The 52,488-nt window shown below is 61.3% G+C and carries 60 protein-coding genes and 2 pseudogenes (1 of these 62 only partly in view); 47 read left to right on the top strand and 15 right to left on the bottom strand.

Annotated features, from left to right (window positions below):
* A pseudogene (locus tag HMPREF3120_RS02825) lies at positions 1-313 on the bottom strand (HNH endonuclease); the annotation flags it as partial.
* Positions 314-671: 358 nt separating this feature from the next.
* Here HMPREF3120_RS02825 and rplJ point away from each other — a divergent pair.
* From rplJ to HMPREF3120_RS02800, 5 genes are all read left to right on the top strand, one after another.
* Entirely contained in the window at positions 672-1,193 is a 522-nt protein-coding gene (gene rplJ, locus HMPREF3120_RS02820) for a 50S ribosomal protein L10 (RefSeq protein ID WP_070422696.1), read from the top strand.
* A gap of 52 nt (positions 1,194-1,245) precedes the next feature.
* Positions 1,246-1,632, top strand: coding sequence for a 50S ribosomal protein L7/L12 (rplL, locus tag HMPREF3120_RS02815; protein ID WP_070422697.1), 387 nt, complete (start codon positions 1,246-1,248; stop codon positions 1,630-1,632).
* Positions 1,633-1,722: 90 nt separating this feature from the next.
* On the top strand, positions 1,723-2,637 hold the full coding sequence (locus tag HMPREF3120_RS02810; RefSeq protein ID WP_070450633.1) for a cell envelope lipid trafficking protein PgfA: 915 nt from the start codon (positions 1,723-1,725) through the stop codon (positions 2,635-2,637).
* A gap of 334 nt (positions 2,638-2,971) precedes the next feature.
* Positions 2,972-6,469 (top strand): DNA-directed RNA polymerase subunit beta, encoded by a 3,498-nt coding sequence (locus HMPREF3120_RS02805; protein ID WP_070450631.1) that lies wholly within the window; start codon positions 2,972-2,974, stop codon positions 6,467-6,469.
* 86 nt (positions 6,470-6,555) lie between these two features.
* Positions 6,556-10,554, top strand: a complete 3,999-nt coding sequence (locus tag HMPREF3120_RS02800; protein WP_070450630.1) for a DNA-directed RNA polymerase subunit beta' — start codon at positions 6,556-6,558, stop codon at positions 10,552-10,554.
* Between the two features lie 89 nt (positions 10,555-10,643).
* On the opposite strand, the gene HMPREF3120_RS02795 is transcribed toward HMPREF3120_RS02800, so the two are convergent.
* Entirely contained in the window at positions 10,644-11,273 is a 630-nt protein-coding gene (locus HMPREF3120_RS02795) for a DUF1707 SHOCT-like domain-containing protein (protein WP_070450627.1), read from the bottom strand.
* 211 nt (positions 11,274-11,484) lie between these two features.
* Here HMPREF3120_RS02795 and rpsL point away from each other — a divergent pair, with 211 nt between their 5' ends.
* The 5 genes from rpsL (at position 11,485) to HMPREF3120_RS02770 (ending at position 16,942) form a co-directional block, all read left to right on the top strand.
* The gene (gene rpsL, locus HMPREF3120_RS02790; protein WP_070422702.1) at positions 11,485-11,856 is read left to right on the top strand and encodes a 30S ribosomal protein S12; all 372 of its coding nucleotides are present in this window, start codon (positions 11,485-11,487) and stop codon (positions 11,854-11,856) included.
* A 3-nt stretch (positions 11,857-11,859) separates the two neighbouring features.
* Positions 11,860-12,327 carry a 30S ribosomal protein S7 gene (gene rpsG / locus HMPREF3120_RS02785; RefSeq protein WP_070422703.1) on the top strand — a complete coding sequence of 156 codons (468 nt, stop codon included), beginning with the start codon at positions 11,860-11,862 and terminating at the stop codon, positions 12,325-12,327.
* Positions 12,328-12,525: 198 nt separating this feature from the next.
* On the top strand, positions 12,526-14,646 hold the full coding sequence (gene fusA / locus HMPREF3120_RS02780) for an elongation factor G (RefSeq protein WP_070422704.1): 2,121 nt from the start codon (positions 12,526-12,528) through the stop codon (positions 14,644-14,646).
* 305 nt (positions 14,647-14,951) lie between these two features.
* Entirely contained in the window at positions 14,952-16,142 is a 1,191-nt protein-coding gene (gene tuf, locus HMPREF3120_RS02775) for an elongation factor Tu (RefSeq protein ID WP_070422705.1), read from the top strand.
* 104 nt (positions 16,143-16,246) lie between these two features.
* A complete protein-coding gene (locus HMPREF3120_RS02770) occupies positions 16,247-16,942 on the top strand; it encodes a hypothetical protein (protein ID WP_070450625.1) in 696 nt (231 codons plus the stop codon).
* Positions 16,943-16,960: 18 nt separating this feature from the next.
* Here the strand turns inward: HMPREF3120_RS02770 and HMPREF3120_RS02765 are convergent, their stop codons facing one another.
* Genes HMPREF3120_RS02765 through HMPREF3120_RS02740 form a run of 6 tightly spaced genes read right to left on the bottom strand, consistent with a single transcriptional unit; the run spans position 16,961 to position 20,156 of the window.
* Positions 16,961-17,521: a hypothetical protein gene (locus HMPREF3120_RS02765; protein ID WP_070450623.1), complete on the bottom strand. Its 561-nt coding sequence runs from the start codon at positions 17,519-17,521 to the stop codon at positions 16,961-16,963.
* Entirely contained in the window at positions 17,518-18,159 is a 642-nt protein-coding gene (locus HMPREF3120_RS02760) for an Asp23/Gls24 family envelope stress response protein (protein WP_070450621.1), read from the bottom strand. The genes HMPREF3120_RS02765 and HMPREF3120_RS02760 overlap by 4 nt, the downstream gene beginning before the upstream one ends.
* The gene (locus HMPREF3120_RS02755) at positions 18,143-19,030 is read right to left on the bottom strand and encodes an Asp23/Gls24 family envelope stress response protein (RefSeq protein WP_070450619.1); all 888 of its coding nucleotides are present in this window, start codon (positions 19,028-19,030) and stop codon (positions 18,143-18,145) included. Before HMPREF3120_RS02755 ends, HMPREF3120_RS02760 begins: the two co-directional genes overlap by 17 nt.
* Positions 19,030-19,230, bottom strand: a complete 201-nt coding sequence (locus tag HMPREF3120_RS02750) for a hypothetical protein (protein ID WP_070422710.1) — start codon at positions 19,228-19,230, stop codon at positions 19,030-19,032. Before HMPREF3120_RS02750 ends, HMPREF3120_RS02755 begins: the two co-directional genes overlap by 1 nt.
* A gap of 57 nt (positions 19,231-19,287) precedes the next feature.
* On the bottom strand, positions 19,288-19,590 hold the full coding sequence (locus tag HMPREF3120_RS02745) for a hypothetical protein (RefSeq protein ID WP_070422711.1): 303 nt from the start codon (positions 19,588-19,590) through the stop codon (positions 19,288-19,290).
* 2 nt (positions 19,591-19,592) lie between these two features.
* A complete protein-coding gene (locus HMPREF3120_RS02740) occupies positions 19,593-20,156 on the bottom strand; it encodes an Asp23/Gls24 family envelope stress response protein (RefSeq protein ID WP_224213080.1) in 564 nt (187 codons plus the stop codon).
* A gap of 520 nt (positions 20,157-20,676) precedes the next feature.
* Between HMPREF3120_RS02740 and rpsJ the strand changes: the two genes are divergently transcribed.
* The 12 genes from rpsJ (at position 20,677) to glmS (ending at position 27,832) form a co-directional block, all read left to right on the top strand.
* Complete coding sequence (gene rpsJ / locus HMPREF3120_RS02735; RefSeq protein WP_034997227.1) at positions 20,677-20,982, top strand: 30S ribosomal protein S10; 306 nt, start codon at positions 20,677-20,679, stop codon at positions 20,980-20,982.
* 35 nt (positions 20,983-21,017) lie between these two features.
* On the top strand, positions 21,018-21,674 hold the full coding sequence (rplC, locus tag HMPREF3120_RS02730; RefSeq protein WP_070422712.1) for a 50S ribosomal protein L3: 657 nt from the start codon (positions 21,018-21,020) through the stop codon (positions 21,672-21,674).
* On the top strand, positions 21,671-22,333 hold the full coding sequence (rplD, locus tag HMPREF3120_RS02725) for a 50S ribosomal protein L4 (protein WP_070450615.1): 663 nt from the start codon (positions 21,671-21,673) through the stop codon (positions 22,331-22,333). Before rplC ends, rplD begins: the two co-directional genes overlap by 4 nt.
* Positions 22,334-22,639, top strand: a complete 306-nt coding sequence (gene rplW / locus HMPREF3120_RS02720; RefSeq protein ID WP_070422714.1) for a 50S ribosomal protein L23 — start codon at positions 22,334-22,336, stop codon at positions 22,637-22,639.
* Positions 22,640-22,678: 39 nt separating this feature from the next.
* Positions 22,679-23,512 carry a 50S ribosomal protein L2 gene (rplB, locus tag HMPREF3120_RS02715; RefSeq protein ID WP_070422715.1) on the top strand — a complete coding sequence of 278 codons (834 nt, stop codon included), beginning with the start codon at positions 22,679-22,681 and terminating at the stop codon, positions 23,510-23,512.
* A 16-nt stretch (positions 23,513-23,528) separates the two neighbouring features.
* On the top strand, positions 23,529-23,804 hold the full coding sequence (gene rpsS, locus HMPREF3120_RS02710) for a 30S ribosomal protein S19 (protein WP_018017481.1): 276 nt from the start codon (positions 23,529-23,531) through the stop codon (positions 23,802-23,804).
* Between the two features lie 3 nt (positions 23,805-23,807).
* Positions 23,808-24,167, top strand: coding sequence for a 50S ribosomal protein L22 (gene rplV, locus HMPREF3120_RS02705; RefSeq protein WP_070422716.1), 360 nt, complete (start codon positions 23,808-23,810; stop codon positions 24,165-24,167).
* A complete protein-coding gene (rpsC, locus tag HMPREF3120_RS02700) occupies positions 24,167-24,910 on the top strand; it encodes a 30S ribosomal protein S3 (protein WP_070422717.1) in 744 nt (247 codons plus the stop codon). The genes rplV and rpsC overlap by 1 nt, the downstream gene beginning before the upstream one ends.
* 3 nt (positions 24,911-24,913) lie before the next feature.
* Positions 24,914-25,330: a 50S ribosomal protein L16 gene (gene rplP / locus HMPREF3120_RS02695; RefSeq protein ID WP_070422718.1), complete on the top strand. Its 417-nt coding sequence runs from the start codon at positions 24,914-24,916 to the stop codon at positions 25,328-25,330.
* Complete coding sequence (rpmC, locus tag HMPREF3120_RS02690) at positions 25,330-25,569, top strand: 50S ribosomal protein L29 (protein ID WP_070422719.1); 240 nt, start codon at positions 25,330-25,332, stop codon at positions 25,567-25,569. Before rplP ends, rpmC begins: the two co-directional genes overlap by 1 nt.
* Before the next feature lie 2 nt (positions 25,570-25,571).
* Complete coding sequence (rpsQ, locus tag HMPREF3120_RS02685) at positions 25,572-25,856, top strand: 30S ribosomal protein S17 (RefSeq protein WP_070422720.1); 285 nt, start codon at positions 25,572-25,574, stop codon at positions 25,854-25,856.
* Positions 25,857-25,966: 110 nt separating this feature from the next.
* The gene (gene glmS, locus HMPREF3120_RS02680) at positions 25,967-27,832 is read left to right on the top strand and encodes a glutamine--fructose-6-phosphate transaminase (isomerizing) (protein ID WP_070450613.1); all 1,866 of its coding nucleotides are present in this window, start codon (positions 25,967-25,969) and stop codon (positions 27,830-27,832) included.
* Between the two features lie 164 nt (positions 27,833-27,996).
* On the opposite strand, the gene HMPREF3120_RS02675 is transcribed toward glmS, so the two are convergent.
* The 6 genes and pseudogenes from HMPREF3120_RS02675 to HMPREF3120_RS02650 all read right to left on the bottom strand — a co-directional run bounded on the left by HMPREF3120_RS02675 (position 27,997) and on the right by HMPREF3120_RS02650 (position 33,870).
* Entirely contained in the window at positions 27,997-28,524 is a 528-nt protein-coding gene (locus HMPREF3120_RS02675) for a Fic/DOC family protein (RefSeq protein ID WP_070450611.1), read from the bottom strand.
* 5 nt (positions 28,525-28,529) lie between these two features.
* Complete coding sequence (locus HMPREF3120_RS02670; RefSeq protein WP_070422723.1) at positions 28,530-28,751, bottom strand: antitoxin VbhA family protein; 222 nt, start codon at positions 28,749-28,751, stop codon at positions 28,530-28,532.
* A 5-nt stretch (positions 28,752-28,756) separates the two neighbouring features.
* Positions 28,757-29,581 (bottom strand): annotated as a pseudogene (gene thiD, locus HMPREF3120_RS02665) (bifunctional hydroxymethylpyrimidine kinase/phosphomethylpyrimidine kinase); the annotation flags it as partial.
* A 21-nt stretch (positions 29,582-29,602) separates the two neighbouring features.
* On the bottom strand, positions 29,603-31,201 hold the full coding sequence (locus tag HMPREF3120_RS02660) for a GTPase (protein ID WP_210384488.1): 1,599 nt from the start codon (positions 31,199-31,201) through the stop codon (positions 29,603-29,605).
* A complete protein-coding gene (locus HMPREF3120_RS02655) occupies positions 31,188-33,026 on the bottom strand; it encodes a GTPase (protein ID WP_246815402.1) in 1,839 nt (612 codons plus the stop codon). The genes HMPREF3120_RS02660 and HMPREF3120_RS02655 overlap by 14 nt, the downstream gene beginning before the upstream one ends.
* Before the next feature lie 52 nt (positions 33,027-33,078).
* On the bottom strand, positions 33,079-33,870 hold the full coding sequence (locus tag HMPREF3120_RS02650) for a formate/nitrite transporter family protein (protein WP_070422867.1): 792 nt from the start codon (positions 33,868-33,870) through the stop codon (positions 33,079-33,081).
* A 197-nt stretch (positions 33,871-34,067) separates the two neighbouring features.
* On the opposite strand from HMPREF3120_RS02650, the gene HMPREF3120_RS02645 reads away from it, so the two are divergent.
* From HMPREF3120_RS02645 to HMPREF3120_RS02620, 6 genes are all read left to right on the top strand, one after another.
* Entirely contained in the window at positions 34,068-34,295 is a 228-nt protein-coding gene (locus HMPREF3120_RS02645) for a hypothetical protein (protein WP_070422725.1), read from the top strand.
* Positions 34,296-34,334: 39 nt separating this feature from the next.
* On the top strand, positions 34,335-34,589 hold the full coding sequence (locus tag HMPREF3120_RS02640) for a hypothetical protein (protein ID WP_070450607.1): 255 nt from the start codon (positions 34,335-34,337) through the stop codon (positions 34,587-34,589).
* Between the two features lie 327 nt (positions 34,590-34,916).
* On the top strand, positions 34,917-35,285 hold the full coding sequence (rplN, locus tag HMPREF3120_RS02635; RefSeq protein WP_070422727.1) for a 50S ribosomal protein L14: 369 nt from the start codon (positions 34,917-34,919) through the stop codon (positions 35,283-35,285).
* A gap of 2 nt (positions 35,286-35,287) precedes the next feature.
* The gene (gene rplX / locus HMPREF3120_RS02630; protein WP_070450605.1) at positions 35,288-35,602 is read left to right on the top strand and encodes a 50S ribosomal protein L24; all 315 of its coding nucleotides are present in this window, start codon (positions 35,288-35,290) and stop codon (positions 35,600-35,602) included.
* Positions 35,602-36,189, top strand: coding sequence for a 50S ribosomal protein L5 (gene rplE, locus HMPREF3120_RS02625; RefSeq protein WP_070450603.1), 588 nt, complete (start codon positions 35,602-35,604; stop codon positions 36,187-36,189). The genes rplX and rplE overlap by 1 nt, the downstream gene beginning before the upstream one ends.
* 168 nt (positions 36,190-36,357) lie before the next feature.
* Positions 36,358-37,881 carry an L-lactate MFS transporter gene (locus tag HMPREF3120_RS02620; RefSeq protein ID WP_070450601.1) on the top strand — a complete coding sequence of 508 codons (1,524 nt, stop codon included), beginning with the start codon at positions 36,358-36,360 and terminating at the stop codon, positions 37,879-37,881.
* Here HMPREF3120_RS02620 and HMPREF3120_RS02615 read toward each other — a convergent pair.
* The gene (locus HMPREF3120_RS02615; protein WP_070450599.1) at positions 37,878-38,636 is read right to left on the bottom strand and encodes a formate dehydrogenase accessory sulfurtransferase FdhD; all 759 of its coding nucleotides are present in this window, start codon (positions 38,634-38,636) and stop codon (positions 37,878-37,880) included. The genes HMPREF3120_RS02620 and HMPREF3120_RS02615 overlap by 4 nt on opposite strands.
* Before the next feature lie 192 nt (positions 38,637-38,828).
* Between HMPREF3120_RS02615 and HMPREF3120_RS02610 the strand changes: the two genes are divergently transcribed.
* The 19 genes from HMPREF3120_RS02610 to HMPREF3120_RS02520 all read left to right on the top strand — a co-directional run.
* Positions 38,829-39,545: a DUF2786 domain-containing protein gene (locus HMPREF3120_RS02610; RefSeq protein WP_141739348.1), complete on the top strand. Its 717-nt coding sequence runs from the start codon at positions 38,829-38,831 to the stop codon at positions 39,543-39,545.
* 324 nt (positions 39,546-39,869) lie between these two features.
* Positions 39,870-40,268: a 30S ribosomal protein S8 gene (rpsH, locus tag HMPREF3120_RS02605; protein ID WP_070422733.1), complete on the top strand. Its 399-nt coding sequence runs from the start codon at positions 39,870-39,872 to the stop codon at positions 40,266-40,268.
* A gap of 18 nt (positions 40,269-40,286) precedes the next feature.
* The gene (gene rplF, locus HMPREF3120_RS02600) at positions 40,287-40,823 is read left to right on the top strand and encodes a 50S ribosomal protein L6 (RefSeq protein ID WP_070422734.1); all 537 of its coding nucleotides are present in this window, start codon (positions 40,287-40,289) and stop codon (positions 40,821-40,823) included.
* 2 nt (positions 40,824-40,825) lie between these two features.
* Positions 40,826-41,230 carry a 50S ribosomal protein L18 gene (gene rplR, locus HMPREF3120_RS02595; protein ID WP_070422735.1) on the top strand — a complete coding sequence of 135 codons (405 nt, stop codon included), beginning with the start codon at positions 40,826-40,828 and terminating at the stop codon, positions 41,228-41,230.
* A 40-nt stretch (positions 41,231-41,270) separates the two neighbouring features.
* Entirely contained in the window at positions 41,271-41,903 is a 633-nt protein-coding gene (gene rpsE / locus HMPREF3120_RS02590) for a 30S ribosomal protein S5 (RefSeq protein ID WP_070422736.1), read from the top strand.
* Positions 41,904-41,908: 5 nt separating this feature from the next.
* Positions 41,909-42,094: a 50S ribosomal protein L30 gene (gene rpmD / locus HMPREF3120_RS02585; protein ID WP_034997282.1), complete on the top strand. Its 186-nt coding sequence runs from the start codon at positions 41,909-41,911 to the stop codon at positions 42,092-42,094.
* A 7-nt stretch (positions 42,095-42,101) separates the two neighbouring features.
* The gene (rplO, locus tag HMPREF3120_RS02580; RefSeq protein WP_070422737.1) at positions 42,102-42,578 is read left to right on the top strand and encodes a 50S ribosomal protein L15; all 477 of its coding nucleotides are present in this window, start codon (positions 42,102-42,104) and stop codon (positions 42,576-42,578) included.
* Positions 42,579-42,824: 246 nt separating this feature from the next.
* Positions 42,825-44,153 (top strand): preprotein translocase subunit SecY, encoded by a 1,329-nt coding sequence (gene secY / locus HMPREF3120_RS02575; RefSeq protein ID WP_070422738.1) that lies wholly within the window; start codon positions 42,825-42,827, stop codon positions 44,151-44,153.
* A complete protein-coding gene (locus HMPREF3120_RS02570) occupies positions 44,153-44,698 on the top strand; it encodes an adenylate kinase (RefSeq protein ID WP_070422739.1) in 546 nt (181 codons plus the stop codon). The genes secY and HMPREF3120_RS02570 overlap by 1 nt, the downstream gene beginning before the upstream one ends.
* Before the next feature lie 81 nt (positions 44,699-44,779).
* Complete coding sequence (gene map / locus HMPREF3120_RS02565; protein WP_070450595.1) at positions 44,780-45,571, top strand: type I methionyl aminopeptidase; 792 nt, start codon at positions 44,780-44,782, stop codon at positions 45,569-45,571.
* 51 nt (positions 45,572-45,622) lie between these two features.
* Positions 45,623-46,420 carry a L,D-transpeptidase gene (locus tag HMPREF3120_RS02560; protein ID WP_070422741.1) on the top strand — a complete coding sequence of 266 codons (798 nt, stop codon included), beginning with the start codon at positions 45,623-45,625 and terminating at the stop codon, positions 46,418-46,420.
* A 172-nt stretch (positions 46,421-46,592) separates the two neighbouring features.
* Entirely contained in the window at positions 46,593-46,811 is a 219-nt protein-coding gene (gene infA, locus HMPREF3120_RS02555) for a translation initiation factor IF-1 (protein ID WP_070422742.1), read from the top strand.
* A gap of 173 nt (positions 46,812-46,984) precedes the next feature.
* On the top strand, positions 46,985-47,353 hold the full coding sequence (gene rpsM / locus HMPREF3120_RS02550; protein WP_070422743.1) for a 30S ribosomal protein S13: 369 nt from the start codon (positions 46,985-46,987) through the stop codon (positions 47,351-47,353).
* Between the two features lie 3 nt (positions 47,354-47,356).
* Positions 47,357-47,758, top strand: coding sequence for a 30S ribosomal protein S11 (rpsK, locus tag HMPREF3120_RS02545; protein ID WP_070422744.1), 402 nt, complete (start codon positions 47,357-47,359; stop codon positions 47,756-47,758).
* A gap of 27 nt (positions 47,759-47,785) precedes the next feature.
* Positions 47,786-48,391: a 30S ribosomal protein S4 gene (gene rpsD / locus HMPREF3120_RS02540; protein WP_070422745.1), complete on the top strand. Its 606-nt coding sequence runs from the start codon at positions 47,786-47,788 to the stop codon at positions 48,389-48,391.
* A 102-nt stretch (positions 48,392-48,493) separates the two neighbouring features.
* Positions 48,494-49,507 (top strand): DNA-directed RNA polymerase subunit alpha, encoded by a 1,014-nt coding sequence (locus HMPREF3120_RS02535; protein WP_070422746.1) that lies wholly within the window; start codon positions 48,494-48,496, stop codon positions 49,505-49,507.
* A gap of 46 nt (positions 49,508-49,553) precedes the next feature.
* Positions 49,554-50,048 (top strand): 50S ribosomal protein L17, encoded by a 495-nt coding sequence (gene rplQ, locus HMPREF3120_RS02530; RefSeq protein WP_070422747.1) that lies wholly within the window; start codon positions 49,554-49,556, stop codon positions 50,046-50,048.
* 79 nt (positions 50,049-50,127) lie between these two features.
* Entirely contained in the window at positions 50,128-50,958 is an 831-nt protein-coding gene (gene truA, locus HMPREF3120_RS02525; protein WP_070450593.1) for a tRNA pseudouridine(38-40) synthase TruA, read from the top strand.
* 33 nt (positions 50,959-50,991) lie between these two features.
* Positions 50,992-52,488, top strand: the 5' portion of a protein-coding gene (locus tag HMPREF3120_RS02520) for a DUF6541 family protein (RefSeq protein ID WP_070450591.1). Its footprint extends 609 nt past the window's final position; 1,497 of the gene's 2,106 nt are visible here — the first part of the coding sequence; it begins with the start codon at positions 50,992-50,994; its stop codon lies beyond the right edge, outside the window.

The raw sequence follows: 52,488 nt of genomic DNA, 5'->3' as shown, positions 1-52,488 counted from the left end.
TCGCCCGGTAGCCACCTTCGACCTCAAGTAAGGCCAGGCGCAGCGCCCACCGCTGGGAGGCATCCTTGACCGGTGCGATGCGTCGCTCGATCAACACCAGCTCGTCCAGGGAGAAACCTCGCGCTAAAGAACTTGCTGTCTTCTGTTTGCGCGTGAACTTGGTGCGCCCGAAGTACACATCCCGCAGCCGCGACCAGGCACGCGCCCGGTCCGGAGCGAAGCCCGAGGCGAGTGCAACATCAAGGTCGAAGTCGGCCAGCGTCTCTAACGCTGCGGCCGACATCGCCTGCACTAACACCTCGAACGAATTCATACATAAAACGCTAAACCGTCAACAGAGAAAGTGCACCTGGCCTGTGGATAACTGGGCGTGGGGTCGTCGAAAAGCAGTCGAAAAGCAATGGCTTATCCACAGGCAATTTGACCTCGCGGCGAAACCCGCTAAGATACCCAACCGAAGTTTGAGCGATCCGTAAGGGTCGCGCTCAAGTTTCACCGAAGACCGTCGGTCACTTCCGTAAGGGAGTCGAAGGTATCCCATTCCAGGGATCGACCCACGCAGGAGAAACGAGGCTGGACTTGCGTCTGCCCCGTGCCTTCTGCACGGGGCATTTTTCATTGGTGCTCTGGGCGGATTGAAGGACATGAAGTATCGGAAGGAGGCGTGTGTCATGGCAAACCCGAAGAATGTTGCGGAACTTGCAGCTCTGAAGGAGAAGTTCGCTGAGGCGGACTCCATCGTGCTGACTGAGTACCGTGGCCTGACCGTCGGCCAGCTCCAGCAGCTGCGCGGCGATATGGGCTTTGATGTCGAGTACCACGTCGCCAAGAACACTCTCATCAAGATCGCTGCTAATGAGCAGGGCATTGAGGGTCTCGACGATCTTCTCACCGGCCCGACCGCTGTTGCGTTCATCAAGGGCGACGCGGCTGTTGATGCTGCGAAGGTGATGAAGAAGTTCAACAAGGACCACGACGCGTTCGTGATCAAGGGCGGCTTCATGGACGGTAACGTCCTGGACGCTTCCCAGATCGACGCTCTGGCTGAGATGGACAACCGCGAGACCACCCTTGCGAAGCTCGCTGGTGCGTTCGAGGGTTCTCTGGCAAAGGCTGCCGGCCTGTTCCAGGCTCCGGCCTCCAAGACGGCTCGTCTTGTCGCTGCGCTGCAGGACAAGCAGGAAGCCGCGTAAGCAAACTTTTACATCTGGGCTGCAGACGCCCACCTAAAGAAAGGAAGCCATCATGGCTAAGCTCACCAAGGACGAGCTCATTGAGCAGTTCAAGGAAATGACCCTCATCGAACTTTCCGAGTTCCTGAAGGAATTCGAGGAGGTCTTCGACGTGACCGCTGCTGCTCCGGTTGCAGTTGCTGCTGCTCCGGGCGCTGCTGGCGATGCTCCGGCTGCTGAGGAGAAGGACGAGTTCGACGTTGTCCTCGAGGACGCTGGCGACAAGAAGATCGGTGTCATTAAGGCTGTCCGCGAGCTCGTTCCGGGCCTGGGCCTGAAGGACGCTAAGGAAATGGTTGAGGGCACCCCGAAGGCCATCCTGGAAGGCGCTTCCAAGGACGACGCTGAGGCTGCTAAGGCTAAGCTCGAGGAGGCTGGCGCAAAGGTCACCCTCAAGTAAGAGCCTTTCGCTTTTCGACGACACCCCCGCCCACCGGTACGTTTACCGGCTGGCGGGGGTTTCGCTTGTCCTGCGCTAAGATTTCGGACCATGCTGCGTTTTTCCCGTTCCTTGGCCGCGTTGGTTGCTGGTGTGGGTATTGCGCTGGTGGTTGCTGGGATGTTGGCGCCGCGGGTGTTGTTGTCAGGGGAGCGGTTGCCGTTGGCGTTGGGGGATGCGACGTGGACGATTACGGATCCGGATGGCATGCGTGCGGGGGAGTCGGCGCCGGTGACGCGTCAGTTGCATTTGGAGGTGATGGAGCCTTCGGGGGATGAGCGGGCGGCTATTCGTGTGGGGGATTCGGTGCGAGCGGGTGAGGCGCCGGGGGATTTTGAGAATTTGGTGTCTGCGACGACGTGGTCGTATGAGTTGGATCGGGTGTCGGGTGAGGCGTTGTCGCCGGCGCAGGCGCAGGTAATTTTTGCGATGCCTGCTGCTCAGGTGGCGGTGAATGGTGTGTGGCTGAAATTCCCGTCGCCCGCGCCTGCGTCGGACGTGGACGTGTTTGATCCGGTGTTGCGTGGTTCGGCGGTGGCGCGGTTCGTCGATACGCAAGAGATCGGCGGACGCACCGTCAACCGCTACCAGCAGACGGTCGCTCCGACGAATATCGCGCAGCGCTACGCCGATCCGCGTAATACGTTGACGGTTGATGGTGAACGTACGTTCTTTACTCATGCGGCGGAGCGCGAGTTGCTTGTCGACGAGCAAACGGGCGTTGTTGTGGGCATCAACGAGCGTGTCGACGACTACTATGCCGACGCCGAGGGTAACGGCGTGCAGAACGTGCTGACCTATGACGGACGTATGGACGAGGCGCAGGTCACGGAACTTGTGCAGCGGGTTGGTCAGGCGCAGCCGAAGGCGGCCAATCCGTTGTTGTGGTGGATTGTCACCGGTGTCGGTGCGGTGTTGGCCCTGGTGGGGCTGATTGGTTCGGTTGTTTCGGCGCGTCGCAATTGACGAGTCGCGCGGGTGGGGTGGTAGGCTGCCCTCCAGCAACTTGGACAACGGCACCAGCCGGCACGGGTGCGTGAGGGTTGTAACGCGGGGGGGGGAGTGCCCGATAGGGCCCTTTACAATTTGTTAGCTTTTGTATAAGCTTGCTCGTTGCGCTGGAAGCCGTCTCCAGTACGTCATTGAAGCCTTGTGCATACGGATGAGAATTTCCTATTTGACAAGGTGATTTTGTTGTCTCTGGGGGCGGGTCTTCCGAAGCAGACCAAATGCTAACTTATCCTGCGGAAATGCCGCTGGACCGCGAAGCCAGACGCGGGCCGGTGAGCATCCGCCAGAGGTGCTGGAAGGACCCAACTTGGCAGTCTCAGACCAGACCATGAATATGGCTGAAATCCCGGGGGCTCCGGAACGTTATTCGTTCGCGAAGATTAACGAGCCCATTACCGTCCCGGGCTTGCTCGATGTGCAGCTCGAATCGTTCGCGTGGCTCGTCGGTACGTCGGAGTGGCGTGAGAATGAGCAGGCGAGCCGTGGCGACGATGCACGCGTCACCTCGGGCCTTGAGGACATTCTTGAGGAGCTCTCCCCGATCGAGGACTACTCGGGCAACATGAGCCTGACGTTGTCCGAGCCGCGCTTCGAAGACGTGAAGTACACGATCGACGAGTGCAAGGACAAGGACATCAACTACTCCGCGCCGCTCTATGTGACCGCGGAGTTCATTAACAACGACACGCAGGAGATTAAGTCCCAGACCGTGTTCATTGGCGATTTTCCGCTGATGACCGACAAGGGCACCTTCATTGTCAACGGCACCGAGCGTGTCGTTGTCTCCCAGCTGGTGCGCTCCCCAGGCGTGTACTTCGACGAGTCGATTGATAAGTCCACGGAGCGCCCGCTGCACTCCGTGAAGGTTATCCCGTCTCGCGGCGCTTGGCTCGAGTTCGACGTGGACAAGCGTGACACCGTTGGTGTGCGTATTGACCGTAAGCGTCGCCAGCCGGTTACCGTCCTGCTGAAGGCTCTGGGTTGGACCACGGAACAGATCACGGAGCGCTTCGGCTTCTCCGAGATCATGATGTCCACCCTGGAAAACGACGGTGTGAACAACACCGACGAGGCTCTGCTGGAGATTTACCGCAAGCAGCGTCCGGGCGAGCAGCCGACGCGTGACCTTGCGCAGTCCCTGCTGGAGAACTCGTTCTTCAAGGCGAAGCGTTACGACCTGGCTCGCGTGGGCCGTTACAAGGTCAACCGCAAGCTTGGTCTCGGCGGCGATCACGACGGTTTGATGACGCTGACCGAAGAGGACATTGCTACCACCCTCGAGTACTTGGTGCGTCTGCACGCAGGTGAGTCGGAGATGACCTCCCCGTCCGGTGAGATCATCCCGATCAACACCGACGACATCGACCACTTCGGTAATCGTCGTCTGCGCACCGTGGGTGAGCTGATCCAGAACCAGGTACGCGTTGGCCTGTCCCGTATGGAGCGCGTCGTGCGTGAACGCATGACCACCCAGGATGCGGAGTCGATTACCCCGACGTCGCTGATTAACGTGCGTCCGGTCTCCGCTGCGATCCGCGAGTTCTTCGGTACCTCGCAGCTGTCGCAGTTCATGGACCAGAACAACTCTCTGTCTGGCCTGACCCACAAGCGTCGTCTGTCTGCGCTTGGTCCGGGTGGTCTGTCGCGTGAGCGCGCCGGCATCGAGGTGCGAGACGTGCACCCGTCGCACTACGGCCGTATGTGCCCGATTGAGACCCCGGAAGGCCCGAACATTGGTCTGATTGGTGCGCTGTCCTCGTACGCGCGCGTCAACCCGTTCGGTTTCATTGAGACGCCGTACCAGAAGGTCGAAGACGGCAAGCTGACCGACCAGATTGATTACCTCACCGCCGACGAGGAGGACCGCTACGCCATTGCGCAGGCGGCCACCCCGATGGATAAGGACGGCAACCTCACCGGTGAGCGTATCGAGGTCCGCCTCAAGGACGGCGACATTGGCGTCGTCGGCCCGAAGGGCGTTGACTACCTGGATATTTCCCCGCGTCAGATGGTGTCCGTGGCTACGGCGATGATTCCGTTCCTCGAGCACGACGATGCAAACCGTGCCCTCATGGGTGCGAACATGCAGAAGCAGGCTGTGCCGCTGCTGCGCGCCGAGTCCGCATACGTGGCTACTGGTATGGAGCAGCGTGCTGCGTACGACGCCGGCGATACCGTCATTTCCAAGAAGGCCGGCGTGATTGAGAACGTCACGGGCGACTACATCACCGTCATGGATGATGAGGGTGGCCGCGACACCTACATGCTGCGCACCTTCGAGCGTACGAACCAGGGCACCTGCTACAACCAGACCCCGATCGTGAACGCGGGCGACCGCGTCGAGGCTGGTCAGGTTATCGCTGACGGCCCGGGCACCAAGGACGGCGAGATGGCTCTCGGCCGTAACCTGCTGGTTGCGTTCATGCCGTGGGAAGGCCACAACTACGAGGACGCCATCATCCTCAACCAGCGCGTGGTCGAGGAGGACATCCTCACCTCCGTGCACATCGAGGAGCACGAGATTGATGCCCGCGACACCAAGCTTGGTGCCGAGGAGATCACTCGTGAGATCCCGAACGTGTCCGAGGACGTGCTGAAGGATCTGGACGAGCGCGGCATCATCCGTATCGGTGCGGACGTGCGTGACGGCGACATCCTTGTCGGTAAAGTCACCCCGAAGGGCGAGACCGAGCTGACCCCGGAGGAGCGCCTGCTGCGCGCCATCTTCGGCGAGAAGGCCCGCGAGGTCCGCGACACCTCCCTGAAGGTGCCCCACGGTGAGCAGGGCAAGGTCATTGCTGTGCGTCGCTTCTCCCGTGAGGACGACGACGATCTGTCCCCGGGCGTGAACGAGATGATCCGCGTGTACGTGGCTCAGAAGCGCAAGATCCAGGACGGCGACAAGATGGCTGGCCGCCACGGCAACAAGGGTGTCGTGGGCAAGATCCTGCCTCAGGAAGACATGCCGTTCATGGCTGACGGCACCCCGGTGGACATCATTCTGAACACCCACGGTGTGCCGCGTCGTATGAACATCGGCCAGGTGCTCGAGGTCCACTTGGGCTGGCTGGCGAAGGCCGGCTGGACGGTGAACCCGGACGATCCGGCGAACGCTAAGTTGCTGGAGACCCTGCCGGAGCACCTGTATGACGTTCCGCCGGAGTCGCTGACCGCAACCCCGGTGTTCGACGGTGCGACCAACGACGAGATCGCAGGCCTGCTTGCTAACTCCAAGCCGAACCGCGACGGCGACGTCATGGTGGACGGCGACGGTAAGACCGTCCTGTTCGACGGCCGTTCCGGTGAGCCGTACAAGTACCCGATTTCGGTCGGTTACATGTACATGCTGAAGCTGCACCACCTGGTGGACGAGAAGATTCACGCTCGTTCCACTGGTCCGTACTCGATGATTACGCAGCAGCCGCTGGGCGGTAAGGCTCAGTTCGGTGGCCAGCGTTTCGGCGAGATGGAGGTGTGGGCAATGCAGGCTTACGGCGCTGCCTACACGCTGCAGGAGCTGCTGACCATTAAGTCGGATGACGTGGTCGGCCGTGTGAAGGTTTACGAGGCGATTGTCAAGGGCGACAACATCCCGGATCCGGGTATTCCGGAGTCTTTCAAGGTGTTGCTCAAGGAGTTGCAGTCCCTGTGCTTGAACGTGGAGGTTCTCTCTACTGATGGCACGCCGATGGAGCTCGACGGCGATGACGACGAGTTTGATCAGGCTGGCTCCTCGCTCGGCATTAACCTGTCCCGCGATGAGGGTGCAGCGGCGGATACCGCTTAGGCGCCAGGTGGTCGTCGTAAAGCAATTGCTTGTCGACGACCAAACGAACGCAATAGCCAACCACTTAAAAGAAAAGGAATTTTTACGTGTTTGACGTAAACCTCTTCGATGAGCTTCGCATCGGCCTGGCCACCGCCGACGACATTCGCCGTTGGTCCCACGGCGAGGTGAAGAAGCCTGAAACCATTAACTACCGCACGCTCAAGCCGGAAAAGGACGGCCTGTTCTGCGAGCGCATCTTCGGTCCGACCCGCGACTGGGAGTGTGCCTGCGGTAAGTACAAGCGTGTCCGCTACAAGGGCATCATCTGCGAGCGCTGCGGCGTCGAGGTGACCAAGTCCAAGGTGCGCCGTGAGCGGATGGGCCACATTGAGCTGGCTGCTCCGGTGACGCACATCTGGTACTTCAAGGGTGTGCCGTCGCGTCTGGGCTACCTGCTCGACCTGGCGCCGAAGGATCTTGAGCGCATCATTTACTTCGCGGCGAACATCATCACCTCGGTTGATGACGAGGCTCGACACAACGACATGTCCACCCTCGAGGCGGAGATGTTGATGGAGAAGAAGGATGTCGAGGACGACACCAACTCCGAGATCGCCGACCGTGCGCAGAAGTTGGAGGAGGACCTCGCTGAGCTCGAGGCTTCCGGTGCGACTGCTGCTGCCCGCAAGAAGGTGCAGAACGCTGCCGATAAGGAAATGCAGCACCTGCGCGAGGCTGGCGAGCGCGAGGTTGAGCGCCTCGACGAGATCTGGACCACCTTCCAGAAGCTCGCTCCGAAGCAGATGATTATCGACGAAAACCTCTACGAGGAACTCGTCGACCGTTACGAGGATTACTTCACCGGCGGCATGGGCGCCGAGGCAATCCAGACCCTGATCCGCAACTTCGACCTCGACGCCGAGGCTGAGGAGCTGCGCGGCATCATCGCCGAGGGCAAGGGCCAGAAGAAGGTCCGCGCCCTGAAACGTCTGCGCGTTGTCGCTGCGTTCCAGCGCTCGGGCAACGACCCGGCCGGCATGATCCTCGACGCCATCCCGGTGATCCCGCCGGAGCTCCGTCCGATGGTCCAGCTCGACGGTGGCCGTTTTGCCACCTCCGACCTGAACGACCTGTACCGCCGCGTGATCAACCGCAACAACCGTTTGAAGCGCATGATCGACCTGGGCGCACCAGAGATCATCGTGAACAACGAGAAGCGCATGCTGCAGGAGTCCGTTGACGCCCTGTTCGACAACGGTCGTCGTGGCCGTCCGGTCACCGGCCCGGGCACCCGTCCGCTGAAGTCCCTGTCTGATCTGCTCAAGGGCAAGCAGGGCCGCTTCCGCCAGAACCTGCTGGGTAAGCGTGTGGACTACTCCGGCCGTTCCGTGATTATCGTCGGCCCGCAGCTGAAGCTGCACGAGTGTGGTCTGCCGAAGCGTATGGCGCTCGAGCTGTTTAAGCCGTTCGTGATGAAGCGCCTCGTCGATAATGACTACGCGCAGAACATCAAGTCCGCCAAGCGCATGGTGGAGCGTCAGCGCCCTGAGGTGTGGGACGTCCTCGAAGAGGCGATTTCCGAGCACCCAGTGCTGCTCAACCGTGCGCCGACCCTGCACCGTCTGGGTATCCAGGCGTTCGAGCCGAAGCTGGTCGAGGGTAAGGCAATTCAGCTGCACCCGCTGGCCTGTGAAGCATTCAACGCCGACTTCGACGGCGACCAGATGGCAGTCCACCTGCCGCTGTCCGCAGAGGCGCAGGCTGAGGCCCGCATCCTGATGCTGTCCTCCAACAACATCCTGTCCCCGGCATCCGGCAAGCCGCTGGCAATGCCGCGCCTGGACATGGTGACCGGCCTGTACTTCCTGACCATGCTCAAGGGCCCGCAGGAAATCGGCGGCGAGGGCGCATATGCACCTGCCGACGAAAACGGTCCGGAGCGCGGCGTCTACTCGTCCTACCGTGAGGCCATCATGGCTTACGACCTGGGCGTGCTTGGCCTGCAGGCACCGATCAAGGTGCGCATCGATCACCTGCGTCCGACGGAGGAGATCGAGGCAGAGCAGTTCCCGGATGGTTGGACGAAGGGTCAGCCGTGGATGATGGAGACCACCCTTGGTCGCATCATGTTCAACGAGCTCATGCCGTTTAACTTCCCGTACCAGGAAGGCGCCATGGTCCGTAAGGGCGGTGGCGGCGGCAAGGTGCTGCTCGGCGACATCATCCAGTCCATGGTTGAGCAGTACCCGATGATCACCGTCGCTCAGGTGCTGGACAAGATGAAGGACGCTGGCTTCTACTGGTCCACCCGTTCCGGCGTCACCATCTCCATGTCCGACGTGCTGATTCTCCCGAACAAGAACGAAGTCCTCGAGCAGTACGAGAAGGAAGCCGAGGCCATCGAGCGCAAGTTCTGGGAGAAGGGTGCGCTTACGGAGGAAAACCGTTACGACCGTCTGGTCGAGCTGTGGCAGGATGCCACCAACAAGGTTGGTCAGGCCGTGGAGGACCTGTACCCGGACGACAACCCGATTCCGATGATCGTGAAGTCCGGTGCTGCAGGTAACATGCGTCAGATCTGGACCCTGGCCGGCATGAAGGGCATGGTCGTGAACTCGCGTGGTGAGTACATCACGCGCCCGATCAAGACCTCTTTCCGCGAAGGCCTGTCCGTGATGGAGTACTTCAACAACTCCCACGGTTCCCGTAAGGGTCTTGCCGATACCGCTCTGCGTACCGCTGACTCGGGCTACCTCACCCGTCGTCTGGTGGACGTGGCGCAGGACGTCATCGTCCGCGAGGAGGACTGTGGCACCCGTCAGGGCGTCAAGGTTCCTGTTGCCGTGGAAAACGCTGGCGTTTTCCACCGCCACGACCTGGTCGAGACCTCTGTCTCCGGCCGTGTTCTGGCTGCGGATGCCACCGACGCTGATGGCAAGGTCATCGCCGAGGCTGGTACCGAGTTGAGCGAGCAGCGTATCGACGACCTCGTGGCCGCCGGCATCACCGAGGTCAAGGTTCGCTCCGTGCTGACCTGCCAGACCCCGACCGGTGTCTGCGCGAAGTGCTACGGCAAGTCCATGGCCTCCGGTCACCTCGTCGACATCGGCGAAGCCGTCGGCATCGTGGCTGCACAGTCCATTGGTGAGCCGGGTACTCAGCTGACCATGCGTACCTTCCACCAGGGTGGTGTCGGTGGCGACATTACCGGTGGTCTGCCGCGTGTCCAGGAGCTCTTCGAGGCCCGCGTTCCGAAGAACCGCGCCCCGATCGCTTCCGTGGCCGGCACGATCTCGCTCGAGGACGAAGGCAACTTCTGGACCCTGACCATCCACCCGGATGACGGTTCCGACGTGGTGGTCTACGAGAAGCTGTCCAAGCGCCAGGGCCTGGCCCAGGTTCGCCGCCCGATGGAGTCCAACCCGGACGCCATGATCGAGCGTGGCCTGCGCGAGGGTGACCACGTCGAGGTGGGCGAGCGCCTGCTTCGCGGTGCTGCTGACCCGCACGACGTGCTCGAGGTTCTCGGCCGTCGCGGTGTGGAGAAGCACCTTATCGACGAGGTCCAGGCCGTGTACCGCACCCAGGGTGTGTCCATCCACGACAAGCACATCGAGATCATCATCCGCCAGATGCTGCGTCGCGGCACCGTGATCGACTCGGGTACCACCGAGTTCCTTCCGGGCACGCTCGTTGACCTGTCGGAGGCACGCCAGGTCAACGCCGCTGCTGTGGCAGACGGTGGCGAGCCGGCCGAGATGCGCTCCGAGATCATGGGCATCACCAAGGCATCGCTGGCTACCGAGTCCTGGCTGTCGGCCGCGTCCTTCCAGGAGACCACCCGTGTGCTCACGGACGCTGCGATTAACAAGCGATCCGACAAGCTCATCGGCCTGAAGGAGAACGTGATCATCGGTAAGTTGATCCCGGCTGGTACCGGTATCTCCCGCTACCGCAACATCCAGGTCAAGCCGACCGAGGCGGCACGCTCCGCGGCGTACGCCATCCCGACCTTCGGCGATTCCATCTACGGCGACGAAGGCTACGGCGAATTCACCGGCGCTTCGGTGCCGATGGAAGAGTTCGGCTACGAGGAGCTCTAAAGGCAGCCCCAGCATTCTGGCTTAGCTAGGTCTGCTTCAAAGCCCGGCATCCCCGCTGAGGGGAGGCCGGGCTTTTTGTTGTGCTGATACTAAATGCGAGCACCGCGGGCTGCGCGCACGATTCCTACGCCACCCATGAGTGCGAGCCCGCGAACATGGATGACCGGAGCATCGGCGGGAATCTCAGCGAGAGAAAACCTGCACGATGAGTGGGTTTCCACCCCGAAACCACCCATGATTCCAATTCCTGCATCGACGACTCGGACATCGTCTGGCACGATGATCTCGATGCCACCCATGATGGCGAATGCGTTGATCTCGGTCTCGTGAGAACTCAACCTCGCCTCGCGCAGATCGATTGAGCTTCCGCCCATCACGGTGAAGGAGGTGTGCGTCGGAGCTACCAACCAGTCGCCGCCTCGCTCGCTGCCTCCCATGACTGCAAGGCTGAAGCCGGAGCCGCCGGATTCGCCGGTGACGTAGTTCCTCACTCCTGAAGGGCGCTGGGCCGGAGGATGGGGTTGGGCGGTGACGGGGGAGAGATCGTCGATAAGCGCAGGAAGCTCATCGACAAAGGTTGCCTCGTAGAGCATGCGAGAGCGCTCGTCGAACTCGTTGACGGAGAGCTGTCCATCGACGAATGCATCGTGAAGGAAGGCGGCGGCACGGTCGCGTTCCGCGCTGCTCAGTCGCTTACGGGGGAGGTTCGCATCGCTCATGCCACGAAAGCTAGCACGGATTTGCCGTCATGCCTTGGCGTGTTGTAAATTATCTGAGGTTTCGCCCGTGTGAATCGGTGCGAAGTTAAACGAACTCCATGCGACTCGTTCACTAGGTAGTTCATGCAAACGGCAGGGCCCCGGAAGAAGAGCCCCTATTTTTGCATGTATGGCCATGTGTGAGCGGGACGCGCGAACAGAAAGGGCTTGAATGCCTACTATTCAGCAGCTGGTCCGCAAGGGCCGCCACTCCAAGAGCGCGAAGGTGGCTACTGCTGCGCTGAAGGGCTCTCCGCAGCGCCGCGGCGTGTGCACCCGCGTGTACACCACCACCCCGAAGAAGCCGAACTCTGCACTGCGTAAGGTCGCCCGTGTGCGCCTGACCTCCGGTGTCGAGGTCTCCGCTTACATTCCGGGCGAGGGCCACAACCTGCAGGAGCACTCCATGGTGCTCGTGCGCGGCGGCCGTGTGAAGGACCTCCCGGGTGTGCGCTACAAGATCGTTCGTGGCGCCCTCGATACCCAGGCAGTGAAGGACCGTAAGCAGGCACGTTCCCGCTACGGCGCGAAGAAGGGACAGTAATCAATGCGTAAGCAGCAAGCACCGAAGCGTCCCATCGTTAAGGATCCGGTATACGAGTCCGAGCTGGTCACCCAGCTTGTGAACAAGATCCTGCAGGACGGCAAGAAGTCCACCGCCGAGCGCATCGTCTACGGCGCACTCGAGATCTGCCGCGAGAAGACCGGCACCGATCCGGTGGGCACCCTGGAAAAGGCTATCGGCAACGTTCGCCCGGACCTCGAGGTTCGCTCCCGCCGTGTTGGTGGCGCAACCTACCAGGTCCCGGTTGACGTCAAGCCGGAGCGCTCCACCACTCTCGCCCTGCGTTGGCTGGTCACCTTTACCCGCCAGCGTCGTGAGAACTCGATGATCGAGCGTCTCGCCAACGAGATCCTGGATGCTTCCAACGGTCTCGGCGCATCCGTGAAGCGTCGCGAGGATGTCCACAAGATGGCAGAGGCCAACCGCGCCTTCGCCCACTACCGCTGGTAAGAGCTGGAAGCGAGATGATCGTCGGCAAACCCCGAAACTGCATATGTGTCCCCTCGTGGGGCCCGCGTTTTCGGGGTTTTCGTCGATAAGCACAAGCTCGCGCTGCCATTTGAGCAACAAAGTGGCAGAATTGACTAACGACAACTAACCGACAAAGACGCTTCACCGCGTCGACGACATTAAGTTGGGGTAACAAACGTGGCACAAGAAGTGCTTAAGGACCTGCACAAGGTCCGCAACATCGGCATCATGGCCCACATTGACGCCGGTAAGACCACCACCACCGAGCGCATCCTGTTCTACACGGGCATCAACCGCAAGGTCGGCGAAACCCACGACGGTGGCGCAACCACCGACTGGATGGATCAGGAGAAAGAGCGCGGCATCACCATTACGTCCGCAGCTGTGACCTGTTTCTGGAACAACAACCAGATCAACATCATTGACACCCCGGGTCACGTGGACTTCACCGTTGAGGTGGAGCGCTCCCTGCGCGTGCTCGATGGTGCTGTCGCCGTGTTCGACGGCAAGGAAGGCGTTGAGCCGCAGTCCGAGCAGGTGTGGCGTCAGGCTGCGAAGTACGACGTACCGCGTATCTGCTTCGTCAACAAGATGGACAAGCTGGGTGCAGACTTCTTCTACACCGTCGGCACCATTGTCGACCGCCTCGGCGCTAAGCCGTTGGTAATGCAGATTCCGATCGGCGCTGAGGACGACTTCGACGGCGTCGTCGATCTGCTCGAGATGAAGGCTCTGCAGTGGCCGGGCAAGGTTGAGACCGGCACGCCGCCTCAGATCACCGAGATCCCGGAGGACCTCAAGGAGCTCGCAGAAGAGTACCGCGAGAAGCTTCTCGAGACCGTTGCTGAGTCCGACGAAGAGCTCATGGAGAAGTACTTCGGTGGCGAAGAACTCACCATCGAGGAAATCAAGGGCGCCATCCGCAAGCTCACCGTGAACTCCGAGATCTACCCGGTGTTCTGCGGTACCGCATACCGCAACAAGGGCATCGAGCCGATCCTCGACGCTGTTGTTGACTACCTGCCGAGCCCGCTGGACATCGGCGAGGTGCGTGGCACCTCCGTCGACGGCTCCGAGGAACTCTTCCGTAAGCCGTCCGTCGAAGAGCCGTTCTCCGCACTGGCCTTCAAGATCGCCGTGCACCCGTTCTTCGGCAAGCTCACCTACGTGCGCGTCTACTCCGGCCAGGCTATTCCGGGCGAGCAGATGCTCAACTCCACGAAGTCCAAGAAGGAGCGCGTGGGCAAGCTCTTCCAGATGCACGCGAACAAGGAGAACCCGGTCGAGCACGCAGACGCCGGCAACATCTACGCGTTCATCGGCCTGAAGGAAACTACGACCGGCGACACGCTGTGCAACCCGGATCACCCGATCATCCTCGAGTCTATGGACTTCCCGGACCCGGTTATCCAGGTGGCCATCGAGCCGAAGACCAAGGCTGACCAGGAGAAGCTCGGTACCGCTATTCAGAAGCTTGCTGAAGAGGACCCGACCTTCACCGTCCAGCTCGACGAAGAGACCGGCCAGACCGTCATCGGCGGCATGGGCGAGCTCCACCTCGACGTGCTGGTGGACCGCATGAAGCGCGAGTTCAAGGTTGAGGCAAACATCGGTTCCCCGCAGGTTGCTTACCGCGAGACCATTCGCAAGAAGGTCGAGTCCCTCGACTTCACCCACAAGAAGCAGACCGGTGGTTCGGGCCAGTTCGCAAAGGTCATCGTCACCATCGAGCCGTACAACCCGGATCCGGAGACCCTGGAAGAGGGCGAGTCCGCAACCTACAAGTTCGAGAACGCCGTCACCGGTGGTCGTGTGCCGAAGGAATACATCCCGTCCGTCGACGCTGGTATCCAGGACGCAATGCAGTACGGCTACCTCGCTGGCTACCCGCTGGTGAACATCAAGGCCACCCTCGAGGACGGCGCTTACCACGACGTCGACTCTTCGGAAATGGCGTTTAAGATCGCTGGCTCCCAGGTCCTCAAGGAAGCTGTTGCTAAGGCGAAGCCGGTTCTGCTTGAGCCGGTCATGGCTGTTGAGGTCGTAACCCCGGAGGAGTACATGGGCACCGTTAACGGTGACATCAGCTCCCGCCGTGGCCAGGTCTACGCCATGGAAGATCGCTCCGGCGCAAAGGTCGTCCGTGCGAAGGTGCCGCTGTCCGAGATGTTCGGCTACATCGGCGACCTGCGTTCCTCGACCGCTGGCCGTGCAAACTTCACCATGGTGTTCGACTCCTACGCTGAGGTTCCGCAGAGCGTCGCGCAGGAGATCATCGAGAAGCGCAACGGCAACTAAGCCGCCTTCTCCCGCCAGCTGCGTGCCAGCAGCTGGCGTATAAGGGAGAACCCCTAGCGGGGTAGCGGTCGCGCTGAGGCAACGCAACAACGGGCGTTGTCTGAGCCGGCCGTTACCCTCTAGGTTGGTCCGGGGAATCGGATCGGCCAGTTTGAAAAACGGCCTTTTTGAACCTAGGATCTTGTAACTGGCACATTGTGAAATGGCTCCCGTCGCTATATCCGTTTTGGGCTGTAGCGGTTGGGCGTAAGCAAACCACGTGGCTGCGAAGGTCGTAGCCACCATGAAGTCCAGGAGGACAATCAGTGGCAAAGGAAAAGTTCGAGCGCACTAAGCCGCACGTGAACATCGGCACCATTGGTCACGTCGACCACGGCAAGACCACCACCACCGCTGCGATCACCAAGGTACTGGCAGACCAGTACCCGGAGGAGAACAAGGCCTTCGACTACGCGATGATCGATAAGGCTCCGGAGGAGCGCGAGCGCGGCATTACCATCAACATCTCCCACGTGGAGTACAACACCCCGAAGCGTCACTACGCACACGTCGACGCCCCGGGCCACGCCGACTACATCAAGAACATGATTACCGGCGCTGCTCAGATGGACGGCGCAATCCTCGTGGTTGCTGCTACCGACGGCCCGATGCCGCAGACCCGTGAGCACGTTCTGCTCGCTCGCCAGGTTGGCGTTCCGTACATCCTCGTTGCACTGAACAAGTGCGACATGGTCGACGACGAAGAGATCATCGAGCTCGTCGAGATGGAGGTTCGCGAGCTGCTGGCTGAGCAGGACTACGACGAGGAAGCACCGATCGTCCACATCTCCGCTCTGAAGGCTCTTGAGGGCGATGAGAAGTGGGTTCAGTCCATCGTTGACCTCATGCAGGCTTGCGACGACTCCATCCCGGATCCGGAGCGCGAGACCGACAAGCCGTTCCTGATGCCGATCGAGGACATCTTCACCATTTCCGGCCGCGGCACCGTGGTTACCGGTCGTGTGGAGCGTGGCGTCCTCAACCTCAACGACGAGGTCGAGATCATCGGTATCCGCGAGAAGTCCCAGAAGACCACCGTCACCTCCATCGAGATGTTCAACAAGCTTCTCGACACCGCTGAGGCTGGCGACAACGCTGCACTGCTGCTGCGTGGTCTGAAGCGCGAGGACGTCGAGCGCGGCCAGGTCATCATCAAGCCGGGCGCTTACACCCCGCACACCAAGTTCGAGGGCTCCGTCTACGTGCTGTCCAAGGACGAGGGCGGCCGTCACACCCCGTTCTTCGACAACTACCGTCCGCAGTTCTACTTCCGCACCACCGACGTGACCGGTGTTGTGAAGCTGCCGGAGGGCACCGAGATGGTTATGCCGGGCGACAACGTCGACATGACCGTCGAGCTCATCCAGCCGGTCGCTATGGACGAGGGCCTGCGCTTCGCTATCCGCGAGGGCTCCCGCACCGTCGGCGCTGGCCGCGTTACCAAGATCCTCGACTAATTCGAGTCGATCTGACGTAACCGTCGGATAAACGCCAAGGCCGCCTCTCCCGTTTGGGAGGGGCGGCCTTTTGCATGCCCTGAGGGGGGTTTATGGTCTGAGGTGTGCAGGACCCAACACGTATCCCGAAGATTCTGGCCGCGCTTCAAGAGGTTTGGGAGGGGCAACCAGATTTGAGCCTCGGCCAATTATTTGGGGTATTGGGCAATCGTGGGCTGGGGTGGGACTCAACTGACGCAGAGGCGCTCGCAGTTCTTCAGCAGCTCTCTCAGGAGCATCCTTCGCTTGTCGACAACACCTCCGCCCCCATTACCTTCACCATCGTCGAACCGCACCTGCAGGTTACCTTGGTGGACGGAAATGTGGTGGTGCGAAGCGCGGCGCACCCAGGGCGAATGCCGTCGGTGTGGCGGTATGCGTCGATGCGACGTACCGGTCCGGGGTTACCGCTCGTGTTAACTGATGTGGAGGGGGTGGAACATCGGCTGGGGATTGTCCGTCATTTGAAGCTTTTTACGCCGGGGGAGAGTCGCTCGTTGGCGGGATTGCTGCAAGATAGCGTAGGAGCGAACCGGTGGTTGGTGGCGCTGGAAGATGGCGCAAGGGCTGTGGTCGGCAGCCGGATCCGTCGTTGGGTACAGGCGCGTCGTGATGTTGACGTGGATACCTTCGCCTGGGCACGCATTCTTCAATGCGAGGCGGGGGCGGACATGACAATCGCCCCAGCCTCCGGTGGGGAGCCGGTGGTGCTGGGGCGAGTTACCGCGGTGTTGCCGCTGGAAGTTCAGGAGGAAGCCTAGACAGCCGCGAAGCCGCGTTTAGGCGGAGATCCTATCGAATTGCAGCTTCCATACGGTATCGATGTCCATGGTGTGGCTTGCGAGCCGGAAATCGTCGTCTGCGGCCTCGATAGCGCGGATGGCGCTTTCCAACGGGTAGTTCGGGTTCGCGGTGACGGTGAACGTGACGGTCGGGCGTTGGCCGACCATAGCGACGCGGCTGTCGGCGCGTTGGACTTCGTCGAGACGCTGGATGGTGTTGCAGGCTGCCTCGGCGACGCGCTGAACGTTGATTACCGTGTCACCGTGCGCGGCATCGGCTGGCACGATGTTGCCGTTGGAGAACGCGCGGGAGCGTAGATTTGCAAGCAAGATCCACAATCCCAACACGGCCAGGACAATAGCGGCGGCGATAAGCGCCTTGGTATACCAGTCCTCGTAGGCGAGGTACGTCACGCGGCTGCGGTCGATGTCGCGGAGGAAAACGCTCAGGTACGGGATTTCCCAGTACTCCGCAATGGGGAATAGGGCCACAACGACCATCAACAGGCCGAGCAGGAACGTGACCAGACGGTTGAAGAAGCTCAATGCTTTGGTCATCGGTGCACCTCCGGGGGACGGACGTCGGACACTTCGGGCGTCGACTGCGTCGTGGTGGCGACTTGTGCCTGAGGCGTTTCCTTAGGCAACACCTTCACGGACACCGCAGGAGGCGCGGCGAGGCTCTTGAGCTCGCTGTTGAGCGATCGCGTGATGCGTTCTTGCATTGCGGGGCCGGAGCCGTCGTCGACAACCTGTACCTTGACCGACTTGCGGGTCGCCTTGGAGCGTACTTGCTCTCCACCGAGGTCGCTGTGAACCGTGTTGGTGGACTTTCGTGCCACATCGACGGGACGGGTCCAGATAGACACTGGGGAGTTCACTCGGACAAACCGGTGCGGGCGGGGTTTGAGCGCAACCACGATGAGCACAAGGCCGACCAAGGCCAGCAGGCACGCAATGATGACGGCGGGGATCTCTGTGGTGAACGAGCCGAGGAACTCAAACGCGCGACCAAACCAGGACTGCTCGGGTGATTCCGACTCGTAGGTGTAGTACCAGAGGTCACGCGCGCCGACACCCGCTAAAGCGATGAGGAGCAGGCTGATGAGGACTGCGATCCAGCGCGATGCAGGGGTGCCTAGCGGTTCGTCGCCGGGGTGTGGCCCGACTGGGCGGGCGCTAGTTGGTTCGGTCATAGTACTTCACCACCGGTTCTATCGTGATCTGCTGAAGTGGCTTCGGCTGTGGGGCCTGTGGGATGACCACGGGCTTCGGAGCCGGGCCGCGCGGGCTTGTTGGGCGCGCACTGGGCTGGATTGTCACCGGCTTGAGCGGCTGCCTATCTACGGTGATATCGCGCAACGGTCGCTGCCACGGCACCTCAACCGGCCGCATGTGCCCGAACGCCTTGACAGCGATCGGGGCGAGGGGCTGCAACGCTGGCAGCGACGGGGCGCGCAGAGCCACGGGCATGGGCGTCTCTGGGGCGAACGGCTCGAGTGGCTCGGGCACGTCAACGCCAGAAACGGTGACCGGTTTGGGCGGTTTCGGGGTTCGCACGCTTGGGGGAGTTGGTGTGGTGACGGCACGCATGTCGTCGACAAGCGATCGCGCTTCGATCGGCGCCAGTTCCTCGCGCTCGTTGGTCACGGGGTGCGTGATCTCGGTGGGAGAAACCTGGATGGGCTCTGGGATGATGAAAGCATCGTGGGTCGCAACATCGTCCCAGGTCACGCGGGAACCATCGTCGAGCGATTCGACGTTGGCAACGGTGACGTTGACGCGGGAGACATCCATCCCTGCGAGGGTGCGGATGTGGGCGATGATGGTGGCGCGCACAGCGTCCGTAATCGCCGCGACGGGCGCGGGGTAGGACGTGGCAATCTCGGCATCGATGGCGACAAGGCCCGTCGTGCGGTCGATGTGTGCCTCGATGCGCGGAAGGCTGCGGCCCGCCAGGCCCGCCAATTTCGCGTCGATGTTGCGGGATCCCGGCACTGTTGAGGCCGCCACTTCCGCCACGCGCTCGATGGTGCGTTCGCTGACGTGGTAGAAGGAAGTGTCCATCAGCTATTGCTCCGGCCGGTTCCGTTGCCGATGATGCTAGCTAGGTCGAGGCGGCCGTCGAGTTGGGCGCCTACTACGCCGCCGAGGATGGTAAACAGCAGCAGCCAGAGTAGGCCGGCCCAGCCACCGAATGTGACGAAGAAGGCAACGATGACGCCGATGATGACGCCGGTCAGTGCCTTGTTGGCAAAGAGATTCATTGTTAAACCACGTTTCGGGTTGTTGTGTGAGGTGCGGGGGCGTAGCCCGTGTTGCTGCTATTGCGCATCGCCGGCGATGACGTCCACGAACTCGGCGTCCGAAGCGCTCAGCGCTGCGGCGCGTACGTCTTCGGCGACCTCGTGGACGTTGCGTCCTGAGGCGACGTCGAAGGTGAAGTGGACTTCGAGGCCTGCTTTGCCGTTGCGTGAGACAGATCGGATGCCTTCGATGCGTTGGTGCGGCAAGTAGGTTGCGATTTCGCCGAGTCGGCCGCCGTAGAGTTTTGCTACTCCGTTGACGGCGAGTGTGGCGTCGCGGACGCCCTCCGCAACCTCTTGGGTAACGGGGGTGTTGGCCATGATTACTGGATCTGCTGGTTTACAGACTGGTTGACTGCCTGGTAGTTGCCGTCGTCGTAGTTCTCACCTGCGGTCTCCTGCTCCGGCAGGTTGACGTCGTGGACGGTGACATCGACGCGGTCGACGATCAGGCCGGTCATGCGGGTGATGGCGACGGTGATGTTTTCGCGAATGGCGTTTGCAAGCTCGTGGATGGCGACACCGTACTCGGCGATGATGGCAACTGCGACGGATGCGTGGCCGTCCTCGACTGCCACATTGACGCCCTGCTGGACGTTGGTGGAGGAGGTCAGGGACTCGCGGACTGCGCCCCACATGCGGGCTGCGCCGCCGCCGAGGTTGTGGACGCCGGAGACTTCGCGTGCTGCGATGCCGGCGATCTTGCCAACAACGTTGTCGTCGATAACAGTGCTGCCGTGCTCGGTTTCGAGGTTTTCGTTGCGCGGGCGCTGCTTCTCGGTCTCGGTTGCGGTCGAGGTGGTTGCTGGGGTGTTCTTTGCAGTGTTGTTTGCAGCGTTGTTTGCGTTCTGGTCGGCCATGACGGTCCTTTCAACTGTGATGTTCATGTTCCGAGTGCGCCTATATAGATGACGCGCACGGTATGGGAACAAGGGTACACAGGTTGTCGTCGTCAAGCGGGCTTGCGTTGGTGGCAACCTTGTGTTTTAATACGCAGGTTGCCTTGACATGGGTTGACGGAAGTCGGCCGGTGGCTCGGCAAACATGACACCTTCCAGTCGGAAGACCGGTGAAGGGGCCATGGCAAATAAACAGCGGCAGTACGCGAGGGTCACGCACCCTTCCGTGTCTGATACCCGGGCATATTGCTTGTCGACGATGACGTGTCGGCCAACAACGTGCCTTGGCGGAAGCACTGAGCGTCGGCGCGTTTATTGCGCAGGTCTCAACTTCCGGATGTGTCATGACAGTCAGAAAAGACACTGGCGTTGAGCCAAGGGCCCAGCCCGGACAACGTTATAGAGAAACTAGAAGCTACAAACCCCACCGCTTCGGCCCGTTTCTCACTCCGTTCGAAACGAGCGGGAGAGAGAAGGACGAACGTGGGGATGCGAGGAAGAGGTAAGCGTGGCGGGACAGAAGATCCGCATCAGGCTGAAGGCCTACGATCACGAGGCGATCGACGCATCCGCGAAGAAGATCGTCGAGACGGTCACCCGTACGGGTGCCCGCGTCGTCGGCCCGGTGCCGTTGCCAACCCAGAAGAACGTGTACGCCGTGATTCGTTCTCCCCACAAGTACAAGGATTCTCGCGAGCACTTCGAGATGCGCACTCACAAGCGCCTCATCGACATTCTCGACCCGACGCCGAAGACGGTAGACGCGCTTATGCGCATTGATCTGCCGGCCAGCGTCGACGTGAACATCCAGTAGAGCAATCCCCAACGTAAGTAGTGGAGAACTAACACATGTCTGACAACCAGATCAAGGGCATTCTGGGCAAGAAGCTCGGCATGACCCAGATCTTCGACGAGGAGAACCGCGTTATCCCGGTTACCGTCGTCGAGGCTGGGCCGTGCGTTGTCACCCAGATCCGTACCCCTGAGACCGATGGCTACTCCGCCATCCAGATCGCTTACGGCGACATCGATCCCCGTAAGGCTAAGAAGCCGCAGGCTGGCCACTTCAAGAAGGCTGGCGTCAACCCGCGTCGCTACGTTGCTGAGATCCGCATGGACGACACCTCGGGCTACGAGCTCGGCCAGGAGTTCAATGCAACGATCTTCGAAGGCGACACCTTCGTCGACGTCGCAGGCACCACCAAGGGCCACGGCTACGCCGGTGCCATGAAGCGCCACGGCTTTGCCGGCCAGGGTGCTTCCCACGGTAACCAGGCTGCCCACCGTCGTGTGGGTTCCATCGGCGCCTGCGCGACCCCGGGTCGCGTGTTCAAGGGCACCCGTATGGCTGGCCGCATGGGCGGTAACCGCGTTACCACCCAGAACCTGAAGATTCAACGCATCGACGGCGACAACAACCTCATCCTGATCAAGGGCGCCATCCCTGGCGCAAAGGGTTCCGTTGTTACCGTCAAGACCGCAGTGAAGGGCGGTGCTCACGCATGACGAAGCTGACGCTTGACGTCCACACCGCAGACGGAGCTACCAAGGGTTCCGTCGACCTGCCGGCCGAGTACTTCGACCGCGAGGTATCCGTGGCACTCATGCACCAGGTTGTGAATGCACAGCTTGCTGCTAAGCGCCAGGGTACCCACGCAACGAAGACCCGCGGCATGGTTTCCGGCGGCGGCAAGAAGCCGTTCCGCCAGAAGGGCACCGGTCGCGCCCGTCAGGGTTCGATCCGTGCTCCGCACTACACCGGTGGTGGCATTGTGCATGGTCCGCAGCCGCGTTCCTACGCACAGCGCACCCCGAAGAAGATGATCAAGGCTGCCCTCGCTGGCGCTTTGACCAACCGTGCGCAGAACGAGCGCATCCACATCGTGGAGGATCTCGTCCCGGGCCAGACCCCGTCGACGAAGTCCGCTCGTGCATTCATCGAGCGCCTCACCGACCGCAAGTCGGTCCTGCTGGTGATCGGCCGTGATGATCAGAATTCCCGTCTCTCCGCAAGGAACCTTCCGGGCGTCCAGATCATTGAGCCGGCTCAGCTGAACACCTACGACGTCCTCAACGCTGATGACGTTGTGTTCTCGGTCGAGGCACTCCACACCTTCATCAACCGCGGCGCAGCTGTTGCCGCCGCTGCGGAGGAGGAGAAGTAAATGGCAAAGATCGCTAACCCGCGCGACATCATCATCGCCCCGGTGCTCTCTGAGAAGAGCTACGGCCTGATGGAGCAGAACACGTACACCTTCTACGTGTCCCCGTCCGCGAACAAGACCCAGATCAAGATTGCCGTGGAAGAGATTTTCGGCGTCGACGTCGCTTCGGTGAACACCGTCAACCGTGAGGGCAAGCGCAAGCGCTCCCGCACCGGTTTCGGTAAGCGTAAGGACACCAAGCGCGCCTACGTCACTCTCCGCGAGGGCAGCGACTCCATCGACATCTTCGGCGGTGCGACCGCGTAACCCGCGGCTCGCTGAAGAGACGATAGAAAAGGAACCACTATGGCTATTCGTAAGTACAAGCCGACAACTCCGGGTCGCCGTGCCAGCTCCGTGTCCGCGTTCGACGAGATCACTCGCTCGACCCCGGAAAAGACGCTGCTGCGCCCGCTCCCGAAGAAGGGTGGCCGTAACACCCACGGCCACATCACCACTCGTCACCGCGGCGGCGGCCACAAGCGTCGCTACCGTGTGATCGACTTCCGCCGCTCCGACAAGGACGGCGTGCTGGCAAAGGTTGCTCACATCGAGTACGACCCGAACCGCACCGCGAACATCGCACTGCTGCACTACTACGACGGTGAGAAGCGCTACATCATCGCCCCGAAGGGCCTGAAGCAGGGCACCATCGTCGAGGCTGGCCCGAACGCGGACATCAAGGTTGGCAACAACCTGCCGCTGCGCAACATCCCGACCGGTACGACCATCCACGCTGTGGAGCTCAAGCCGGGCGCAGGCGCAAAGCTGGCTCGTTCCGCTGGCGCGTCCATCCAGCTGCTGGGTAAGGAAGGCAACTACGCAGTTTTGCGTATGCCGTCTTCCGAAATCCGCCGCGTGGACATCCGCTGCCGTGCAACTGTTGGTGAGGTCGGCAACGCTGACCAGATCAACATCCGTTGGGGCAAGGCTGGTCGTATGCGCTGGAAGGGCTGGCGCCCGACCGTGCGTGGTGTGGTTATGAACCCGGTCGACCACCCGCACGGTGGTGGCGAGGGCAAGACCTCCGGTGGTCGTCACCCGGTCTCGCCGTGGGGCCAGAAGGAAGGCCGCACCCGCAACCCGAACCGCTATTCCAACAACATGATCGTGCGACGTCGTCGCTCGAAGAAGCGCTAAGAGGAGGTAAACAGACATGCCACGTAGCCTTAAGAAGGGCCCGTTCGTCGACGAGCACCTCCTCAACAAGGTGGATGCTCAGAACGAGGCAGGCACCAAGCAGGTCATCAAGACCTGGTCGCGCCGTTCGACCATTCTCCCCGATTTCATCGGTCACACTTTCGCCGTCCACGACGGTCGTAAGCACGTGCCGGTGTTCGTGGACGAGTCCATGGTTGGCCACAAGCTCGGCGAGTTTGCACCGACCAAGACCTTTAAGGGTCACGTCAAGGAACAGAAGGGACGTCGATAAGCAATGGCTGACACCATCACCACTGCATCCGCGACTGCCAAGTTCGTTCGCGTCTCTCCGATGAAGGCACGCCGCGTGCTTGCTCTCATCCGCAACAAGTCGGTTGCTGAGGCACTCGCCATCCTGAAGTACGCCCCGCAGGGTGCGTCCAAGGACGTTGCAAAGGTTGTTGCTTCCGCAGCAGCCAACGCGGAGAACAACTTCGGCCTGGATCCGCGCACGCTCGTCATTGCCGAGTGCTACGCAAACGAGGGCCCGACCATGCGTCGTTTCCAGCCGCGTGCACAGGGTCGCGCATTCCAGATCCGGAAGCGCACCTCTCACATCACCGTTGTTGTCGAGTCCAAGGAAGGGGCCAAGTAATGGGCCAGAAGATTCACCCACACGGCCTGCGCCTGGGTATCACTTCCGACTGGAAGTCCCACTGGTACGCCGACAAGAACTACGCCGAGTACGTCGCTGAGGACATCAAGGTCCGCGAGTGGCTCGAGAAGAACCTCGAGCGCGCTGGCATCTCCGATGTTGTCATCGAGCGCACCCGCGACCGCGTCCGTGTGGACATCCACACCGCACGTCCGGGCATTGTCATCGGCCGTCGCGGCGCTGAGGCTGACCGTATTCGCCGTGAGCTGGAGAAGCTGACCGGCAAGATGGTTGCACTGAACATCCTCGAGGTGAAGAACGTCGATGCAGACGCCACCCTGGTTGCTCAGTCCATCGCCGAGCAGCTGGTCAACCGTGTCGCGTTCCGTCGCGCCATGCGTAAGGCCATCCAGTCCGCTATGCGTAACCCGCAGGTCAAGGGCATCAAGGTTATGACGTCCGGCCGTCTCGGCGGCGCGGAAATGTCCCGTGTCGAGCGCTACCACGAGGGTCGCGTTCCGCTGCACACGCTGCGCGCGGAGATCGACTACGGCACTGCAGAAGCACACACCACCTTCGGCGTCATTGGCGTCAAGGTGTGGATCTACAAGGGCGACGTCGTCGGTGGCGTCCGCGAGTCTGAGCTCAATGCACCGAGCAACGATCGTCGTGGACGTGGCGACCGTCGCCCGCGCCGCGGCGGCCAGCGTCGCCGGGCGGCAGAGCAGAAGAAGGAGGGCTAATTCATGCTCATCCCTAAGCGCGTGAAATACCGCCGCCAGCACCGCCCGACCCGTTCTGGCGTGTCCAAGGGTGGCAACCAGATCAACTTCGGCGACTACGGCCTGCAGGCCCTCGAGCCGGCGTACATCACGAACCGCCAGATCGAGTCTGCCCGTATTGCTATCAACCGCCACGTCAAGCGTGGTGGCAAGGTCTGGATCAACATCTTCCCGGATCGTCCGCTGACCCAGAAGCCGCTCGGCGTGCGTATGGGTTCCGGTAAGGGCCCGGTGGAGAAGTGGGTGGCCAACGTCAAGCCTGGCCGCATCCTGTTCGAAATGTCCTACCCCAACGAGGAAACTGCCATTGAGGCGCTGCGCCGTGCAGGCGCGAAGCTGCCGTGCAAGGTCCGCGTCATCAAGAAGGAGGACCAGTTCTAATGGCTAACGGTACCCCCGCATCTGAGTTCCGCGAGCTCAACGACGACGAGCTGAAGGGCCGCCTCAACGAGGCGAAGGAAGAGCTGTTCAACCTGCGCTTCCAGCTTGCAACCGGCCAGCTGACCAACAACCGCCGCATCTCCACCGTGAAGCGCGACATCGCTCGCATCTACACGGTGCTGCGCGAGCGTGAGCTTGGTCTGTCCGTCGTCCCGGAGTCCACGGGAGCTGAGGCATAACCATGAGTGAGGCAAACGTGACTGAGAACACCAAGGACAAGGCCGTGCAGAAGCGCCGCCGTGGCTACGTCGTGTCCGACAAGATGGACAAGACGATCGTCGTCGAGGTTGAGGACCGCAAGTCCCACGCCCTCTACGGCAAGATCGTGCGTACCACGAAGCGCGTCAAGGCTCACGACGAGAACAACACCGCTGGTGTTGGTGATCTCGTCCACATCGAGGAGACGCGTCCGCTGTCGAAGGACAAGCACTTCCGTCTCGTCGACATCATCGAGAAGGCTCGCTAAAAGCTAGTCGCTTCTCGACGACTCCACCGCCCCGGGTTGGCTACCAACCCGGGGCGGTTTTTGCGTTTTCAACTTTTTCTGCGCCCTTACACAAGGGTACGATTTCCCGCATGTGTGGAATCGTTGGATATGTAGGCGCAAACGCGACAACGCGTGACGCGAAAGACGTAATCATCGATGGTCTTCGCCGCCTCGAATACCGCGGGTACGACTCCGCAGGTGTTGCGGTGGTGAACGACCAGTCGATCGAATGCCGGAAGAAGGCCGGCAAGGTAGCGGATCTCGAAGCGGAGATTGCTAACAACCCCATCGCAGCATCGAACCTGGGCATCGGGCATACCCGGTGGGCGACCCACGGCGGTCCGACGGATGCGAATGCTCACCCGCATGTGGTGGGAGATGGCCGTATGGCAGTGGTGCACAACGGCATCATCGAAAACTTTTCGCATTTGAAGGCTGAGCTCGCAGAGAAGGGCTACACCTTCAAGTCTGAAACCGATACTGAGGTTGCTGGCACGCTGCTGCTGGATATCTACAACACGGAAGCGGACGGGGATCTGACCCGTGCGATGCAGTTGGCAGCGAACCGTCTGGAGGGCGCGTTCACCCTGCTCGCCATCCACCCGGACCATCCAGACCGCATTGTTGCGGCGCGTTGGAACTCCCCGCTGGTGATCGGTGTAGGCGAGGGCGAGAACTTCCTGAGCTCCGACGTCGCTGGCTTCATTGAGTTCACCCGTGACGCGGTGGAGATGGACAACGGCCAGATTGTGACGTTGACGGCTGATGGCTACGACGTGATTGACTTCGACGGCACCCCCGCCGAGGCGAAGCCGTTCAAGGTTGAGTGGGATGTCACCGCTGCGGAGAAGGGTGGCTACAACTCCTTCATGGAGAAGGAGATCCATGATCAGCCGGGTGCCGTCCGCGACACGCTTTACGGTCGCTTCGACGAAGATGGCAAGTTGATGTTGGACGAGTTGCGTATCGACGAATCCGTGCTGCGCTCCATCAACAAAATCATCATCGTCGCTTGCGGTACTGCGTCGTACGCGGGCCAGGTGGCGCGTTACGCCATCGAACACTGGTGCCGTATCCCGACGGAAGTGGAGCTCGCCCACGAGTTCCGCTACCGCGACCCGATTGTCAACGAGCAGACTCTCGTCGTTGCCGTTTCCCAGTCCGGAGAGACCATGGACACGCTGATGGCTGTCCGTCACGCACGTGAGCAGGGCGCGAAGGTCGTCGCTATCTGCAACACCGTGGGCTCCTCGATCCCGCGTGAGGCGGATGCGTCGCTGTACACCTACGCAGGCCCGGAGATCGCTGTGGCGTCGACGAAGGCGTTCATCTCCCAGATTGTCGCGGCGTACCTGCTGGCGCTGTACCTGGCGCAGGTGCGTGGCAACAAGTACGCCGATGAGATCCGTCAGATCATCGGCGAGCTGGAGCTGATGCCGGAGAAGATCCAGCGCGTGCTGGAGAACGAAAACCAGGTCAAGCAGTTGGGCCAGGATATGGCGGATGCAAAGTCCGTGCTCTTCCTTGGCCGCCACGTCGGCTTCCCGGTCGCCCTCGAGGGCGCGCTGAAGCTCAAGGAGGTTGCTTATTTGCACTCCGAGGGCTTCGCTGCAGGCGAGTTGAAGCACGGTCCGATCGCGCTGGTCGAGGAAGGCCAGCCGGTGTTCGTCATCGTGCCGTCGAAGAAGTCGCGCCACAACCTGCACGCCAAGGTCGTCTCCAACATCCAAGAGGTGCGCGCCCGTGGTGCCGTGACCATCGTGATCGCGGAAGAGGGCGACACGGATGTGGAGCAGTTTGCCAACCACATCATCCGCATCCCGGAGTCCCCGGGCCTGCTGCAGCCACTCTTGGCGACGATCCCGTTGCAGATCTTCGCCTGCGCCGTCGCAGAAGCACGCGGCCTGAACGTGGACCAGCCGCGTAACCTGGCCAAGTCCGTCACGGTGGAGTAGAAGCTACCGACCGCGCCAGGGCGCCCCGGGATTGGCGCTGCGGTATTTCATCATCTGGTGGAAGATCTCCGCAGCACCAGCCCGCTGCCCCTGTGTCGCGCTGAGCGTACCCGTGTTGTCAGGCAATGCGGCAAGCGCGAATACTCCCGGGGTGAGAACCTCTGCTAGAAATGAGGGGCAGCCGTCGCTGCGCCGACGTAGCGGGCGGCGTGGGCTTCTGCGGCGTCGATGCGTGTCCAGTCGACTGCCCAACCGGAGGTGCGCAGCATCTGATCGAAGAAAAAGCGTTGGGTCCGCGAATTACCGTCCCGGAACGGATGCACGATTGTCAATTCGCTCCAGTGATCCGCGATGGTGTTTACTGCAGCAGACTTGTCATCGGAGGAGACCGGCAGTTTCGCGATCCGGCCCATCACTCGGTCGAGTTCAGCCTCAACGTATCGCGCTCGACACATCGCCATGCCCATCGCACCAACTTCCTCGGTGCGGATCTGGCCCGCCCAGGGGTAAATGTCCTGCATGAGGTAATGGTGTGTGGACTGCAGAGATTCACGTGTGAACTCGGTGAGCAGTGGACCGTTTTCGAGCTCGCCGAGTCGTTGAGGCGCGAGGTTGCCAGCGATGCGGTCCAGCACAACCGGGTCTGTTAGCCCGAATAGGTTTTCCGGGGCCTCGTTGCTTCGTCGTGCCATGGCGTTTAGGCAGCTCCGGTGATACGTTGCCGCAGTTCACGTGCGCGAGGCGTGTTTCCCAGGCCTTCCCTTTCGAGCACCTGTAGCACGGCCTCGTCGGCCGAGATATCTCCTCGCAGCTGGCGTCGCAGAAGCGCCTCGTCCTCGGCGGACATGGGTTGGCCCGCCATGATCATGGAGGCGTTCACGGCGGCGACCTTCTGATCTTCGTTGCGCGGGTCAGTCATGCAGGTGATTCTAGCGGTTCGGCGAGGCGGTAGAGCTGGTGGAAGTGGTGCACCGGCCCGTGACCCTGGCCCACCTCGAGGTCGTCGGCGTGGGCGATGGCTTCGTGGAGCCAGGCGGAAGCCCACTCGACGGCGGCGGGGGCGTCGTCGAGAACAAGCCGGGTTGCAAGGGCTGCGGAGAGAGAACAGCCGGTGCCGTGGGTGTTTTTTGTGCGCACGCGGGGCACGTCCGCGATGTGGGTGTCGCCGTCGGGGGTGATCAGCGCGTTGGAGGCGTGGTCGCCGGTGAGGTGCCCGCCTTTGACCAGGACGGACACGTTCGCATCTGCTGCGTATCGACGACCCTGGGAAACCGCTTCGTCGAATGTTGTGGCGGGGGTGTCGTCGCAAAGCACTGCGAGCTCGGGGATGTTCGGGGTGACCACGGTGGCGTGCTCACGAACGAGGGTGCGCAGGGCGTCTTCGGCATCCTCGGTGAGGAGGCGATCGCCGGAGGTGGCGACCATGACGGGATCGACAACAACGACGGGGACGGAGTGCTGGGCGAGGAATTCGGAGACCGTGCGGGTGGTGTCCGCATCGCCCAGCATCCCGATCTTGACGGCGTCGACTGTGACGTCGTCGAACACGGAATCCAACTGCGCGCGCAGGAATGACTGGGGTGGGGTGTGGATCTCGCGCACACCTTGTGTGTTCTGGGCGACCAGCGCGGTGACCACGCACATACCGTAGCCACCTGCGGCCGCGATGGACTTCAGATCAGCTTGAATGCCGGCACCGCCTGTGGGGTCGGTGCCGGCAATGGAGAGAACTCTTGGGATGCGTGCCATAGGCACTGACGCTACCCGGAACTACCCAGCGGCGAGGGCGATGCGCTCGGCAAAACGGGAATAGTCTTCGCGGATAGCCAACAGCGGCTGGGACACGGCGGTTTCGGAGGCCGCGGCCACCTCTTTTTGGATGGCGTAGCGCGTTCGGCGTTTCACCCCGGATCCCAACATGCCGCCGAAGGCCGCGGATATCAATCCGATGATTACACCGGTGAGTAAGCCAGCCATGATCAGCAGGGTAGGAATCGGCCAGCCTTCTACATCCGGTACCAGATCGGTGCCGAGCAGCGGTGTGAGCACGCCCGGCACGAAGGCGACCAGCAGGTACCACAGCACGCCGATCAGGGCGGCGAGCAGCGCAAACCACTGGAAGATGGTCAGCACTGCCCAGCCCTTGGACGGCTCCGCGGGCAGTTTCGCACGGGCCACAGCGCGGTCCAGTTCGGCGGGAAGGCCGGTGGAGATCTCCTCGGACCGGTCCGCCACGGCCGCAGCCCACTCGTGTGGCAGCCCTTCGCCAACGGCGGTGGCGTAATCGCGAAGACCCGAGTTGGCTACGGCTTTGGAGGCGGCGTCGAGTTCCGGCATGGAGGTGCGGTGCACGCCCAGTTCGTCGGGATCCTCGCGCAGCCCTAAGCGACGAAGCGGGTCGGGTTTGAAGCGGGTGATCCAGGAGGTCAGCAGCCAGCCGGTGCGTTGGCGCAGGCGTTTGCGGTAGGCGGCAGCGGTGATGCCCGCGATGCGTTCTGCACCCGCGGCCTTGGTCAGTGCGGTGTCGAGGTCACGCTTGGCGTGCTTGTCCACACCACCGGCCCCCTTCGTTCCAGCGTAGGGGGCGGCAACGGAAGCAATGTCGGCCTCGATGCGGGCAGTCTGCGCATTGTGGGCCTTTGCCACGCGCGCGATCGCGCCGCGCAGGTCTTCGATACCAGCACCGGTCAGGGTGGAGGTGGGGATGACGTGGACGTTGGTCAGGCCGTCGTCGAGAAGCAGGCCCGCATAAGAGCCAGCTACGGTGTCCACGTCGCGCTCCGCCAAAAGGTCGGCTTTGTTCAGCACTGCCAGTGTGACCGCGGAGTGGTTCGCGTGCGGGCGGATGAACTGGTCATGGATGACACTGTCGGCGTACTTCTCGGGGTCGGACACCCACACGAGCACGTCGACCTGGCCGGCGAGGCGTTCGGCGATGACGCGGTTGGAGGCCTCTACCGAGTCGAAGTCGGGAAGATCCAGCAGGATCAGCGGGCCAGCATTTTTGGCAAACCCGCCTTGGCGCTCGCGGCGGTCTTCCACGCCGAGCCAGTCCAGGAGTTCCTCAGAGCCTTCCGGCTGCCAGATCGCGGCCAGAGGAGAGGACGTGGTTGGGCGGCGCGCCGCTGCTTTGCCCAGGTCCTCGCCGACAACGGCGTTGAACAGCGAGGTTTTACCGGAACCGGTCGCGCCGAAAAAGCCCACGACGGTGTGCTCGGCGGACAGGGCGCGACGCTCGGCGCCAGCCTTGGCCACGCGTTCTAGGCGTTCGCGTTGCTCGCCGGACAGGTACGGTGCACCAATTTCGGCAGCGTCCTCGAGCGCGCTCAGCCGTTTGCTCAGCCCAATCTTTTTGCTAAACAGCGCCATTGTCGGACCCCTTTCGGAAGTTGCCGCGAAGCTGGTCAAACAGGCCACGCAGGGCGCTGTTGTTCAGGTCGTCGTTGGGGGTGTCGTCGATACGCGCAGGCACTTGCTTGTCGACGACCCCCAGCAGCTTCGCATCCACCGCCCGGCGAGCCTGCTGGGAGGCATCGCGGATCTGCTCGGCCGTTGCGCCTTCGAGCAACGGGTCGGTGAACACGTGGTAGCGGTCGCGCTCGGCAGCAAAGAGTTCGCCAAGGCGCTCGTTGAGGTCGTTGCGGGCCTGAGTGACCATGCGGCGCACCGTGTCTTCGCCGAAGATGGTCTCCAAAAGTTTCTGGCCAAGTACCGCAGAACCGCCCGCGATGGCCACCTCGCCGCCAGTCAAACCTGCGGTGGAGGCGAACACTGTAAGCATGAGTGCCACGGTGACCACGTTGAGCCCAAAGGACATGAGACGGGCGCGCTGACGCTTATCGCCAGCAGTGTCCTGGATGTGTCCGACGAGTTCTTGCTGCCAGTCTCGCACCAGTTTCGCCGCCTGTTCGGAAATGTCGGCGCTGGCGCGTGCGAGCGCCGGGTCGGCGTCGGTGCGCAGCTCAGGCGCGACCGCACCGGTATGCGCCCAGGCGCGCGATGCTGCGGATTCAGCAGCATCGACGATGACTGCGTGCAGACCGGACTCGATCTCGGTCTCCACCTCACGCAGGGGAGCGGGCTGACCGGTGAAGAAACTGCCCACCTTATCTATTGCGCTGCTGAACCAGCGCTCGAAGCCACGGAACACGTCAGAGGTACCGATGACGTCCTGCCAGCGGTCCATGACCTCGGAGCGCAGCAACTGTCCGTCGGAAGTCGCGTCGATGACCTGACGGTTGGCGGTGGTGTAAAACTCGTGGATCGATGCGTCGAGCTGGTTGGCAAACGCCTCCTGACGCTCACGGCGGCCGACCAAGGTATCCACTCGATCAAGCGCAGTCTGAACCGCGCCGGCCACAGTCTTGCCAGCCACGTCGCGCCGGGCGACGGTGTCCTCGGCGAGTGTGGTCAGGTAATCGCGCAGTGAAGCGACAAGGTCTTCGGCGAGAAACTCCCCGGACTCTCCAGACTTCTCCGCGCCAAGGTCCGCGACGAACGGCACAGTAAAGACTGTTGCGTCGTGCAAGCCAGCCTCATTCATCATGCGGCGCAGATCGTCCGGCACGGTTTCGGCTGCCTTCTCGTCCAGACGGTTGAGTACCACCACAACTTCGATGCCGCGGCCAGCGGCGTCGTGGAGGAAGTTCCACACAAGTTGATCGGCGTAGCGCGCCGGGGTGGTGACGAACACCCACAGATCCGCAGCCGCAAGGAGCTGACTTGCCAGGGCGCGGTTTTTGTCGTCGATGGAGTCGAAATCGGGGGCGTCGAGAAGCGCAAGGCCCTCGGGCACGCTTTGCGTATCCACGACTCGAAGTGTCGTCGACTGCTCGTTGCCCTCACCGTGCGAACGAGTCAGGCCGGGGAGAACCTGTGGGGAGTTAAACCAATCAGCATCCGCGGGGTTTGCCACAAGCACAGGTTGCCGGGTGGTGGGGCGGATAACGCCTGGGTTGGAAACCCGCTCGCGCAGCAATGCATTGACAAGCGTGGACTTACCAGAGCCGGTGGAGCCGCCGATCACGGCGAGCAGCGGCGCGTCCAGGTTGGCGAGGCGGGGCAGGACATAGTCGTCGAGCTGGTTGACAATTGCGCGGGCCTCTGGGGCTGCATCAATAGGTAGGGCAGTGTCCGCGAGGGCATCGCGAACACTGCGAACAGCTTCGAGGACGTCAGGTGTCTGGGTACTCACCCGTCTCATTTTGGCAGAGACACCCAGGGTGAGGGGAGTTAGTCCTTGTTGGTTAGTCCTTGTAACCGGTCTTGGTCAGGTTCAGCCATCCGTAGAGGCCGCCCATGATGAACCCGCCGCCGACGAAGTTGCCCAGCCAGACGACCACCCAGTTGCGGATGACGTTCCAGTTGGTGAAGCCTTCGATGGTTTCAGGGCCGAGCGTAAACCCGCCCAGGCTGGTGAGGATGAAGTTCGCGATGGAGTGCTCGTAGCTCATGGTGGCAAACGACGGGATGATCAGGATGACACCCCACAGCTTCGCGCTGAAGTCCTTGCCGGCCTGGGTGGCCAGCATGAAGGCGATGTTGACCACGACGTTTGCCAGGATCGCTTCAACGAACAGGGTGGAACTGGATTTTTGCAGCTTGGCGACGAGCAAATCGTGGAGGAATCCGTCCACCTCGACCATCTGGCCCATGGTGGTCCGGGAAATCAGCCATGAAATCGCCACTGCACCAATGAGGTTGAACACGGTGACAAAGAAGACGAGGAGGAACCCGCGGGTGATGGTGTTGAGCCTATGGATGGCGCCATAGGTCATGAACATCATGTCACCTGTGGCGAGTTCGCCTTGCAAGACGATGATGATGTACAGCGTTGACGCGAAGATGGCGCCGAAGGCGTATTTGCCCCAGCCGGGGGCGTAGCCGTCGAGTAGTTGTGCCGTGGATGCGGCGAATGCCGTCATGATGCCCAGGTACACGCCCGCGAGCACGGAGCGCGTGGCAAATCGGGCAGGTTCTGTCGAGAACAGATCGACCTTATTCTTGATTGCCTCGGGGGCAGCTTCGTAGAAACTCACGCCCTCCAATGTACAAGAGGTACTACCTTAAAAGGAAATGTGGTAATACCTATTCGGCGATTGGAAAGCTCTGGGAAATCGTGAAAGAAAATGAGAATTCTGCCAAAAACTGTAAAACGTCACGGTAATGCTCGGTGGGCAAGGTCGTTCAAGCTGCGGCCGATGCCTACCGTTCATTAAGAAAATTGGAGATTCACATGAAGCTTCGTCGTCTTGTTGCTGCGGCGGCCGTCGCAACCACCGTTGCTGTTGCTGCTCCGGCTGCTACCGCTCAGCCTGCTCCGGAACCGCTGAACCGTGTTCTGTACGAGATTTACAAGGTCGGTGGCTGGGAAGCCCAGAACATCATTCTGCTGCCGGCAGCGCTCTCTTCGCTGAGCGTTGTCATCTCGATCATTCAGTCCATCGTCTCTGCTGCTAAGTAAGCCGCGACACGTACACACCTCCCCTGAAAGGAAAAGAACATGAAGTTCCGTCGTCTCGCCGCTGTTGCTCTTGCGGCATCTGTTGCTATCGGTGCTGGTGCTCCTGTCGCTGAGGCTGCGACCTACCCGGAGCCGCTCAACCAGGTTCTTAATGAGATGCGTGCCCTCGGTGGCCCGCTGGCCCCGAACCTGCTGCTGGTCCCAGCTGCACTGTCCTCTGTGGGCTGGATCATCACCATCCTGTCGATTACCAGCGTGCTCGGCCTCGGCGCCGTTGCTGCTAGCACCGTCTAAAATTGCGCTAACGCTGCGGCACACTCATCGTCTCACCCCTAAGTTTCGGGGTGGGGCGATTTTTGTTTCTCAAGGCCACAGGAGTGGGACGACGATTTTGGGGATCGGCGCAGCTCATGGTTAAATACTCCAGTTGTCTATTGCTGGTCGGGCGTGACACGCGTTTCCGAGTGAAACGTCCGAGACCCTTCGACCAGACTGCGTTCTCCTCGTGTGCGAGGGACGAGCGCACGAGGTTCGTCGATAAGCATTAGGCCGCAAGAACATTGACCACGTGCGTTCAGGACGGAAATCTGGCGCACATTGACCCAGGTCAGGAGACCAACTGTGATTCAGAAGGAATCGCGTCTGAAGGTCGCCGACAACACGGGTGCACGCGAACTGCTGTGCATCCGCGTTCTCGGCGGTTCCGTTCGACGCTTCGCCGGCATCGGCGACACGATCGTCGCCACCGTGAAGGAAGCTGCCCCGGGCGGCAACGTCAAGGAAGGCGAGGTCGTTAAGGCTGTCATCGTCCGTGCGAAGAAGGAGACCCGTCGTCCGGACGGCTCCTACATCTCGTTCGACGAGAACGCTGCTGTCGTCATCAAGAACGACACCGAGCCGCGCGGTACCCGCATCTTCGGCCCGGTTGCTCGTGAGCTCCGCGACAAGCGCTTCATGAAGATTGTGTCTCTCGCACCGGAGGTGATCTAAGTATGAAGATCAAGAAGGGCGATATGGTGCAGGTCATCGCCGGCAAGGATAAGGGTGCTCAGGGTCGCGTCATTGAGGCGTACCCGCAGCGCGACAAGGTCCTCGTCGAGGGTGTTAACCGCATCAAGAAGCACGTCGCAAACTCCTACAACGAGCGCGGCGCCGAGTCCGGCGGCATCGTCAGCCAGGAAGCTCCGATCCACGTGTCCAATGTGATGATCCTGGACTCCGACGGCAAGCCGACCCGCGTGGGCTACCGCTTCGACGAGAACGGCAAGAAGGTCCGCGTGGCTAAGACGAACGGGAAGGACATCTAATGGCTGAGAACATTCAGAACTACACCCCGCGCCTGAAGTCCCGCTACCAGGACGAGATCCGCACCAAGCTGAACGAGCAGTTCAACTACGACAACGTCATGCAGATCCCGGGCCTGACCAAGATTGTTGTGAACATGGGTGTGGGCGACGCTGCCCGCGACTCCAAGGTGATCAACGGCGCACTCGAGGACCTCACCGCGATCACCGGCCAGAAGCCGCAGCTGCGTCGCGCGAAGAAGTCCATCGCTAACTTCAAGCTCCGTGAGGGCATGCCGATCGGCGCAAAGGTCACCCTGCGCGGCGACCGTATGTGGGAGTTCCTCGACCGTATGCTGGCGGTTGCTCTCCCGCGTATTCGCGACTTCCGTGGCCTGAACGACAAGCAGTTCGACGGCAACGGTAACTACACCTTCGGCCTGTCCGAGCAGACCATGTTCTACGAAATCGACATCGACAAGATCGATCGCGTTCGCGGCATGGACATCACGCTCGTGACCACCGCTGGTAGCGACGACGAGGGTCGCGCACTGCTGACGCACCTCGGCTTCCCGTTCGCTGACAAGGACGGCAAGATGAAGCGCGCATAAGCGTTCACTTGACGACGACACCCCTGCACCCGGTTTTTATACTGCGGTCGCAGGGGTTTTGTCGTATTGGAAAAGCATGAAAGAAAGCTTGCGTGAAGCTGGCTATGGGTGGTTATGATGTCCGCTGTATTAAATACATTGTTTGGCATCCATAATAGGGGAACCCCCATGAGTTACTTCTCCCGAAGCGCAATTATCGCGCCTAAGGAATTCAATCGCTGGCTAATTGTCCCTGCGGCACTCGCCATCCACCTCTCTATCGGCCAGGTCTACGGGTTCTCCGTGTTCAAGAAGCCAATGATGGAGCACTTCGGTGTCGGCGAAGTTGCTGTGGGCTGGATCTTCTCGTTGGCAATCGGCATGCTCGGCATCTCGTCCGCACTGTTCGGTTCCTGGGTCGAGCGAGTCGGCCCACGCGCGTCCATGGCAGTTTCCGGCGTGCTATGGGTGACAGGCTTCCTCGTTGCCACCCTGGGTGTCACCACCGGAAACTTGTGGCTGGTGTACTTCGGCTACGGCTTTATCGGCGGCATCGGTTTGGGCATCGGATACATCTCGCCGGTGTCCACGCTGATGAAGTGGTTCCCGGATCGCCCCGGTCTGGCTACGGGCCTTGCGATCATGGGCTTTGGCGGCGGCGCACTGATTGCCTCGCCGGCGTCGAACCGCCTCATGGAGTTCTACGGCGGCGGTGTGGATATCGCCAACCGCGCCGCGGGCATCCAGCCCACCTTTGTCACCCTTGGCGTCGTGTATCTCGTCGTCATCGCTATGGGCGCGTACTGCATCCGCATGCCGCACCCGGATTGGACCCCGTCGGGCGAAGCGAAGCAGGGGCGCAAACCTTCCAAGGTTGCCATCGTCGGTGCAAATGTTAGCGCCAACAACGCGATTCGAACCCCGCAGTTCTGGTGCCTGTGGGTGATCCTGTTCTGCAACATCACCGCGGGTATCGGCGTGCTGGAGAATGCGGCACCGATGATTCAGGACTACTTCCCGGCACTGACTGCGGCGGCCGCCGCAGGCTTTGTTGGCTTGCTGTCGCTGGCGAACATGGCTGGCCGTTTCGTCTGGTCGTCGGTTTCTGACGTCATTGGCCGCAAGAACATCTACATGGTGTACCTGGGTATCGGGTTGGCTTTCTACTTCATCTTCGCCAGGTTCGGCCACGCCAACATCGCGCTGTTTGTGATCTGCGCGCTGGTGTTGCTGTCCTTCTACGGGGGTGGCTTTGCCAGTATCCCGGCCTACCTGCGCGACCTATTCGGTGTTTACCAGGTCGGCGCTATTCACGGCCGTCTGCTTACCGCATGGTCGGCTGCAGGTGTAGCTGGCCCGCTGATCATCAACATGGTCGTGGAGCGCCAGGCAGCCAACGGCGGCGAAGGCCCGGACCTTTACCGCCTGTCGCTGTACGTCATGTGCTGCCTGCTTGCTGTTGGCCTGATCGCCAACATCCTTGTACGCCCGGTGGCGTCGAAGTGGTTCGAAGACCAAGACACCGTTCAGGCGAAGATCGAGGCAGATCGTGCCTCCGCGCTTGAAGGTGCTGGTGCCGGTCAGGCGCGTGGGGCTTCCGCGGGCCAGGCCCACAAGATTGTCGCGATCATTCTGGCGGCAATCATCGCTGGACTGCTTATCTACGGTCTGTGGGCCACTGCCGCGAAGGCTGCTGGCATGTTCATTGGCTAAGCGCCCGAGTACACGCTGAAGCGCTCGTCGGTAATTGCGCCGACGAGCGCTGTATTTGTTTCGCGGGCCAATTCCACCGCCATCGACGTGACGTCGCGTGTGGTGGCGACAATGCTGAAGCCGGCCGCTGCTGCAGCACGCATCATTTCAAACGTCACGCGCGTATCCACTGCGAGGGTGAGGTTGTGGGCGGGCAGGGTGTCGTCGAGAAGCAAACGCCCAGCGATCTTCTGTACCGCGTTGACGGCGTCGATATCTTGACGCGCGGTCTCGCCAGCGAGCGCGGTGGGCAGGTCGCGACGACGCGCCTGGTTGAGACGTTCTGGCAAGGCGAAGATCGCATCCTGATCAATAGGGGCGAACTCGCTGCGCACGTTCAGGCGGACCGCCAACTCCCGTACGCGCTGCTCGGCGGAAATACCACAGGACTGAGATGGGATTGGGTCGATGAACTGCGGTGCAGCAGGGTAGGAAAGCTCGATATCGAGCAGGTTGTAGGTGTTTTCGCCGCCGATGGCACCTTCGCAATAGCGAGCGGTAATGACGTCTTTAGGGGTGGTAATGAGGCCCTGCGTCAGGAGCACACCGTGGGCGAGTTCGATGTCGTGGCCCGGGGTGCGAAACAACTGAGCGACCTCTCGGCCACCGGCGCGCACCTCGAGTGGTTCTTCCACTTCCACTTGGCCCGCGCGCGTGTCGCGGGTGCCGCTAGCGGAAATCTTTGTGACGGCGAAACTGCGCTTGGTCCTGCTCATTGCAACGATGCTAGCGCTTAGGGTGCAAGCGGGGCGGAGGGGTGTCGTCGCAGCGCTACAACCTGCGCAAAGAGAAGTTATCCACAGGGCGGAAATTGCAAATTCCACAAGCTGAAACGGACATGTCGTGCGAGTTCGTTATAACTACAGGCACACATCCAAACAGCAATGGGGAAGGGGTGGGTGCGTCAGATGCGTACCGAGGAAAAGATCAAACAACGAGTACAAAAACTACTCAATCAAGCCAACGACAGGGAAGGGACACCGGAGGGTGACGCGTTCTATGCCCGAGCATTCGAGCTGATGGCACAGTACGGCTACGACGAGCGCGATCTTGCAAGTCCCGATGCTGGCGACAACGTAGGCCACCGCGCCTACACGTTCCGTGGCGCCTACACCGATATGCAGGCAACGCTGCTGCACTCCATCGCGAGGTCGTTGCACTGTACGGGGTTTACGCAGCGGGTGTATAACTCCACGCGCGTCAAGGACGCAGACCTTTTTGGTCTACAGCGGCACCTCGACCGGGTGGACATGCTCTACGCGCTGTTGTTGCCGGTGATGCTTGCAGAATCACAAAAGATCCGCGCCACCAACTTCGGGGAATCGGTCGTGGTAATGCGTCGGTCGTTTATGCAGGGGTTCGCGACAAGCATCGGCAAACGTCTGATGAAAGCTGAAGAGGGCGCAGCAAAGGGGGATAGCGAATATGCGCTTGCGCTTGTCGACGACGCCGCAAAGGCCGAGCAAGCCCGCTCCAAATTTGCCGAAGAGCAGGGCTTTGTGCTCTCCGCGCACCAAACCAACCGCTCGTTCGACCCAGGTGCGTACCTCAGCGGACACGCCGCGGGAGAGAATTCAGACCTCGGCCAAACACGGGTGAAGTCCAGGGCGGCGCTGCCGTTCTGATGCATTCGGTGTCGGGAGATGCTGACGGGGGCTAGGTGTCGTCGTTAAGCAATTTGGTTCTGAGCGAACAAGCAGGTAACTTGGTCGATCGGACTTGTGCGCCGAGATTTCGGCGTGCCAAGCCGAGAGAAACATTTGAACATCCAACTTTGTTGCAGGCCCCTCGCCAAGATGCGGACCGCGTGCAAGGGAGGCGGCGAGCGGCCCACGCTACTGAGTGTGGGCAGCGTTGAGTAGCCCCCGATAGACCATGCGGAAAACGCGACCTTGAAAAGGGTCAGGTGGGTTTAGGGAACCGCAACGAGAAAGGAAACGGTCACCACAATGACCATGACAGATCCGATTGCGGACATGCTGTCGCGCGTGCGCAACGCAACAACTGCGCAGCACGACACCGTGTCTATGCCGTCCTCCAAGCTCAAGGCAGCTATTGCTGAGATCTTGAAGCAGGAAGGCTACATCGAAGATTACAAAGTTGAGGACGAGAAGGTTGGCAAATCGCTGACGCTCAACCTCAAGTACGGCCCGACCCGCGAGGCTTCCATCGCTGGTCTGCGCCGCGTGTCCAAGCCGGGCCTGCGCGTGTACGCCAAGTCCAACGACCTGCCTCAGGTGCTCGGTGGCCTGGGCGTGGCAATCATCTCCACGTCCCACGGCCTGCTGACCGACCGCCAGGCTCAAGAGAAGGGTGTAGGCGGGGAAGTCCTCGCTTACGTCTGGTAAGGGGAGGTTGAAAAGACTATGTCGCGTGTAGGTAATGCACCCATCGCAATCCCGAACAACGTCGAGGTGAAGATCGACGGCCAGCGTGTTGAGGTCAAGGGCCCGAAGGCCACCATGGACCTCGAGATGCCGGAGCCGATCACCGCTTCCGTCGAAGACAACGAAGTCGTGGTGTCCCGTCCGGACGATCACCGTGACAGCCGTTCGCTGCACGGCCTGACCCGCTCGCTGATCAACAACCTGATCATCGGCGTGACTGAGGGCTACAAGATCAACATGGAGATCTTCGGCGTCGGTTACCGCGTGCAGCAGAAGGGCAAGGACCTTGAGTTCTCCCTCGGCTACTCGCACCCGATCCTGATTGAGGCGCCGGAAGGCGTCACGTTCTCCGTCGATGGCAACACCAAGTTCGCCATCGAAGGCACTGACAAGCAGCAGGTTGGCCAGATTGCGGCAAACATCCGCCGTCTGCGTAAGGATGACCCGTACAAGGGTAAGGGCATCCGCTACGCCGGCGAGCAGGTCCGCCGCAAGGTCGGAAAGACGGGTAAGTAATCATGAGCAATACTGCAGAGAACACCAAGCGCACCCCGGTGGGCAAGGACATCTCGTCCCGCCGCCGCGAGGCTCGCGCACGTCGCCACTACCGCATCCGCAAGACCCTGCGTGGCACCCCGGAGACCCCGCGTCTCGTTGTGCACCGCTCGTCTCGCCACATCCACGTCCAGGTCATCGACGACCTCGCAGGCCACACCCTGGTTTCTGCGTCGTCCATCGAGGCGGACGTGCGCAACCTGGAGGGCGACAAGAAGGAGAAGGCCGCAAAGGTTGGCCAGCTCGTCGCTGAGCGTGCCAAGGCAGCAGGCATCGAGCAGATCGTCTTCGACCGTGGTGGCTACAAGTACCACGGCCGCGTTGCGGCCCTGGCTGAAGCTGCTCGTGAAGGTGGTCTGAAGTTCTAATGATCACGGCAAACATCACCATCAACGGAAGGATCGCGTAATGGCCGAACGTGAACGGCGTGACGGCGGGCGCTCCGCCGACAACCAGAACAACAACGACCGCGGTAACCGCGGCGGCCGTGGCCGTCGCGACGACCGTCGCAACCAGAACGACGAGCGCGATAAGTACATCGAGCGCGTCATCACCATCAACCGTGTTGCCAAGACCGTTAAGGGTGGCCGCAACATGTCCTTCACCGCTCTCGTCGTCGTCGGCGACGGTGAAGGCATGGTCGGCGTTGGCTACGGCAAGGCGAAGGAAGTTCCCGCCGCAATTCAGAAGGGTGCAGAAGAGGCTCGCAAGAACTTCTTCCGCGTCCCGATGATCGGTGGCACCATTCCTCACCCGGTTCAGGCTGAAGAAGCCGCCGGTATCGTCATGCTCCGCCCGGCTGCTCCGGGTACCGGTGTGATCGCCGGTGGCGCAGTCCGTCCGGTGCTCGAGGCCGCTGGTGTCCAGGACATCCTGGCTAAGTCCCTCGGTTCCGACAACGCCCTCAACGTGGTTCAGGCCACCGTTGCCGGCCTGAAGCAGCTCGTGCGTCCGGAAGAGGTCGCAGCGAAGCGCGGTAAGGCTGTCGAGGACGTTGCCCCGGCACGTATGCTGCGCGCTCGCGCAGGACAGGAGGCCTAAGAACAATGGCACTGAAGATTACGTTGCACCACGGCAAGATCGGTGAGAAGCCGGTGACCCGCAAGAACCTCGAGGCTCTCGGTCTGCGCAAGATCGGTCAGTCCGTGGTGAAGAAGGACAACGCTGCTACCCGCGGCCAGATCCTCAAGGTGCGTCACCTCGTCACCGTCGAAGAAGTTGCAGGGGAGTAGATAAAACATGGCTGACATCATCAAGCTCCATGATCTGCGCCCGGCAGAGGGCGCCAACAAGGCCAAGACCCGCGTTGGTCGCGGTGAGGCCTCCAAGGGCAAGACCGCTGGCCGCGGTACCAAGGGCACCAAGGCTCGTAAGCAGGTTTCCGCTGCTTTCGAGGGTGGCCAGATGCCGCTGCACATGCGTCTGCCGAAGCTCAAGGGCTTCAAGAACCCGAACCGCGTCGAGTACCAGGTGGTCAACGTCGCGGACCTCGCGGAAGCATTCCCGCAGGGTGGCGACATTGCAGTTGCCGACATCGTCGCTAAGGGCCTCGTTCGCCCGAAGCAGCCGGTGAAGGTGCTGGCAGAGGGCGACATCAACGTCGCACTCAACGTCACCGCAAACAAGTTCTCCAAGTCCGCTGAGGAGAAGCTCAAGGCTGCTGGCGGCTCCGCCACCGTCGTCGAGTTCTCCAAGCGCGCTCCGAAGGACGCGTAAAGAGCCGAAAGCGTAACGCTTTCCGCGCTTGAGATAACCCCCATACTGGACAATCACTGTCCGGTGTGGGGGTTTTCGCTGTGCTGTAGCGGTAAAGTCGACCGTGAGTATCAACTTTTTAAGCACAGCTGCTAGGGTAGTGGGGTCAAACACGGCGACGGCCCGTTTTGTGTGCCTTCATGCACGAGTCGGCGCTGCACTATCCACTACCTTCCGCCGCGGTTCAGGTGGAAGCCAGGAGGCTATGTGTCCGCAATTGCTCAGGCGTTTAAGGATCCTGACCTTCGCAAGAAGATCTTGATCACCCTTGCGCTGATGATTCTGTACCGCGTAGGTGCCCAGATCCCGTCCCCGGGCGTTGATTACGCGTTGATCAACCAGCGACTCGAAGAGGTTGCCCAGGGTGACCGTGCCACGATGTTCTCCATCATTGGCCTGTTCTCCGGTGGTGCACTGCTGCAGTTGTCGATCTTCGCGATCGGCATCATGCCGTACATTACGGCGTCGATTATCGTGCAGCTGCTCACTGTCGTGATCCCGAAGTTCGAGGAGCTGAAGAAGGAAGGCCAGTCCGGCCAGGCGAAGATGACGCAGTACACCCGCTACCTCACGGTGGCGCTGGCGTTGCTGCAGTCCGCAGGTATCGTCGCGCTGGCAGACCGCGAGCAGCTGCTCGGCCAGGGAATGCCGGTGCTGGTGGAAGACCGCAATGTCTGGACCTTGATCATGATGATCCTTGTGATGACCTCCGGTGCGGTGCTCATCATGTGGCTCGGCGAGATCATCACTGAAAAGGGCGTGGGCAACGGTATGTCCCTGCTCATCTTTGCGGGTATCGCAACCCAGATCCCGTCCGAGGGTGCGTTCATCCTCCAGAACTCCGGTGCCTTGACGCTGATCCTCGTCATCCTCGCGCTTGTTGCGCTGGTCGTCGGCATTGTCTTCATTGAGCAGGGCCAGCGTCGCATCCCGGTGCAGTACGCCAAGCGCATGGTGGGCCGTCGCCAGTACGGTGGTTCTTCCACCTACTTGCCGCTGAAGGTCAACCAGGCTGGCGTTATCCCGGTCATCTTCGCCTCGTCGCTGATGTACGTGCCGGTTCTGATCACACAGATCGTGACCATGAATAACCCGACTCCGCCGGACAACTGGTGGATGAACCACGTGATGGCATGGCTGCAGAACCCGGGTTCGTGGCAGTACATCCTCACCTACGTCGTGATGATCATCTTCTTCTCCTACTTCTATGTGTCGATCCAGTATGACCCGGTCGATCAGGCAGAGAACATGAAGAAGTACGGTGGCTTTATCCCGGGTATCCGTCCGGGCCGTCCGACTGCTGAATACCTCGCGTTCGTCATGAACCGCCTGCTGTTCGTCGGCGCGATTTACCTCGCGCTGATCGCAGTGCTGCCGAACCTGGCAATGGACGCCGGTATCACCGGCTCCGGCCGGATGGGTATGAGCGCGTTTGGCGGTACAGCCATCCTGATTATGGTTTCCGTGGCCCTGACCACGGTTAAGCAAATTGAATCCCAGCTTCTGCAATCCAACTACGAAGGACTTCTGCGATAATGCGTCTCGTTCTCCTTGGCCCTCCCGGTGCCGGCAAGGGCACCCAAGCCGCTATCCTTTCCGAAAAGCTCGGTGTTCCGCACATCTCCACCGGTGATCTGTTCCGCGCCAACATTGGCGAGGGCACCCCGCTCGGTGTTGAGGCAAAGAGCTACATCGACGCCGGCAAGCTTGTGCCGACCGATGTCACCGCACGCATGGTTGAGGATCGCCTGAACCAGGACGACGCGAAGGACGGCTTCCTGCTGGACGGCTTCCCGCGCACGGTGGAGCAGGCTGAGATCCTGACCGACCTACTGGCGAAGAAGGGCGAGAAGCTCGACGGCGTGCTCAACTTCGTTGTTGATGAGGACGTTGTCGTGGAGCGCATGCTCGCCCGTGGTCGTGCAGACGACAACGAGGAGACCATCCGCACCCGTCTCGCCGTGTACCGCGATGAGACCGCACCGCTGATCGATCACTACGGTGAGGAGATCATTTCTATCGACGCTGTGGGCGACGTCGACGAGATCAACCAGCGCGCCATGGCGCAGCTGGGCAAGTAGTCCGAATACGCTCAAGGCCGGTGTTCGCACCGGCCTTTCGCTTTTTGCTTATCGACGACCACCACAAAGGAGCACCCCGCTATGGCATTCCGCAAACGCAAGATTGTTGCCAAAACCCCCGACGAACTCGATGCGATGGAGGCAGCCGGCCGCATTGTCGGTGTCGCGCTGCAGGAGGTCCGTGCTGCGGCAAAGCCGGGTGTCAGCACGCTTGACCTTGACAAGGTGGCGGAAACCGTCATTCGCGACCATGGCGCGGTGCCGACCTTCCTCGGATACCACGGTTTTACTGGCTCGATTTGTGCGTCGGTCAACGATGTGGTGGTCCATGGCATTCCATCCGCTGACGTGGTGCTCAATGAAGGGGACCTGGTTTCCATCGACTGCGGCGCGACGTTCAACGGTTGGGTAGGGGACAGTGCCTGGTCGTTCGGTATCGGTGAACTTGCACCGGATGTGGACGCGCTCAACCGCGCAACCGAGTGGGTGCTCGCAGAAGGTCTGAAAGCCATGGTTCCGGGCAACAAGCTCACTGACGTGTCTCACGCGTTGGAGTTGGCAACCTACGCCGCCGAGGAGTGTTTCGGCGTTGAGCTCGGCATTGTGGATGGCTACGGCGGGCACGGAATTGGCCGCACGATGCACGAAGACCCGTACCTGGCCAATGAGGGCAAGCCGAATCGGGGTCCTGTGATTCAGGAAGGTTCGGTGTTGGCGATCGAGCCGATGTTGATCCTGGGTGGTGGCTACGACACGCGCGTACTTGACGACGAATGGACGGTTACCACCCTCGATGGCTCGCCGGCAGCACACTGGGAACACACTGTGGCGGCGACCGCTCAGGGACCACGAATTCTTACTCCGCGCGTATAAACGGCTGGCGCGTCGATGCGTGATTCATAGCTATACGGTTATACTTCCGGCATGTCTTACCGTCCTCGCCATGCAAAGCAGTCGCCGTTGAAGCGACGTGCAATTACGTTTGCCGCCGGTTTTGGTGTCGTCGCTACGCTCGCCGCACCTGTGACTGCGCAGGCAGCGCCTGCTCCGGCCCCGAATCCGGTTGCGACCTCCAGCCTTGATGCGCTGTCCTCGTCGGCAAACACCGCGTTTGCAAACCTGGATAAGTCTGCACGGGATGCAGCTTGGGATCTTCGCAACAACCTGCGCTTGCAGGCAGACGGGTTGGCGAATATCAGCCCGGATCTGCCGGCGAAGGCGAAGCAGCGTATCGACGAGATCGTGGAGGTTTTCTTCCCCGGACTCATCGCCGAGAAGACTCCGAAGCCGAAGCCTGCACCGAAGCCGGCTCCCGCTCCGGCACCAGCTCCTGCTCCGGCGCCGGCTCCGAACCCGCGTGCTGGCTTTGACTACGGTCCGTGCCCGGCCGATGCCAAGGCCTGCATTGACATTGATGGTCGCCGTTCCTGGCTGCAGAACAACGGTGTCATGTACTACCAGTCGGGCCTGATTGGTCCGGGCCGACCGGGCTACGAGACGCCGCGCGGCACCTTCTACGTCAACCGTAAGGTCAAGGACGAGATCTCCTGGGAGTTCGGCAACGCACCGATGCCGTACGCCACGTACTTCACCTACAACGGTATTGCGTTCCATGAGGGGGACCCGAGCATTCTGTCTCACGGCTGCATCCGCATGTACCGCGGTGATGCACAGCGCTACTTCAGTGATCTGCAGATCGGTGACAAGGTCTACGTCTACTAGACATCTTTGTTGCATATTGGCCCCGGCGAAATGCTGGGGCCTTTTGCGTTTTCGCAGGTGAGCGGATAAAGTAGTCCAGCGGTGCTGCCACGAAGTGTTGGCATGTACCGACTGTCACGGTAAGAAAACGTTTCTGCCTGCACATTTGCGGGCAGTGTAGGAAGTGGAGTGTATGGCAAAAGAAGGCGCAATCGAGGTTGAGGGCCGCATCGTCGAGCCCCTGAAGAACGCCATGTTCCGTGTCGAACTCGACAATGGGCACGAGGTTCTCGCCCACATCAGTGGCAAGATGCGCCAGCACTACATCCGCATCCTCCCTGAGGACCGTGTCGTGGTGGAGCTCTCTCCCTACGACCTGGAACGCGGGCGTATCACTTACCGCTACAAGTAAGCATTTCAGCCTCCTCACCCAGACCTGCTCATAGTGGGTCGTTTACCTCCGGCCACGGTGGCTGGAGCCGCGTGTAATCCCAACCCATCCTCCGGCACGGTCCGGATAAAGCGTTGGTTGACGTGGACGGGTGGGGAGAAAACCACCGTAACAACCCGAAAGGTACGTACCTCATGGCACGTCTAGCTGGTGTTGATCTCCCGCGCAATAAGCGCATGGAGATCGCTCTCACCTACATCTATGGCATCGGTGCAACCCGATCCAAGGAACTGCTCGAGAAGACGGGCATTTCTCCGGACCTGCGCACGGACGATCTGAGCGATGACCAGCTCTCCGCTCTGCGTGACGCGATTGAGTCCTCCTACACCGTCGAGGGCGACCTGCGCCGCGAGGTTCAGGCAGACATCCGCCGCAAGATCGAAATCGGCTCCTACCAGGGCATGCGCCACCGTCGTGGCCTGCCTGTCCGCGGCCAGCGCACCAAGACCAATGCGCGTACCCGCAAGGGCCCGAAGAAGACCATCGCAGGAAAGAAGAAGTAACCTATGGCTACTCAGACTCGTTCCGGTGCACGTCGCGGACGTCGCATCGTCAAGAAGAACGTGGCCGCAGGCCACGCATACATCAAGTCCACCTTCAACAACACCATCGTGTCCATCACGGACCCGCAGGGCAACGTCATCTCCTGGGCGTCCTCCGGCCACGTTGGCTTCAAGGGCTCCCGTAAGTCCACGCCGTTCGCTGCGCAGATGGCTGCAGAGAACGCTGCCCGCAAGGCAATGGACCACGGCATGAAGAAGGTCGACGTTTTCGTCAAGGGTCCGGGCTCCGGCCGCGAGACCGCTATCCGTTCGCTCCAGGCTGCCGGCCTGGAGGTGTCTTCGATCTCCGACGTGACGCCTCAGCCGTTCAACGGCTGCCGTCCGCCGAAGCGTCGTCGCGTTTAAGGCTGAAAGGAAAAGAGGTAAAGAGACATGGCTCGTTACACCGGCCCTGCTACCCGTAAGTCCCGTCGCCTCCGCGTCGACCTCGTCGGCGGCGACATGTCCTTCGAGCGTCGCCCGTACCCTCCGGGGCAGGCTGGTCGCGCTCGCATCAAGGAATCCGAGTACCTGCTCCAGCTGCAGGAGAAGCAGAAGGCCCGCTTCACCTACGGTGTGATGGAGAAGCAGTTCCGTCGCTACTACGAAGAAGCGAACCGTCGCCCGGGCAAGACCGGCGACAACCTGCTCATCCTGCTGGAGTCCCGTCTGGACAACGTTGTCTACCGTGCTGGTCTGGCTAAGACCCGCCGTCAGGCACGTCAGCTCGTGTCCCACGGCCACTTCACGGTCAACGGCAAGAGCATCGACGTTCCGTCGTTCGCGGTAACGCAGTACGACATCATCGACGTCCGTGAGAAGTCCCGCAACATGCTGTGGTTCGAAGAGGCTCAGGACAACCTCCTGGACGCTGTCGTTCCGGCTTGGCTGCAGGTCGTTCCGGACACCCTGCGCATCCTCGTGCACCAGTTGCCCGAGCGCGCTCAGATCGAGGTGCCGCTGCAGGAGCAGCTCATCGTCGAGCTTTACTCGAAGTAAACTTTCACACGTTTGCTTCACCCCGCGCGCCGTCCACGGTGCACGGAATCTTCCATATCAGTCCCTACCGGCTTCATATAGCGGGAGCCAAAGGAGAAGTTCATGCTCATCTCTCAGCGTCCTGAATTGACCGAGGAGTACATCGATACCAACCGCTCGAAGTTCGTCATCGAGCCGCTCGAGCCTGGTTTCGGTTACACCCTGGGCAACTCCCTGCGTCGCACGCTGCTGTCGTCCATCCCGGGCGCAGCCGTGACGTCCATCAAGATCGACGGTGTGCTCCACGAGTTCACCACGATCAACGGTGTCAAGGAGAATGTCTCCGAGATCATCCTCAACATCAAGGACCTCGTGCTGTCTTCCGACTTTGACGAGCCGGTAGTCATGCAGCTTGCAGTCGAGGGGCCGGGCGACGTCACCGCAGGTGACATCGAGCCACCGGCAGGCGTGGAGATCCACAACCCGGATCTGCACATCGCCTCCCTTAACGAGCAGGCACGCCTGGAGATGGAGCTTGTTGTCGAGCGCGGCCGTGGCTACGTCCCGGCTATGCCGAACTCCGGTGGAGAGGCCGGCCGTATCCCGGTCGACCAGATTTACTCGCCGGTGACCCGTGTTGCTTACAAGGTTGAGGCAACTCGTGTTGAGCAGCGCACCGACTTTGACAAGCTCATCATCGACGTTGAGACGAAGAACTCGATGACCGCACGTGACGCGCTCGCGTCGGCTGGTTCCACCCTGGTGGAGCTCTTCGGCCTGGCTCGTGAGCTCAACACCGCTGCAGAGGGCATCGAGATCGGCCCGTCGGCTCAGGAGTCCGAGTACATCGCTGCGTACTCCACGCCGATCGAGGACCTGAACTTCTCTGTTCGTTCCTACAACTGCCTGAAGCGTCAGGAGATCCACACCGTGGGCGAGCTTGCTGAGTACAGCGAGACCGACCTGCTGGACATCCGCAACTTCGGCCAGAAGTCGATCAACGAGGTCAAGATCAAGCTCGCTAACCTGGGCCTGACCTTGAAGGACGCTCCGGAAGATTTCGACCCGACCCAGCTCGAAGGCTACGACGCCGAAACTGGCGATTTCGTGGACGACGGCGCGGACGAGACCGAGTAACACAACAGAGCACGCGCTCAACTAACCGCATACGAGGAGTTCGAATATGCCTACCCCCAAGAAGGGTGCCCGCCTCGGAGGGTCCGCCTCGCACCAGAAGCACATTCTGGCCAACCTGGCGCAGTCCCTCTTCGAGAACGGCGCTATCAAGACGACGGACGCTAAGGCACGCGCCGTGCGTCCGTACGCTGAGAAGCTGATCACCAAGGCGAAGAAGGGCACTGTGGCTGACCGCCGCGCAGTCCTCGCTGAGCTGCCGAACAAGCAGGTTGTTAACTACCTGTTCAACGAGCTCGCGCCGAAGTTCGAGAACCGTGAGGGCGGCTACACCCGCTCCATCAAGCTCCCGAACCGCTCCGGTGACAACGCTCCGATGACCCAGATTTCCCTGGTGCTCGAGGAGACCGTTACCACCGAGGCAACCCGCGCTGCACGCGCAGCTGCATCCCGCCAGGCTGAGGAGGCCAAGGCTGAGGAGGCTCCGGCAGAGGAGACCACCGAGGCTCCGGCAGAGGAGACCGCTGCTGAGGAAGAGAAGTAAACTCACTTCCTTCCTCGCGTAACGCCCAGCTACCCCGTGTAGCTGGGCGTTTTGTATTGCCCAGATAAGATTGATCGCCATGGATGAGACGATGCGGCTGCGTTTGGATATCGCCTACGATGGCACCGATTTTCACGGTTGGGCGCGCCAGAAAAGCGGCATCCGCACAGTCCAACAGACCATCGAAGAGGCGTTGAGCCTCGTGCTGCGTAGTAGCGTCTCCCTTACCGTCGCTGGACGCACCGACGCAGGAGTCCATGCCTCGGGACAGACCGCCCATGTGGATATTCCTCGCAGCAGCCTTGATCAGCGTTCGATTGAGGGGGACCCGGGACGGTTGGTTCGTCGATTAGCAAAACTGCTCCCGGAAGACGTCCGCGTATTTAATGTCGTGGAAGCGCCAGAGGGGTTTGACGCGCGTTTCTCGGCGTTGGCTCGCACCTACGTATATCGGGTGACTACGCATCCGGCAGGTGCGTTGCCAACACGGGCGCGCGATACGGCGGTGTGGCCAAAACCTATCGACCTTGAGACGACACAGGCGTGTGCCGATGCGCTTGTGGGCTTGAACAACTTTGCGGCGTTTTGCCGCCCGAAGGAGCATGCCACCACGATCCGCGACGTGCATTCTTTCGAGTGGTCGCAGGTCGAGGACACCGTGTACGAAGCGCGCATTGTTGCGGATGCGTTTTGCTGGAATATGGTTCGCGCGCTGACCGCGACGTGTTTAACCGTCGGGGAGGGCCGCCGGGGGAGTGACTGGCCAAAGGTGCTCTTGCTTCGCGACGAACGCGCGCCCGAAGTCCCACTCGCTCCCGCTCGTGGCCTGACGTTGGTCGGCGTCGAGTATCCCGCTGATTCTGAGTTAGCTGCCCGCGCCGAAGCTACCCGCGCGCGTCGCGAGATGTAGCATGCTTGGGTTACTGACAATCTGGGAGGTGCGATGACCACAGCAGCCGCAGCATGGTTTGCAGTTGTGTTTTTCCTGCTTCCCGGATTCCTGGTGGCGTGGGTTGCAGGCCTCCGAGTTCCTGCAGCGGTGACCGCGGCGCTGCCGGTGACCTTCGGTGTTATCGGAGTGTCGTCGTGGATGTGGGGCGTGACTAGTGCGCCGTTTAACCTGTGGACGTTCGGGGTGAGCATGGTGTTTGCCCTCGCGGTGGCTGGCGGGTGGCGCTATGCGTTTGCGCGCAAGGCCCGCCGCGGTGGTGATGTGCCGTGGCGCCGTGCGCTTTTTCCCGGCAAGGTGGAGTGGACGCACTGGGGCATTCCGTTTGTCGGGGTAGTGGTCGCGGCGTGGATGGCAGTTACGGACCGGCTGTCGTGGTTGGCTCAGATGCCCAACGGTGCGGACAATATCGTCCAGGGGTGGGATTCGCAGTGGCATGCGAATGCGGTGCGGTTTGTGATGGAGACGGGCGTGGCGTCGTCGACACGCATGGGCGAGCTGCAGAACTTCGAAACGCACGCGCGGCTGTTCTACCCGTCGGGATTCCACGCGGGTGTTGCTCTCTTTGCGGAGGCTGCTGGTCTTGAGCCGATTCGGGCGGTCAACATCGCGTCGACGGTGCTGCCAGCGGTGGCACTGCCGCTGACCATGGTGTGTCTGGTGTTCGCGTTTATGCGCTCGACTGGGCTCACCGCGCAGATTGCCGCCGCGTTTGCCGCGATCATGGCGTACGCGGCCCCGCAGTTGCTGTGGGTGCCCGACTACGTGGGGATGTGGCCGTACCTGTTTGCGATGACCCTGACCGGCATCGTGGTTTGGCAGTTCCTTGGAGTTCCGGCACGACATGCGGGTGCGCTGCCTGCTGCGATCGGGTTCCTTGGCGTGTTGTGCACACACCCGGCTGCGGTGACCGTGGTGGTGCTCGGCGTCATCTTTGCGTGGGCGACGTCGCTGCTGGTTCGCCCGGTGCGCTCGCGTCGTAGCGATACGGTGTGGATGGCACTCCCGGCAGCCGCGGCAACGCTTGTGTTTTTGCCCCAAGTGCTGGCGGGGTCGGACCAGGCGAGTGAGGTTGCCTCGTGGGCGCCGCAGGAGAAACTAGGCCGCGGCGGCGCGTGGGGGAGTGCGTTTCGGATGGACACCCGGCACGTCTCTCAGTTTTTCCCGGACTTCGACCCGACGGTGATGCTGTGGCTCGCCGGTGCAGGCGCGCTGGCGTTGGTGCTGTGGCGCGGCCAGGTGTGGCCTGTGCTGTTGTATGTGGTTTCGCTTGCGGTGACCGCAAATGCGCTCACACCATTCGATAACGCGTGGGGCGATGTACTGGCCATGGTGGGCAACCTGCACTACAGCACGGGGCACCGGCTGATCATGCCGGTGGTGATGTGCGTGTGGGTAGCGGCCGCCATCGGCATTGCTGTGATTATCCGCCTTGTCACCTTCGCTCCACTCGCAGCACGAACCGGTACGGGGCAGCGAGCCACGGTGCTG

Source organism: Corynebacterium sp. HMSC11D10, from assembly GCF_001806995.1.
GTDB classification, from domain to species: Bacteria; Actinomycetota; Actinomycetes; order Mycobacteriales; family Mycobacteriaceae; genus Corynebacterium; species Corynebacterium coyleae.
The sequence above is the reverse complement of the archived record's forward strand: the minus strand, read 5'-3'. Positions and strand labels throughout refer to the sequence as shown.

Coding starts and splice junctions, on each gene's coding strand:
- rpmC (WP_070422719.1), top strand. CDS start 25,330: ATGGCTAACGGTACCCCCGCATCTGAGTTCCGCGAGCTCAACGACGAC.
- HMPREF3120_RS02755 (WP_070450619.1), bottom strand. CDS start 19,030: ATGGACACTTCCTTCTACCACGTCAGCGAACGCACCATCGAGCGCGTG.
- glmS (WP_070450613.1), top strand. CDS start 25,967: ATGTGTGGAATCGTTGGATATGTAGGCGCAAACGCGACAACGCGTGAC.
- rplR (WP_070422735.1), top strand. CDS start 40,826: ATGAGCAATACTGCAGAGAACACCAAGCGCACCCCGGTGGGCAAGGAC.
- HMPREF3120_RS02795 (WP_070450627.1), bottom strand. CDS start 11,273: ATGAGCGATGCGAACCTCCCCCGTAAGCGACTGAGCAGCGCGGAACGC.
- HMPREF3120_RS02750 (WP_070422710.1), bottom strand. CDS start 19,230: ATGAATCTCTTTGCCAACAAGGCACTGACCGGCGTCATCATCGGCGTC.
- truA (WP_070450593.1), top strand. CDS start 50,128: ATGGATGAGACGATGCGGCTGCGTTTGGATATCGCCTACGATGGCACC.
- rpmD (WP_034997282.1), top strand. CDS start 41,909: ATGGCACTGAAGATTACGTTGCACCACGGCAAGATCGGTGAGAAGCCG.
- rpsK (WP_070422744.1), top strand. CDS start 47,357: ATGGCTACTCAGACTCGTTCCGGTGCACGTCGCGGACGTCGCATCGTC.
- rplL (WP_070422697.1), top strand. CDS start 1,246: ATGGCTAAGCTCACCAAGGACGAGCTCATTGAGCAGTTCAAGGAAATG.
- rpsL (WP_070422702.1), top strand. CDS start 11,485: ATGCCTACTATTCAGCAGCTGGTCCGCAAGGGCCGCCACTCCAAGAGC.
- rpsG (WP_070422703.1), top strand. CDS start 11,860: ATGCGTAAGCAGCAAGCACCGAAGCGTCCCATCGTTAAGGATCCGGTA.
- HMPREF3120_RS02615 (WP_070450599.1), bottom strand. CDS start 38,636: ATGAGCAGGACCAAGCGCAGTTTCGCCGTCACAAAGATTTCCGCTAGC.
- HMPREF3120_RS02570 (WP_070422739.1), top strand. CDS start 44,153: ATGCGTCTCGTTCTCCTTGGCCCTCCCGGTGCCGGCAAGGGCACCCAA.
- rpsS (WP_018017481.1), top strand. CDS start 23,529: ATGCCACGTAGCCTTAAGAAGGGCCCGTTCGTCGACGAGCACCTCCTC.
- rpsE (WP_070422736.1), top strand. CDS start 41,271: ATGGCCGAACGTGAACGGCGTGACGGCGGGCGCTCCGCCGACAACCAG.
- rplP (WP_070422718.1), top strand. CDS start 24,914: ATGCTCATCCCTAAGCGCGTGAAATACCGCCGCCAGCACCGCCCGACC.
- rplB (WP_070422715.1), top strand. CDS start 22,679: ATGGCTATTCGTAAGTACAAGCCGACAACTCCGGGTCGCCGTGCCAGC.
- rplD (WP_070450615.1), top strand. CDS start 21,671: ATGACGAAGCTGACGCTTGACGTCCACACCGCAGACGGAGCTACCAAG.
- HMPREF3120_RS02560 (WP_070422741.1), top strand. CDS start 45,623: ATGTCTTACCGTCCTCGCCATGCAAAGCAGTCGCCGTTGAAGCGACGT.
- rplF (WP_070422734.1), top strand. CDS start 40,287: ATGTCGCGTGTAGGTAATGCACCCATCGCAATCCCGAACAACGTCGAG.
- HMPREF3120_RS02810 (WP_070450633.1), top strand. CDS start 1,723: ATGCTGCGTTTTTCCCGTTCCTTGGCCGCGTTGGTTGCTGGTGTGGGT.
- HMPREF3120_RS02660 (WP_210384488.1), bottom strand. CDS start 31,201: ATGGCGCTGTTTAGCAAAAAGATTGGGCTGAGCAAACGGCTGAGCGCG.
- HMPREF3120_RS02640 (WP_070450607.1), top strand. CDS start 34,335: ATGAAGTTCCGTCGTCTCGCCGCTGTTGCTCTTGCGGCATCTGTTGCT.
- rplJ (WP_070422696.1), top strand. CDS start 672: ATGGCAAACCCGAAGAATGTTGCGGAACTTGCAGCTCTGAAGGAGAAG.
- rplQ (WP_070422747.1), top strand. CDS start 49,554: ATGCCTACCCCCAAGAAGGGTGCCCGCCTCGGAGGGTCCGCCTCGCAC.
- rpsC (WP_070422717.1), top strand. CDS start 24,167: ATGGGCCAGAAGATTCACCCACACGGCCTGCGCCTGGGTATCACTTCC.
- HMPREF3120_RS02745 (WP_070422711.1), bottom strand. CDS start 19,590: ATGGCCAACACCCCCGTTACCCAAGAGGTTGCGGAGGGCGTCCGCGAC.
- HMPREF3120_RS02765 (WP_070450623.1), bottom strand. CDS start 17,521: ATGACCAAAGCATTGAGCTTCTTCAACCGTCTGGTCACGTTCCTGCTC.
- rplV (WP_070422716.1), top strand. CDS start 23,808: ATGGCTGACACCATCACCACTGCATCCGCGACTGCCAAGTTCGTTCGC.
- rpsQ (WP_070422720.1), top strand. CDS start 25,572: ATGAGTGAGGCAAACGTGACTGAGAACACCAAGGACAAGGCCGTGCAG.
- HMPREF3120_RS02740 (WP_224213080.1), bottom strand. CDS start 20,156: ATGAACATCACAGTTGAAAGGACCGTCATGGCCGACCAGAACGCAAAC.
- HMPREF3120_RS02645 (WP_070422725.1), top strand. CDS start 34,068: ATGAAGCTTCGTCGTCTTGTTGCTGCGGCGGCCGTCGCAACCACCGTT.
- rplO (WP_070422737.1), top strand. CDS start 42,102: ATGGCTGACATCATCAAGCTCCATGATCTGCGCCCGGCAGAGGGCGCC.
- HMPREF3120_RS02675 (WP_070450611.1), bottom strand. CDS start 28,524: ATGGCACGACGAAGCAACGAGGCCCCGGAAAACCTATTCGGGCTAACA.
- infA (WP_070422742.1), top strand. CDS start 46,593: ATGGCAAAAGAAGGCGCAATCGAGGTTGAGGGCCGCATCGTCGAGCCC.
- rplC (WP_070422712.1), top strand. CDS start 21,018: ATGTCTGACAACCAGATCAAGGGCATTCTGGGCAAGAAGCTCGGCATG.
- HMPREF3120_RS02620 (WP_070450601.1), top strand. CDS start 36,358: ATGAGTTACTTCTCCCGAAGCGCAATTATCGCGCCTAAGGAATTCAAT.
- rplE (WP_070450603.1), top strand. CDS start 35,602: ATGGCTGAGAACATTCAGAACTACACCCCGCGCCTGAAGTCCCGCTAC.
- rpsH (WP_070422733.1), top strand. CDS start 39,870: ATGACCATGACAGATCCGATTGCGGACATGCTGTCGCGCGTGCGCAAC.
- HMPREF3120_RS02610 (WP_141739348.1), top strand. CDS start 38,829: ATGCGTACCGAGGAAAAGATCAAACAACGAGTACAAAAACTACTCAAT.
- map (WP_070450595.1), top strand. CDS start 44,780: ATGGCATTCCGCAAACGCAAGATTGTTGCCAAAACCCCCGACGAACTC.
- rplW (WP_070422714.1), top strand. CDS start 22,334: ATGGCAAAGATCGCTAACCCGCGCGACATCATCATCGCCCCGGTGCTC.
- rpsM (WP_070422743.1), top strand. CDS start 46,985: ATGGCACGTCTAGCTGGTGTTGATCTCCCGCGCAATAAGCGCATGGAG.
- HMPREF3120_RS02760 (WP_070450621.1), bottom strand. CDS start 18,159: ATGACCGAACCAACTAGCGCCCGCCCAGTCGGGCCACACCCCGGCGAC.
- HMPREF3120_RS02670 (WP_070422723.1), bottom strand. CDS start 28,751: ATGACTGACCCGCGCAACGAAGATCAGAAGGTCGCCGCCGTGAACGCC.
- rpsD (WP_070422745.1), top strand. CDS start 47,786: ATGGCTCGTTACACCGGCCCTGCTACCCGTAAGTCCCGTCGCCTCCGC.
- HMPREF3120_RS02535 (WP_070422746.1), top strand. CDS start 48,494: ATGCTCATCTCTCAGCGTCCTGAATTGACCGAGGAGTACATCGATACC.
- rplX (WP_070450605.1), top strand. CDS start 35,288: ATGAAGATCAAGAAGGGCGATATGGTGCAGGTCATCGCCGGCAAGGAT.